This is a genomic window from Micromonospora sp. NPDC002575 (assembly GCF_042889525.1).
GTDB lineage: Bacteria > Actinomycetota > Actinomycetes > Mycobacteriales > Micromonosporaceae > Micromonospora > Micromonospora carbonacea.
Window position 1 is genome coordinate 284,800 of sequence record NZ_JBIARA010000005.1, and the last position, 50,860, is coordinate 335,659.

42 protein-coding genes (1 of these 42 cut by a window edge) are annotated in these 50,860 nt (G+C 76.1%); 20 read left to right on the forward strand and 22 right to left on the reverse strand.

Annotated features, from left to right (window positions below; genetic code table 11):
- From ACFYWL_RS11100 to ACFYWL_RS11165, 14 genes are all read left to right on the forward strand, one after another.
- Positions 1–1,034 carry the 3' portion of a radical SAM protein gene (locus ACFYWL_RS11100; RefSeq protein ID WP_386970416.1) on the forward strand. 97 nt of this gene lie to the left of the window's left edge, so the window shows 1,034 of its 1,131 coding nt (coding positions 98–1,131); its start codon lies beyond the left edge, outside the window; the stop codon is at positions 1,032–1,034.
- Between the two features lie 30 nt (positions 1,035–1,064).
- Positions 1,065–1,322 carry an acyl carrier protein gene (locus ACFYWL_RS11105; protein WP_043960761.1) on the forward strand — a complete coding sequence of 86 codons (258 nt, stop codon included), beginning with the start codon at positions 1,065–1,067 and terminating at the stop codon, positions 1,320–1,322.
- Positions 1,319–2,131, forward strand: coding sequence for an enoyl-ACP reductase FabI (fabI, locus tag ACFYWL_RS11110; protein ID WP_386970419.1), 813 nt, complete (start codon positions 1,319–1,321; stop codon positions 2,129–2,131). The genes ACFYWL_RS11105 and fabI overlap by 4 nt, the downstream gene beginning before the upstream one ends.
- Before the next feature lie 21 nt (positions 2,132–2,152).
- Entirely contained in the window at positions 2,153–5,404 is a 3,252-nt protein-coding gene (gene aroA / locus ACFYWL_RS11115; RefSeq protein ID WP_386970421.1) for a 3-phosphoshikimate 1-carboxyvinyltransferase, read from the forward strand.
- Positions 5,401–6,549: an acyl-CoA dehydrogenase family protein gene (locus ACFYWL_RS11120; protein ID WP_386970424.1), complete on the forward strand. Its 1,149-nt coding sequence runs from the start codon at positions 5,401–5,403 to the stop codon at positions 6,547–6,549. Before aroA ends, ACFYWL_RS11120 begins: the two co-directional genes overlap by 4 nt.
- Positions 6,546–7,340, forward strand: a complete 795-nt coding sequence (locus ACFYWL_RS11125) for an SDR family oxidoreductase (protein ID WP_386970427.1) — start codon at positions 6,546–6,548, stop codon at positions 7,338–7,340. The genes ACFYWL_RS11120 and ACFYWL_RS11125 overlap by 4 nt, the downstream gene beginning before the upstream one ends.
- Positions 7,337–9,325: an FAD-dependent oxidoreductase gene (locus ACFYWL_RS11130; protein ID WP_386970430.1), complete on the forward strand. Its 1,989-nt coding sequence runs from the start codon at positions 7,337–7,339 to the stop codon at positions 9,323–9,325. Before ACFYWL_RS11125 ends, ACFYWL_RS11130 begins: the two co-directional genes overlap by 4 nt.
- On the forward strand, positions 9,322–11,334 hold the full coding sequence (locus ACFYWL_RS11135; RefSeq protein ID WP_386970433.1) for an ATP-binding cassette domain-containing protein: 2,013 nt from the start codon (positions 9,322–9,324) through the stop codon (positions 11,332–11,334). Before ACFYWL_RS11130 ends, ACFYWL_RS11135 begins: the two co-directional genes overlap by 4 nt.
- A complete protein-coding gene (locus tag ACFYWL_RS11140) occupies positions 11,331–13,184 on the forward strand; it encodes an ABC transporter ATP-binding protein (RefSeq protein ID WP_386970436.1) in 1,854 nt (617 codons plus the stop codon). Before ACFYWL_RS11135 ends, ACFYWL_RS11140 begins: the two co-directional genes overlap by 4 nt.
- Before the next feature lie 58 nt (positions 13,185–13,242).
- Complete coding sequence (locus ACFYWL_RS11145) at positions 13,243–14,514, forward strand: cytochrome P450 (protein WP_386970439.1); 1,272 nt, start codon at positions 13,243–13,245, stop codon at positions 14,512–14,514.
- Complete coding sequence (locus ACFYWL_RS11150) at positions 14,507–16,321, forward strand: condensation domain-containing protein (protein ID WP_386970441.1); 1,815 nt, start codon at positions 14,507–14,509, stop codon at positions 16,319–16,321. Before ACFYWL_RS11145 ends, ACFYWL_RS11150 begins: the two co-directional genes overlap by 8 nt.
- Before the next feature lie 103 nt (positions 16,322–16,424).
- Positions 16,425–17,684: a beta-ketoacyl-ACP synthase II gene (fabF, locus tag ACFYWL_RS11155; RefSeq protein WP_386970444.1), complete on the forward strand. Its 1,260-nt coding sequence runs from the start codon at positions 16,425–16,427 to the stop codon at positions 17,682–17,684.
- Positions 17,681–18,766, forward strand: a complete 1,086-nt coding sequence (locus ACFYWL_RS11160) for a branched-chain amino acid aminotransferase (RefSeq protein ID WP_386970447.1) — start codon at positions 17,681–17,683, stop codon at positions 18,764–18,766. The genes fabF and ACFYWL_RS11160 overlap by 4 nt, the downstream gene beginning before the upstream one ends.
- Positions 18,766–20,379, forward strand: coding sequence for a polyketide synthase (locus tag ACFYWL_RS11165; protein ID WP_386970450.1), 1,614 nt, complete (start codon positions 18,766–18,768; stop codon positions 20,377–20,379). Before ACFYWL_RS11160 ends, ACFYWL_RS11165 begins: the two co-directional genes overlap by 1 nt.
- 36 nt (positions 20,380–20,415) lie before the next feature.
- Here ACFYWL_RS11165 and ACFYWL_RS11170 read toward each other — a convergent pair whose 3' ends face one another.
- Positions 20,416–20,871, reverse strand: coding sequence for a PaaI family thioesterase (locus tag ACFYWL_RS11170; RefSeq protein WP_386970452.1), 456 nt, complete (start codon positions 20,869–20,871; stop codon positions 20,416–20,418).
- 158 nt (positions 20,872–21,029) lie between these two features.
- On the opposite strand from ACFYWL_RS11170, the gene ACFYWL_RS11175 reads away from it, so the two are divergent.
- On the forward strand, positions 21,030–22,343 hold the full coding sequence (locus ACFYWL_RS11175; protein ID WP_386970455.1) for a helix-turn-helix domain-containing protein: 1,314 nt from the start codon (positions 21,030–21,032) through the stop codon (positions 22,341–22,343).
- On the opposite strand, the gene ACFYWL_RS11180 is transcribed toward ACFYWL_RS11175, so the two are convergent.
- Both ACFYWL_RS11180 and ACFYWL_RS11185 read right to left on the reverse strand, forming a co-directional pair.
- A complete protein-coding gene (locus ACFYWL_RS11180; protein ID WP_386970458.1) occupies positions 22,336–23,043 on the reverse strand; it encodes a response regulator transcription factor in 708 nt (235 codons plus the stop codon). The two genes, ACFYWL_RS11175 and ACFYWL_RS11180, sit on opposite strands and share 8 nt — an antisense overlap.
- A 75-nt stretch (positions 23,044–23,118) precedes the next feature.
- The gene (locus ACFYWL_RS11185) at positions 23,119–23,643 is read right to left on the reverse strand and encodes a response regulator transcription factor (RefSeq protein WP_386970461.1); all 525 of its coding nucleotides are present in this window, start codon (positions 23,641–23,643) and stop codon (positions 23,119–23,121) included.
- 273 nt (positions 23,644–23,916) lie between these two features.
- Between ACFYWL_RS11185 and ACFYWL_RS11190 the strand changes: the two genes are divergently transcribed.
- Entirely contained in the window at positions 23,917–24,705 is a 789-nt protein-coding gene (locus ACFYWL_RS11190) for a BTAD domain-containing putative transcriptional regulator (RefSeq protein WP_386970463.1), read from the forward strand.
- Here the strand turns inward: ACFYWL_RS11190 and ACFYWL_RS11195 are convergent.
- From ACFYWL_RS11195 to ACFYWL_RS11255, 13 genes are read right to left on the reverse strand one after another with little or no spacing between them, the layout of a single operon-like run.
- The gene (locus ACFYWL_RS11195) at positions 24,692–25,846 is read right to left on the reverse strand and encodes a zinc ribbon domain-containing protein (RefSeq protein WP_386970466.1); all 1,155 of its coding nucleotides are present in this window, start codon (positions 25,844–25,846) and stop codon (positions 24,692–24,694) included. The genes ACFYWL_RS11190 and ACFYWL_RS11195 overlap by 14 nt on opposite strands.
- On the reverse strand, positions 25,843–26,412 hold the full coding sequence (locus ACFYWL_RS11200; RefSeq protein ID WP_386970469.1) for a phage tail protein: 570 nt from the start codon (positions 26,410–26,412) through the stop codon (positions 25,843–25,845). The genes ACFYWL_RS11195 and ACFYWL_RS11200 overlap by 4 nt, the downstream gene beginning before the upstream one ends.
- Before the next feature lie 17 nt (positions 26,413–26,429).
- Complete coding sequence (locus tag ACFYWL_RS11205; protein WP_386970472.1) at positions 26,430–28,391, reverse strand: putative baseplate assembly protein; 1,962 nt, start codon at positions 28,389–28,391, stop codon at positions 26,430–26,432.
- Positions 28,391–28,837: a GPW/gp25 family protein gene (locus ACFYWL_RS11210; protein WP_386970476.1), complete on the reverse strand. Its 447-nt coding sequence runs from the start codon at positions 28,835–28,837 to the stop codon at positions 28,391–28,393. Before ACFYWL_RS11210 ends, ACFYWL_RS11205 begins: the two co-directional genes overlap by 1 nt.
- 6 nt (positions 28,838–28,843) lie before the next feature.
- On the reverse strand, positions 28,844–29,215 hold the full coding sequence (locus tag ACFYWL_RS11215; protein WP_052503541.1) for a PAAR domain-containing protein: 372 nt from the start codon (positions 29,213–29,215) through the stop codon (positions 28,844–28,846).
- Between the two features lie 14 nt (positions 29,216–29,229).
- Positions 29,230–30,993 (reverse strand): VgrG-related protein, encoded by a 1,764-nt coding sequence (locus ACFYWL_RS11220; RefSeq protein ID WP_386970479.1) that lies wholly within the window; start codon positions 30,991–30,993, stop codon positions 29,230–29,232.
- A complete protein-coding gene (locus ACFYWL_RS11225) occupies positions 30,980–31,711 on the reverse strand; it encodes a peptidase M23 (protein WP_386970482.1) in 732 nt (243 codons plus the stop codon). The genes ACFYWL_RS11220 and ACFYWL_RS11225 overlap by 14 nt, the downstream gene beginning before the upstream one ends.
- Positions 31,708–32,139 carry a phage tail protein gene (locus ACFYWL_RS11230; protein WP_043960744.1) on the reverse strand — a complete coding sequence of 144 codons (432 nt, stop codon included), beginning with the start codon at positions 32,137–32,139 and terminating at the stop codon, positions 31,708–31,710. Before ACFYWL_RS11230 ends, ACFYWL_RS11225 begins: the two co-directional genes overlap by 4 nt.
- A 36-nt stretch (positions 32,140–32,175) precedes the next feature.
- Positions 32,176–35,226, reverse strand: coding sequence for a hypothetical protein (locus ACFYWL_RS11235; RefSeq protein ID WP_386970488.1), 3,051 nt, complete (start codon positions 35,224–35,226; stop codon positions 32,176–32,178).
- A gap of 6 nt (positions 35,227–35,232) precedes the next feature.
- On the reverse strand, positions 35,233–35,391 hold the full coding sequence (locus tag ACFYWL_RS11240) for a DUF6760 family protein (protein WP_386970491.1): 159 nt from the start codon (positions 35,389–35,391) through the stop codon (positions 35,233–35,235).
- Complete coding sequence (locus ACFYWL_RS11245) at positions 35,388–35,864, reverse strand: hypothetical protein (protein ID WP_386970494.1); 477 nt, start codon at positions 35,862–35,864, stop codon at positions 35,388–35,390. The genes ACFYWL_RS11240 and ACFYWL_RS11245 overlap by 4 nt, the downstream gene beginning before the upstream one ends.
- Positions 35,861–36,301 (reverse strand): phage tail protein, encoded by a 441-nt coding sequence (locus ACFYWL_RS11250; protein WP_043960741.1) that lies wholly within the window; start codon positions 36,299–36,301, stop codon positions 35,861–35,863. The genes ACFYWL_RS11245 and ACFYWL_RS11250 overlap by 4 nt, the downstream gene beginning before the upstream one ends.
- Positions 36,302–36,331: 30 nt before the next feature.
- On the reverse strand, positions 36,332–37,882 hold the full coding sequence (locus ACFYWL_RS11255) for a phage tail sheath family protein (protein ID WP_386970497.1): 1,551 nt from the start codon (positions 37,880–37,882) through the stop codon (positions 36,332–36,334).
- Positions 37,883–38,162: 280 nt separating this feature from the next.
- Between ACFYWL_RS11255 and ACFYWL_RS11260 the strand changes: the two genes are divergently transcribed.
- Positions 38,163–39,563 carry a hypothetical protein gene (locus tag ACFYWL_RS11260; protein ID WP_386970499.1) on the forward strand — a complete coding sequence of 467 codons (1,401 nt, stop codon included), beginning with the start codon at positions 38,163–38,165 and terminating at the stop codon, positions 39,561–39,563.
- Between the two features lie 54 nt (positions 39,564–39,617).
- A complete protein-coding gene (locus tag ACFYWL_RS11265) occupies positions 39,618–40,217 on the forward strand; it encodes a DUF4157 domain-containing protein (RefSeq protein WP_386970502.1) in 600 nt (199 codons plus the stop codon).
- Positions 40,218–40,227: 10 nt separating this feature from the next.
- On the opposite strand, the gene ACFYWL_RS11270 is transcribed toward ACFYWL_RS11265, so the two are convergent.
- From ACFYWL_RS11270 to ACFYWL_RS11285, 4 genes are all read right to left on the reverse strand, one after another.
- Positions 40,228–42,450, reverse strand: coding sequence for an ATP-binding protein (locus tag ACFYWL_RS11270; RefSeq protein ID WP_386970505.1), 2,223 nt, complete (start codon positions 42,448–42,450; stop codon positions 40,228–40,230).
- Positions 42,447–43,205, reverse strand: coding sequence for a DUF4255 domain-containing protein (locus ACFYWL_RS11275; protein WP_386970508.1), 759 nt, complete (start codon positions 43,203–43,205; stop codon positions 42,447–42,449). The genes ACFYWL_RS11270 and ACFYWL_RS11275 overlap by 4 nt, the downstream gene beginning before the upstream one ends.
- 13 nt (positions 43,206–43,218) lie before the next feature.
- Complete coding sequence (locus ACFYWL_RS11280) at positions 43,219–46,254, reverse strand: hypothetical protein (protein ID WP_386970510.1); 3,036 nt, start codon at positions 46,252–46,254, stop codon at positions 43,219–43,221.
- A 204-nt stretch (positions 46,255–46,458) separates the two neighbouring features.
- Positions 46,459–47,079, reverse strand: a complete 621-nt coding sequence (locus ACFYWL_RS11285; protein ID WP_386970513.1) for a response regulator transcription factor — start codon at positions 47,077–47,079, stop codon at positions 46,459–46,461.
- A 167-nt stretch (positions 47,080–47,246) separates the two neighbouring features.
- Between ACFYWL_RS11285 and ACFYWL_RS11290 the strand changes: the two genes are divergently transcribed.
- Positions 47,247–48,554 (forward strand): hypothetical protein, encoded by a 1,308-nt coding sequence (locus ACFYWL_RS11290; RefSeq protein ID WP_386970515.1) that lies wholly within the window; start codon positions 47,247–47,249, stop codon positions 48,552–48,554.
- Between the two features lie 39 nt (positions 48,555–48,593).
- Here the strand turns inward: ACFYWL_RS11290 and trpS are convergent, their stop codons facing one another.
- Together trpS and ACFYWL_RS11300 are read right to left on the reverse strand one after the other, a co-directional pair.
- Positions 48,594–49,652, reverse strand: coding sequence for a tryptophan--tRNA ligase (gene trpS / locus ACFYWL_RS11295; RefSeq protein ID WP_386970518.1), 1,059 nt, complete (start codon positions 49,650–49,652; stop codon positions 48,594–48,596).
- A gap of 96 nt (positions 49,653–49,748) precedes the next feature.
- Positions 49,749–49,931, reverse strand: a complete 183-nt coding sequence (locus tag ACFYWL_RS11300; protein ID WP_386970521.1) for a hypothetical protein — start codon at positions 49,929–49,931, stop codon at positions 49,749–49,751.
- Positions 49,932–50,022: 91 nt separating this feature from the next.
- Between ACFYWL_RS11300 and ACFYWL_RS11305 the strand changes: the two genes are divergently transcribed.
- Positions 50,023–50,271, forward strand: coding sequence for an SCO4848 family membrane protein (locus ACFYWL_RS11305; protein ID WP_386970524.1), 249 nt, complete (start codon positions 50,023–50,025; stop codon positions 50,269–50,271).
- The last annotated feature ends 589 nt before the right edge of the window (positions 50,272–50,860 follow it).

Here is a 50,860-nt window from a genome sequence, read left to right on the forward strand (position 1 = left end):
CGCGGCTCGCCGCCGTCCGGGACATGGGCCTGCGGGTCACCGCGTCCGAGGTCCACCTGACCACCACGTGCAACATCCGCTGCAAGGGCTGCTGGTACTTCGAGGGAGGCTTCGACGCGGCCGTACCGGAGACGTCCGACCCCGTCGTCATCTCCGACTTCGTCGACTCGCTCGTCGCCCGGGGCGTCACCCAGGCGACGCTCATCGGCGGCGAGCCCACGCTGGTGCTCAACCGGGTCGTGCCGTTCGTCGAGCGGCTCCCGTACGTCACGATCTCCACCAACGGGATCCGGCCGCTGCCGCGCGCCGGGTTCGAGGACGTCGCGGTGGCGATCAGCCTGTTCGGCGGCGGCCCGCTCGACGACTCCCTGCGCGGCTACCGCCCGAACGGGTCGGCGTTCACCGGGCTCTTCGAGACCGCCCTCGGGCACTACCGCAACGACCCGCGCGTCATCTTCGTGTACGCGCTGTCGGAGGAGGGCCTGCAATACGTCGAGCCGACGGTGCGGGCCATCCAGGACAACGGCAACCAGGTCACCTTCAACTTCTACTCCGACCACGGCAGCGACCACGCGCTGCGGATCGACAACGAGCAGCGCACCCTCGCCGAGGCGCTGCGGATCAAGGAGAAGTACCCGGACACGGTGGTCAGCCACCCGTACTTCATCGAGACGCTGATCACCGGGCGCAGCCACTGGGGCGGCCAGTTCGGCTACGACGTCTGCCCGAGCATCAGCGTCGAGCACCCCGACCACGCCGACCGGATCGCCAACGGCAACCCCGTCCTGGACGGCTTCGCCGTCTACGGCGCCGACTACCAGACCCTCCAGTTCTGCTGCACGTCCGGCAACTGCGCCGACTGCCGCGACAGCCAGGGCGTCTACAGCTGGCTCCTGGTCAGCGCCAACCGGTTCCTCGACGACGTCGGCCGGCTGGAGACCTGGCTCGACCTGGCGGAGAGCTACTGGCGTCAGTGGTACTGGGCGCAGCGGCACCACGCCAACTTCGCCCGCCGCGCGCCGCTGGCCGCGTAGCCGACCAACCCGACCGAAGGAGTGCCCCGCATGTCTTCCCCCTCTGCACCGATCACCGAGTCCGTCGTCGCCGACCGGCTCCGCGTCGAGCTGATCGACCTGGGCGTCGACGAGGAGGCGATCACCCCGGATGCCAAGTTCGACCAGCTCGACATCGACTCGCTGGACGTCGCCGACCTGATGGCCATGGTCGTCAAGGAGTTCAAGGTGGAGATCCCGCGCAGCGAGCTGGCCGACGTCACCATCGGGCAACTCGTCACGCGGATCGTCGCGGGCGCGTCACATTGACCTCCCTGCTCAGCCTGGACAAGCGCCGCTACCTGGTCACCGGCGTCCTCAACAACGAGTCGATCGCCTGGCACGTGGCGGCGGCCCTGCAACGGGAGGGCTGCGAGGTCGTCCTGACCTCGTTCGGTCGGGTGGCCCGCATCACCCGCAAGGTGGCCGACCTGCTGCCGTCCCCGGCCGAGGTGCTCGACCTGGACGTCATGTCCGACGAGAGCGTCGCGTCCCTGGCCGAGCAGATCGAGAGCCGGTGGGGGCAGCTCGACGGCGTGCTGCACAGCATCGCCGCCGCACCGCCCGACGCGCTGGGCCCGGGCTTCGTCAGCGCGCCGGCCAGCGGCGTGCTCGACGGGTTCCGGGCGTCGGCGTACTCCTTCCAGCAGCTCACCACCGCGCTCGCGCCGCTGCTCGCGCGCGCGCCGGGCGGCGGCGCGGCGGTCGGCCTGACCGTCGACTCCACCCGCGCCCTGCCCGGCTACGGCTGGATGGGGGTCTACAAGTCGGCGCTGGAGGCCGTCGCCCGCTATCTCGCGCTGCACCTCGGGCCGTCCGGCATCCGGGTCAACCTGGTCGCCGCCGGCCCGATCGAGACGGTGTCGGCGCGCGGGGTGCGCACCTTCGCCGAGCTGGCCGACCAGTACGAGCGGTGGGCCCCGCTCGGCTGGGACCGCGCCGACCCGGCGCGCGTCGTCGGCGCGGTCCTGTTCCTGCTGTCGGACCTGTCCCGGCACACGACGGGGCAGGTGGTGCACGCCGACGGCGGCATGCACGCCGTCTTCGGCGGGGTCGGCGTGTCGCCGGCGACCGGCTGACACACACTGCGGGGAGCGACCGTGCGTCTTGTCATCAAGGGGACCAGCGAACCCCTCGTGGGGGAACTCGACATACCGGCATCGAAATACCATGCCCACCGCGCGCTGATGCTGGCGTCGCTCGCCGAGGGGACGAGCCGCATCCACGGCGCCTGCGGCGCCGGCCACGTGCGCCACACCATCGCCGCCCTGCGTGACCTCGGCACGTCGATCACCGTCGACGACGACACGTTCGTGGTGCGCGGCGGCCCCTACCGGCCGGTCCGCCCGGAGGTCTCGGTCGGCAGCTCCGGTACCACGCTCTACTTCCTGACCGGGCTGGCCGCGCTGGCCGGGTCGCCGGTGACCATCACCGGCCAGAAGTACTTCCGGCGGCGGCCCATCGGCCCGCTGCTCGACGCGCTGGCCGGCATCGGCGTGGAGATCGAGTCCACGGGCGGGCTCCTGCCGATCCGGGTCCCGGCCCGCCCGCCGACCGGGGGACGGGTGGAGATCCCGGGCACCCTCTCGCAGTGGATCTCCAGCCTGCTGCTGGTCGGCCCGTTCGCCACGGGACCGACCGTGGTCGACGTCGTCGGCCCGTTCAACGAGCGCTCCTACGTCGACCTCACCATCGCGATGATGCGGCGGTTCGGCCTGCACGTGAGCGTCGGCGCGGACGGGCGGCGGTTCGAGATCGAGCCGGGGCAGCGGGCCACCCCCGCCGAGATCCACCTGCCGCCCGACGTCGGCGCGGCGGCCTTCGGCCTGGCGGCGGCGGCCCTGCACCCGTCCGACGTCCTCTTCCGAGGGCTGCCGGCCGGCCCGTCGGGCGAGGTCGACCACCCCGAGGCCGACCTGCTGGACCACCTGCGCGAGATGGGCCTGCCGCTGCTGCGCGACCCGGCCACCGGCTGGACCCGGGTGCGGCACGACGGGTCGCGGCTGGCCGGCGTACGCGTCGACTGCCGCGCCGTGCCCGACATGCTCCCGGTGCTCAGCGTGCTGGGGGCCCACGCCCGGGGCGTCACCGTCCTGGAGAACGTGGCGCACGTCCGGCTCAAGGAGTCCGACCGGGTCGCCGCGATGCTCCAGCTCAACCGGATGGGCGGGCGGGTGCGGCTGGACGCCGACCAGCTCGTCTGCGACGGAGTGGACCGGCTGCGGGAGGCCGACCTGTCCTCGTTCAACGACCACCGGGTGCTGATGGCCCTGGCCGTGGCGGCGTCCCGGGCCTGCGGCGAGAGCCGGCTGACCTACCCCAACGCCCACCGCATCTCCTACCCGCAGTTCCTCGACCAGATGAACGCGGTCGGCCTGAACATGTCCGTCGACCGGGCCCCGGTCGGCCGGGCCCGGGCCGACCGGCCGCCGGCCGACCGGGAGCCCGCCCGGCCGGCGGCGCTGCCGTCCCCCGCCCGGCTGGCCGCCACCGGCCCCGCCGACCTGGTACGCCGGCACGCCCGCGCCCGCCCGGACACCGCCGCCGTCATCGAGGCCGCCTCGGCGGGGCGGCCGGGCGGCGTACTCACCTGGCGGGAGCTGGACCGGCGCGCGGACGCCGCGGCGGCGCTGCTGCTGGAGCTGGGGGTCGGGCCGGGCGAGGTGGTGGCCTGGCAGTTGCCCAACTGGCACGAGTTCGTGGTGCTCGCCCTCGCCACCGTGCGGATCGGCGCGGTCTGCTGCCCGATGATGCCGTTCTTCCGGGAGCGGGAGGTCGACGACCTGCTGCGCCGCTCGCGGGCGCGGGTGTTCGTGGTGCCCGCCGCCTTCCGGGGGCGCGACCACGTCGCCGAGACCGCGGCGGTGCTGGCCGCGCCCGGCGCGCCGGCCGTGGCGCACGTCCTCGTCGTCGGCGGCGACGGCCCGCTGCCGGCGGGCGCGGCGTCTCCGGGGCCGGAGCCGACGGGCCCGGTGTCGCCCGGCCCGGTGTCGCCCGGCCCGGTGTCGGCGGGCCCGGTGTCGGCGGGCCCGGTGTCGGCGGGCCCGGTGTCGGCGGGCCCGGTGTCGGCGGGCACGGAGTCGTCCGGTCCGGCACCGGCGGGCCGCCCGGCCGCGCGGTGGCAGCGGTTCGGCGCGGCCCTCGCCCGGCAGCGCCCCGACCCGGCGGCCCTGGCCGCCCGCCGGCCCGCCCCGGACGCCCTCGCCCAGCTCATGTTCACCTCGGGCACGTCCGGCCAGCCCAAGGGCGTGCTGCACCGCGCCGACACGCTGACCCGCGCGGCGGCGATGCAGGCCCGTCACCTCGGGCTCACGGCGGCCGACCGGTTGTACGTGCCGTCGCCCCTGGCGCACCAGACCGGCTTCCTCTACGGCATGTGGGTCGGCTTCGTCATCGGCGCGCCGGTCGTGCTGGAGCCGATCTGGAGCGGCCCCGCCGCCCTGGCCACCCTGCACCGCACCGGCGCGACCTTCGTCCAGGCCGCCACGCCGTTCCTCGCCGACCTGGTGGACGCCGTCGAGGCCGGCGGCGCGCCGCCGGAGGCGCTGCGCGTCTTCGTCGCCACCGGCGCGGCGGTGCCCCGCACCCTCGCCGAGCGGGCCACCCGCACCCTGGGCGCGGCGGTGTGCGGCGCGTGGGGCTCCACGGAGTCCTGCCTCGGCACGCTCGCCGCGCCGACCGACGAGCCGGCCCGCGCCTGGGGCACGGACGGCCGCGCGCTGCGCGGCGTGCGGATCCGGGTCACCGACGACGGCGGCGCCGTCCTGCCCGCCGGCACCGAGGGCAACTTCGAGGTCGGGGGCGACTGCCTCTTCGCCGGCTACCTCGACCATCCCGAGTGGACGGCCGCCGCCCTGACGCCCGACGGCTGGTACCGCAGCGGGGACCTGGCGGTCATCGACGAGGCCGGGTTCGTGCGGATCACCGGCCGGGTGCGCGACGTCATCAACCGGGGCGGGGAGAAGATCCCGGTGGCCGAGGTGGAGCAGCTCCTGCACACCCACCCGGCCGTCCGCGACGTGGCGATCGTCGCGATGCCGGACCCGCGCCTCGGCGAACGGGCCTGCGCCTTCGTCGTGCCGCAGCCGGCACCGGAGGCTACCGGGCCGGCAGAGGCGACCGGGCCGGCGGAGGCGGCCGGGCCGGCAGTGGTGGCCGGGCCGGGGGGTTCGCCCGAGCCGCTCACGCTCGACGGGATGCGGCGGTTCCTGGACGAGCGCAAGGTCGCCAAGCAGTACTGGCCCGAGCGGCTGGAGACCGTGCCCGAGCTGCCCCGAAACGTGGTCGGCAAGGTGCAGAAGTTCGTGCTGCGAGACCAGCTCAAGAAGATCATCAGCGAGGAGGCCACGTGACCGACGACGACGGCGAGGCGTTCGCGACGCTCGCCCGCGAGGTCGAGGCGTTCGTCCGCGGGCCCGGCGAGGAGTACGCCGAGACCATCGAGCGCACCCGGGCGGTGCCGCCGCAGCTCTGGGACGACCTGCGCGACCGTGGCTACCTGCGGCTGGCCGCCCCCGCCGAGTACGGCGGGGCCGGGCTCTCCTTCACGCAGTACCTGCGGCTGCTCGAACTGTTCTCCATGTCCCACGCGTCGCTGCGGATGATCGTGCACGTCTGCAACGGCGTCTGGCGGGCCATGGACCAGTTCGCCACCGACGAGCAGCGCAAGCGGTTCGTGCTCCCGCAGGTGGCCGGCGACCTGCGGGTGGCGTTCACCCTCACCGAACCCACCGCCGGCACCGGGGCGGACCTGCGCGCCAGCGTGGTCCGCGACGGCGACACCTACCTCCTCTCCGGCGAGAAGCACCTGATCACCTTCGGGGTGAGCTGCGACTACTGGCTGCTGTTCGCCCGGCTCGCCGGCACCAGCGGCAAGGACGGCACCGTCGCGCTCATGGTGGACCGGCACGTCCCGGGCGTCCGGGTCGAGCCGATGGCCGACACCATGGGGGTACGCGGCACCGACCACGCCCACCTGATCTTCGACGGGGCGCCGGTGCCGGTGGCCAACCGGCTCGGCGAGGAGGGCGCGGGCCTCGCGGTCGCCCTCGGCGGCTTCCTCACCCCCAGCCGCATCGGCGTCGCCATGACCTGCGTCGGCCTGGCCCGCCGCGCCCAGGAGCTGGCGGTCGCCCACGCGCGCCGCCGGGTAACCTTCGGCAAGCCGCTGACCGCCCGCCAGGCCATCGCCTTCGCGCTCGCCGAGAACGCCGCCGACATCGAGGCCGCCCGGCAGCTCACCCTGCACGCGGCGCGGCGGTGGGAGGCGGGGGCCGCCGACGCGGACGCGCTGTCCTCGATGGCCAAGCTGGTCGCCGTCGACATGCTGACCCGGGTCACCGACAAGGCGTTGCAGGCCCACGGCGGCATCGGCTACTGGGAGGGCAGCCCCATCGAGCGCGTCTACCGCGACGCCCGCGCCCAGCGGTTCGAGGAAGGCACCAACGAGATCCAGAAGACGGTCATCGCACGAGAGATCCTGGCGGGGCAACGGTGACGAGCTACCACGGCAAGACCGCACTGATCACCGGCAGCTCCCGGGGCATCGGGCGGGCCCTCGCGCTCACCCTGGCCCGGGGCGGCGGCTCGGTCGTCGTCAACTACAAGAAGAACGCGGAGCTGGCCGACCAGGTCCGCAAGGAGATCGAGCAGCTCGGCGGCCGGGCGCTCACCGTGGCCGCCGACGTCGAGCAGCCCGAGGAGATCGACCGGCTGTTCGCCGCCGCCGAGCAGGAGTTCGGCACCCTCGACTACTTCGTCTGCAACGCGGCGGCCAGCTCGTTCAAGAACATCATGGACCTGAAGGCGCACCACCTCGACCGCTCGTACGCGATGAACCTGCGCGCGTTCGTGCTCGGCTGCCAGCACGCGGTGCGGCTGATGCCCGACGGCGGCCGGATCGTGGCCCTGTCCAGCTACGGCAGCATCCGCGCCTACCCCACGTACGCGAACCTGGGCGCGGCCAAGGCCGCGATCGAGGCGTGGGTGCGCTACATGGCCCTGGAGTTCGGCGGGCGCGGCATCAACGTCAACGCCGTCAACGGCGGCATCATCGAGACCGAGTCGTCGCAGTACTTCTACGACGTGCCCGGCATGGCCCCGCTGTCCACGGTGCTGCCCAAGATCCCCAAGGGGCGGATGGGCACCGCCCAGGAGATCGCCGACGTCGTCGCGTTCCTGCTCTCCCCGGCGGCCGAATACATCACCGGCCAGACCATCGTCGCCGACGGCGGCCTGTCGATCGTCTCGCCGCCGTTCGTCCAGGACCTGACCGCCCCGCTGACATGACGACCGGCCTGGAGCACGTGCTGCGCCCCGGCCGGATCGGCCGGCTGGCGCTGCCGCACCGCGTCGTCACCGGGGCCATGCACCTGGGCTGGGAGGCCCGCGACGACGGCGGCGCGGCGCTGGCGGCGTTCTACGTCGAGCGGGCCCGGGGCGGGGCCGGGCTGATGGTCACCGGCGGCGCGGCCGTCAGCCCGGAGGGCGCCGGGGGGCCGGGCTACGGGGTGCTCGACGACGCCCGGTTCCGGGCCCGGCTGCGGCGCGTCGCCGCCGAGGTGCGCGCCGCCGGGGGCCTGCTCGCCCTGCAACTGTTCCACGCCGGCCGGTACGCCCGGCCCGCGGCGGGCGGCCCCCACCCGGTCGCCCCGTCCGCCGTCTACAGCGCGTTCTCCCGGCACACCCCGACCGCGCTCGACGCCGCCGGCATCGCGCGTACGGTGGCGGACTTCGCCCGGGGGGCCGCCCACGCCCGCGACCTCGGCTTCGCCGCCGTGGAGATCATGGGCTCCGAGGGCTACCTGCTCGACCAGTTCCTGTCCCCGCTGACCAACCAGCGCGACGACGAGTGGGGCGGCGACCCGCAGCGGCGGGCCCGCTTCCCGGTGGCGGTGCTCCGGGCGGTGCGCGCGGCCGTCGGCGCCGACTTCCCGGTGATCGTGCGGATCACCGGCGACGACCTGCTGGCCGGCGGCACGACCCGCGACGACGTGCTGGCGTACGCTCGCGCGCTCGCCGCGGCCGGCGCGGACGCCCTCAACGTCGGGGTCGGCTGGCACGAGTCCCCGGTCCCGACCGTGCAGGCCGTGGTCCCGCCCGGGCACTGGGCGCCGGTCGCGGCGGCGGTCAAGGCGGCCGTCGGCGCGCTCCCCGTGCTGGCCAGCAACCGGATCAACCGGCTGTCGCAGGCCGAGGCCGTCCTCGCCGGCACGCCGCTGGACCTGGTGTCCATGGCGCGGCCGTTCCTCGCCGACCCGGCGCTGGTCGCCAACGCCCGCGCCGGCCGGCCGGTGAACGTCTGCGTGGCCTGCAACCAGTCCTGCATCGACCGGTCGCTGGCCGACGAGCCGGTGTCCTGCATGGTCAACCCCCGGGTCGGGCGCGAGCACGAGCCGGTGGCGACGCCCGCCGCGTCGCCCCGCCGGGTCGCCGTCGTCGGGGCCGGCCCGGCGGGCCTCAAAGCCGCCCACGAGCTGGCGCTGGCCGGGCACCGGGTCACCGTGTACGAGGCCGACGACGAGCCCGGCGGCCAGTTCCGGCTGGCGGGGCGGGTGCCCGGCAAGTCCGACTACCTGGCGGCGATCGGCTTCCTCGTCGCCGAGCTGGCCCGGCTCGGCGCGGAGCTGCACACCGGCCGCCGGATCACCGCCGCCGACCGGGACCTGCTCGGCGGCTACGACGGGGTGATCGTCGCCACCGGCGTGCTGCCCCGGTGCGTGCCGATCCCCGGCGTCGACCTGCCGCACGTGCTCGGCTACCCGGCCGCCTTCGCCGACGGGGCGCTGGGGGAACGGGTCGTCGTCATCGGCGGCGGCGGCATCGCCGTGGACCTGGCGCACCTGGCCAGCCACCCGACCGGGCCGGCGCGGCGGGTCACGGTGCTGCACCGGGGCCGTCGGCTCGGGCCCCGGCTGGGGCGCTCGACCCGGTGGGCGGTGCTCGCCGAGCTGCGCCGGCAGCGGGTCGACGTCGTGCCCGGCGTGCGCGACCTGCGGATCGACCCCGCCGGGGTGCGCTTCGCCGACGCCGAGGGACAGGAGCGCGCCGTACCCGCCGACACGGTGGTGATCGCCGCCGGGCAGGTGCCCGACGACGGCCTCGTGGCGGCGGTGCGCGCGGCCGGCGTCTGGCACCACGTCGTCGGCGGCGCGCGGGACACCGCCGGGCTGGACGCGGTGCGGGCCTTCGCCGAGGGCGCGGCGGCGGCGGAGGCGTTCCGGCGCGCGCAGGACCGCGCCGGCCAACTCGCGGGGATCGAGGAACGGGTATGACCGTCGACGGGCCGGAACGGCTTTCCGCGCTCGGCGTGCTGCGGCGCACCGCCGTGGACCGGTGGCGCATCGTGCGGCTGCTGCCGCGCGCGGGCTGGGCGGCGGTGACCGCCGCCGTCGTCAACAACGTGCTGCTGGCCGCCGCGCCGGTGCTGTTCATCGTGATGACGAGCCTGCTCGTCGGGCGGCTGCCCGCCGCCGTCCGCGACGGGGTGGACTCGCCGGCGTTCGGGCGGCTGGTGACCGCGTTCGTCGTCGCCGCCGCCGCGCTCAGCGCGCAGCAACTGCTGGCCCAGCTCCAGCTCACCACCGGGCTGCTGGTCCAGCGTCGCGTCGACGGGTGGGTCGCCGACGAGCTGATGGCCGCCGCGCTGAGCAGCCCGGGCATGGAACCGCTGGACGACCGGGCGCTGACCGACCGGCTCAGCGAGGCGTCGCGCGAGGTGGAGCAGGGCATCCAGAGCCCCGGGGCCGCCTGCGCCGGGATGCTGGCGCTGCTCGCCCGCTACGGCCAGCTCACCGGGTACGCGGTGGTCGTCGGCGTCGTGTTCTCCTGGCTCGCGGGCGTGGGCCTGCTCGCCGCCGTCCTGGCGTTCCGCCACGGGCAACGCGGCGGCCTGCGCAAGTACGCGGCGATCTACGGCACGATCGTGGCCCGGGTGCGCCGGCTGACGTACTTCCGCTCCGTCGCCACCGGCAAGCCGGCCGCGAAGGAGATCCGCGTCTTCGGGCTCCTGCCGTGGCTGCGCGAGCAGTACGCGGCGGCCTACCTGGACTGGATGCGCCCGGTCTGGGCCGAGCGCCGCCGCGTCTACCTGCGGCCCTACTTCGGCTACACGTCCCTCGGGCTGGTGGTCCTCGTCGCCGTCCTCGCCGCGCTGGGCCTGGCCGGCGGGCAGCGGGAGGTCGACCTCACCCGGCTGGCGCTGGTCGTCCAGGCCGTCCTGGCGGCGATCCAGCTCGGCGAGTTCTATCCCGAGGCCGACGTGCAGACCCAGTTCGGCATGAACGCCTACCGGGCGGTCGACGAGTTCCGCGCCGGCATGCAAGCCCGATCCGCCCCGGCGTCCGTGCCCGCCCCGGCACCCGCCCCGGCACCCGCGTCGGCACCCGCACCCGCGCTCCCGCCCGCGCCGGGCCCGGCCGGGGAGCCGGGCGCGCCGCCCGCCGCCGGGCCGATCCGGTTCGAGGCGGTGTCCTACCGCTACCCGCACCGCTCCGCGCCCGTCTTCACCGACCTGGACCTCACCCTGCCCCCGGGCAGGTGCACCGCGATCGTGGGGCTCAACGGCGCCGGCAAGACCACCCTCGTCAAGCTGCTCGCCCGGCTGGCGACCCCGACCTCGGGCCGGATCACCGCGGGCGGGCAGCCCGTCGACGCGCTGCCCGTGGCGCGGTGGCGCGGCAACCTCGCCGTGATCTTCCAGGACTACCTGCGGTACGAGGCCAGCGCCGCCGACAACATCGCGCTCGGTGCCGCCGGACAGGCCGGTGACCTCGCCGGCATCCGGGCGGCGGCCGAGGCGGCGGGCATCCTGGGCACGCTCGACGCGCTGCCGCAGGGGCTGGACACCCCGCTGTCCGGGCAGCTCCGCGGCGGGGTGGACCTCTCCGGCGGCCAGTGGCAGCGGCTCGCCATCGCCCGGGCGCTGTTCGCCGTCCGCCACGGCGCGTCGGTGCTCGTCCTCGACGAGCCGACGGCGAGCCTGGACGTCCGCGCCGAGGCGCGGTTCTTCGACGAGATCATCGCCGCCACGGCGGGCGTCACCACGGTCCTCATCTCGCACCGGTTCGCCACCGTGCGCCGCGCCGACCACATCGTCGTGCTGGCCGACGGGCGCGTCGCCGAGCAGGGCTCGCACGACGAGCTGCTGCGCCAGGGCGGCCGGTACGCCCGGCTGTTCGAGCTGCAGGCGGCCCGCTTCCTCGACGACCGCCCGGACGGCGACGCCCCGGGCGGTCGGGACGGCGAGCCCGTGGAGATCGGACAGGAGCGGAGCCTCGGATGAGTCGCGGACTGCTGTCGGCCGCCTGGTCGCTGTGGCGGACCTCGCTGCGTCAGGACCGGCGCAAGGCCGTCACAGCGCTGGTCCTCGTCATCGCCGGCGCGGCGGCGTGGCCCCTGGTGGCGATCATGCTGCGCGTCCTGTTCGAGGCCGCGAACGCCGGCCGGCCGGTCGCCGCGAGCCTGGCCGGGGTCGCCGTGGCGGTGCTGCTGATCGCGGGCCTCACCCTCGGCCACTTCGCGCACATCGCCTACTTCGAGCTGTCCGAGCTGGACGTCCTGCACCTGCACCAGGAGCTGATGGAGGCCACCAACGGCTCGGCCGGGATGGCCCACTTCGAGCGGCCCGAGTTCGCCGACAAGGTCAGGATCCTGGAGGAGGACGTCGAGCAGCTCCGCGTCGGCCTCCAGGCCGTGCTGACCGGCGTCGGGCTGGCCGTCGCCATGGCGCTGACGACGGCGGTGCTCGCCTCGCTGAACCCGCTGCTGCTGTTGCTCCCGGTGGTCGCCGTGCCGCCGCTGCTGGCCGGCCGGCGGGCGGAGCGCATGGTGAACCGGTCGCGGGAGGCCAGCGCCGAGTCCACCCGCCGGGCCCTGGGCCTGTTCCGCCTCGCCACCCGGGCCGCGTCCGGCAAGGAACTGCGGGTCTTCGGCCTGGAACAGGAGGTGCGCCGCCGGCACGGCGTGTTCTGGCAGGACTCCACCCGGCGGCTGTGGCGCACGCAGGCCGTGGCGAGCCTCGTCCGCATGCTCGGGCAGCTGGCGTTCGCGGGGGGCTACATCGCCGCCGTGCTGCTGATCCTGCGCGACGCCGTCGCCGGCCGCCGGGGCGTGGGCGACGTCATCCTGGTCGTCACCATCGCCGCGCAGGTCAACCAGCAGGTGGCTGCGGCGGTCGGCGTCCTCCAGGACCTCCAGCGGCTGCGCAGCGTCTACCAGCGGCTCGACGAGGTCCACGAGCTGGTCCGGGCCGGGGAGCGCGCCGACCGGGGCGAGGCCCGGCCCGCCGCCCCCGCCGGCCCGAGCGCCCTCGCCGGCCCGTCCGCCCCGCCGGCCGGGTCGCCGCCGCCGGAGCGGCTGCGCGACGGCATCCGGCTCGTCGGCGTCGAGCTGCGCTACCCCGGCGGGGCGCAGCCGGTGCTCGCCGGCCTCGACCTGCACCTGCCGGCCGGCGCGACCGTGGCGATCGTCGGCGACAACGGCGCCGGCAAGACCACCCTGGTCAAGCTCGCCTGCGGGCTGCTGCGCCCGACCGCCGGCCGGGTCCTCGTCGACGGCGTCGACCTGACCGACCTGTCGCTGCCCGGGTGGCGGGCCCGGATCGCGGCCGGCTTCCAGGACTTCGTACGCCTCGAACTGCCGGCCCGGCGGACCGTCGGCGTCGGCGACCTGCCCCGGCTCGACGACGAGCCGGCGGTGCGTGCCGCGCTGGAGCGCGCCGGCGCCGGCGACCTCGTCGGGCAGCTCGAAGCCGGCCTGGACACCCAGCTCGGCCGCGAGTACGCCGACGGTGCCGAGCTCTCCGGCGGCCAGTGGCAGAAGCTCGCCCTCGGACGGGCGTTCATGCGCGACGATCCCCTGCTGGTCGTCCTCGACGAGCCCGCCGCCGCCCTCGACGCCGAGGCCGAGCACGCCATGTTCGAGCGGTACCGGCTCCAGGCCGCCCGGGTCGCCGCCGCCACGGGCGCGGTCAGCGTGTTCGTGTCGCACCGCTTCTCCACCGTCCAGATGGCCGACCTGATCGTGGTGCTCGCCGACGGCCGGGTCGCCGAGCTGGGCGGCCACGCCGACCTGATCGCCGCCGACGGCCTCTACGCGGAGATGTTCGAGCTACAGGCGAGGGCGTACCGGTGACCGGGGTGGACGCCGACGTCCGGCCCACCAGCCACAGCGAAGTCCGGAGGACCCGTCAGTGACCAGCGCAACGCACACCGAAGAGTTCGACCCCTTCTCCCCGAGCGCCATGGACAACCCCTATCCCGCGTACGCCGAGCTGCTGCGCCACGAGGAGCCGCTGTACCTGGCCGACCGCGACATGTGGCTGGTCATCCGGTACGACCACGTGCGCGCGGCGGCGAAGGACCACGGGGGCCTCTCCTCCGCCGAGGGGATCGCCTACCACCGGTCCACGCTGCCCGTGCTGTTCGGGCTCGACCAGCCCGACCACACCCGGATGCGCGGGCTGATCCGGCACGACTTCTCGCCCCGTGGCGTGCAGTTCTGGCGGCCGTTCATCGAGCAGGTCTGCGGCGAGCTGCTCGACGAGGCCGTCGCCACCGGCGACATCGACCTCGTCCAGCAGGCGATCATCCTGCTGCCCGTCAAGGTCGTCACCACGATCGTCGGGGTGCCCAGCGACAACCTCGCCAAGCTCAAGCTGACCGCCGGGGTGCTGGAGAGCTTCATCGCCAACGCGAAGGTCGGCGAGGACGCCCCGGACGACCCCGACGAGAACGCGCTGCGGCTGCGGGCCGCCAAGTCCGCGCTCTCCTCCGTCGCCGGCCTGTCCACGTTCCTCGGCGGGCTGCTGGAGGAACGCCGGGCGCAGCCGCCCCGCAGCGACGTGGTGTCGAAGCTGTTCGCCGCCGCCGAGAAGGGCGGGGTGACCGAGAACGAGATCCTCTGGCTCTGCCTCACCCTGCTCGTCGGCGGCCAGGAGACCATGACGCACTTCCTGGGCAACATGCTGGACGCGCTGCTCAACCACCCCGACCAGTTCCGCCTGGTGCGCAGCCGGCCCGACCTGGTCCCGGCGACGATCGAGGAGACGGCCCGCTTCTACCCGCCCGTGCAGAACGTCTTCCGCACCGCCACGACCGACGTCGTCGTCGGCAACACCACCATCCCGAGGGACGCCCGGGTCGAGCTGTCGTTCGCGGCGGCCAACCGTGACCCGCGCAAGTTCCCCGACCCCAACGCCTACCGGATCGACCGCCGCACCGACGGCCACCTGGGCTTCGGGGCGGGCATCCACACCTGCGTCGGCATGCACCTGGCCCGCCTCCAGGCGGCCACGTTCCTGCGCCTGCTCATCGACCGCACCGACGACATCGAGCTGATCGGCGAGTTGGTCAAGGTGCCGAGCCCGGCCTTCCGGGGGCTCGACCACCTGCCGCTGCGCCTCACCCCGAAGGGCGGTCGCCCGGCCCCCGCCGCGCCGGCGAACGGAGGGCCCCGTGCGTGACGCGACCACCGGCGGCACGCCGGACCCTGCCGTGCTCGATGTGCCGTTCGCCGTCGGCGAGGCCGCGTCCGGGCCGCTGACCTGGGCGCAGAGCGTGATGTGGGACGCGATGCAGTGGTTCGGCAAGGAGGCGAACCAGTTCAACATCGGCCAGCCCCTCGTGCTCGCCGAGCCCGTCGGGCAGGCCCGGCTGCTCGCGGCCCTGCGGGGCCTGGTCGAGGCGCACCAGACGCTGCGGACCCGGTACGTGGCCCGGTCGGGCCAGCCCCGCCAGGAGGTCCACGCCTCGGGGGCGTACGACGTCGAAGTGGTCGACGGGCACGGTGACCCGGCGCGCGTCGCGGGGGAGCTGGCCGGGCGGCTGGCCGAGACCGCGTTCGACCACGAGGCCGAGTGGCCGCTGCGGGTCGGCTGCGTCGTCGACGGGGAGCGCCGGGTCACCGCCGTGGCGCTCGTCGGGTCGCATCTGGCGTTCGACGGCTGGGCGTTCAACACGTTCGTCGACCTCCTGCTCGCCCGGCTCACCGGCGAGCCGGACCAGCCGGAGCAGCCGCAGCAGCCGGACCAGCCGGAGCCGGCATCGCCGCCGGCCGCCGGGCAACAGCCGGCGTCGGCCGGCGGGGGCGTGCCGCAGGCGCTGGAGCAGGCCGCCTTCGAGGGCTCACCCGCCGGCCAGCGGCAGAGCCGGCTCGGGCTGCGGCACTGGGAGCAGGGCCTGTCGACCGCGCCGGCCTCCATGTTCGACCTGCCGCGCGCCACCACCGGCGACCAGCCCATCGAGCGGCACCTGCTCGACTCGGCGGCGGTCGCCGCGGCGGCGGCCACCCTCGCGGCGCGCACCCGCACGTCGTTCTCGACCGTGCTGCTCTGCCTCACCACGCTCGTGCTGACCGCCTACAACGGCCACGACACGGCCGTGTTCAAGCTGATCACGGGCAACCGGCTCGACCGGCGCAGCCGCGACCTGATCGCGCTGAACACCCTGGACGCGCTGCTGGCGTTCGCCGTCCCGCGCGACGTCGACCTGCTCACCGCCATCCGGCAGACCCACCGCCCCGCGTTCGACGCGTACCGCCGGGCGCAGTGCGACCCGCGCGCCGTCCGGACGGTGGTCGAGGAGGTGGGCCGGCGGCGGGGCGTGTCGTTCGACCTCTCCACCTACTTCAACAACGGGCACCGGGGCAACGACTGGGCCGTCACGGGCCCGGAACCGGGGCCGGACCGGCTCGCCGAGCTGCGCCGCGAATCCCGCTACACGCGGCTGGACCCGCTGCCCCGCAGCGACATGAAGTTCATGGTCGCCGCCAGCAACGCCGGCGGGGGCGTCTGCCGCCTCGGCCTGCTGGTGGACACGACGTACCTGCCGGGCGCGCTCGGCGAGATCATCGTGCGGGGCATCGAGACGCTGCTGTGCGACGCGGTCGCCGACGAGATCGGCGTCGCCGAGATCCCCGGCCGGATCGGCCTCACTCCCGCCGCCCGGGGCGCGGACTGGGTGCGTACCCCCGCCGGCTGGGTGCGCCCCGCCGACGTGGCGGAGCTGGTCCGCGAGGCGGCCGGGGGCGTCGAGGTCGCCGTCCTGCCCGCCGGGCCCGCGCCGGGCACCGGGCTGACGGCGTACGTCGCCGACGCCTCGGCCGTACCGGAGGAGCTGCACCGGCGCGTGCTCGACCTGCTGCCGGGCCGCCCGGGCGTGGCCGCGCCCGACGGGTACGTCGCCTGCGCGGCGGCCCCGCCCGCCGGGGCCGGGCCCGACGCCTGGCGGGGCCTGCCCGTCGCGGCGCGTGGCCCGGGGCGGCCGGCGTGAGCGGGGCGGCCGGCGACCGCCGCGCGGACAACTGCCGCGCGGTGACGGCGATTGATAGTCTGCGGTGGGTCGTTCGATGCCTGAGAAGTGGGGCCGTGGCGGGATGGTAGGGGGCGACGTCGTCATCACCGGCATCGGCGCCGTCACGCCGCTCGGCCTCGACCGGGAGAGCACCTGGCACGGCCTGCTGGCCGGCAAGTCCGGCGTCGGTGCGATCACCGCGTTCGACGCCGCCGACCTGCCCACCCGCATCGCCGCCGAGGTGCGCGGCTTCGACCCGGCGGCGCACTTCACCCCGAAGCGGGCCCGCCGGATGGCGCGGTTCAGCCAGTTCGCGGTCGTCGCCGCGCGGGAGGCGGTCGCCGACGCGCGCCTGAGCGTCGACCCCGACCACGCCGACCGGGTGGGCGTGGTGGTCAACGCGGCCGTCGCCGGCTTCGACACCGTCGAGGCGGCCACCCGGGGGCTCCTCGCGGCCGAGCCGTCCGCGCCCAGCGCCCAGTTCGTGCCGTCCTCCCTGACCAACATGCCGGCCTGCGAGATCGCCATCGACCTCGGCGCGCACGGGCCCGTCAACGCCAGCGCCCTGGCCTGCGCCAGCGGCGCGTACGCGCTGCTCGACGCCCGCCGCCTGATCCTCAGCGGCGAGGCGGACGTGGTCGTCTGCGGCGGCACCGACGCGGCGATCACCCCGGCCATGTTCGCCGGCCTGGTGAGCATGGGCGCGATGTCCGAGCGCAACGCCGACCCGGCGGGCGCCAGCCGGCCGTTCTCCGCCGACCGCGACGGCTTCGTCTTCGGCGAGGGCGCGGTGGTGCTGGTCCTGGAGTCGGCCGAGCACGCCCGCCGCCGGGGGGCCACCCCCTACGCCACCCTCGCCGGTGGCGCGCTGACCAGCGACGCCTTCCACGTGAGCGCCCCCGCCCCGGGCGGCGTGCACGCCGCCGCGGCCATCAGGCAGGCCGTGGCCCGCTCCGGGCTGCGCCCCGACGACGTCGACTACATCTGCGCCCACGGCACCTCGACCAAGGCCAACGACCGCACGGAGACCATCGCGATCCGCGCGGCGCTCGGCGACGCCGCCGACCGGGTGGCGGTCAGCGCGCCCAAGTCGATGCTCGGCCACCTGATCGGCGCGGCCGGGGCGCTCGGCGCGCTGGTGTGCGCCATGGCGATCCGCGAGCAGGTCGTCCCGCCCACCATCAACCTGCACGAGCCGGACCCGGAGTGCGACCTGGACTACGTGCCGCACCAGGCCAGGGAGATGCCCGTGCGGGCCGCGCTCACCAACGCCTTCGGCTTCGGCGGGCAGAACTGCGTCGCCGTCTTCACCGAGCCACCGTCCCGAGGAGAGCCCAGATGACCGCCGAGTTCCGGTTGCGGCGCACCGACCACCCGACTCCCCCGCAGCAGCGGGAGGCGATCCTCGCTGATCCCGGGTTCGGCCGCCACTTCACCGACCACATGGCCACCGTGGCGTGGACGCCGGACGCCGGCTGGCACGACCACCAGGTCACCGCGCTGGCCCCGTTCACCCTGCACCCCGGCGCGGCCGTCCTGCACTACGCGCAGGAGATCCTCGAAGGGCTCAAGGCGTTCCGCCGCGCCGACGGCAGCATCTGGCTGTTCCGGCCCGGCCTCAACGCGCGCCGGTTCGCCATGTCCGCCGACCGGATGGTCCTGCCCGAGCTGGACGAGGAGACCTTCGTCGAGAGCGTCGCCGCGCTGGTCCGCGCCGACGAGGCGTGGGTGCCGCCGTACGGCGGGGAGCAGAGCCTCTACCTGCGCCCCTTCATGTTCGCCTCGGAGGCGTTCCTCGGCGTGCGGCCGGCGCAGCAGGTCACCTACTGCGTGATCGCCTGCCCGGCCGGGTCGTACTTCCCCAACGGGGTCACCGGCGTGACCCTGTGGATCTCCACGAAGTACAGCCGGGCGTCGATCGGCGGCACCGGGGCGGCCAAGTGCGGCGGCAACTACGCCGCCAGCCTCGCCCCGCAGCGCGAGGCGCTGGGGCACGGCTGCGAGCAGGTGCTCTACCTGGGCGGCGAGCAGCGGCGCGACATCGACGAGTCGGGCACCATGAACGTGTTCTTCGTGACCCGCGACCAGCAGCTCCTCACCCCGAGCCTCGGCACCATCCTCGACGGGGTGACCCGCGACAGCGTGCTGGCGCTCGCCGCCGAGCACGGCCTCGACCCCGTGGAGCGGTCGATCGGCATGGACGAGGTCCGCGACGGGCTCGCCGACGGCACGGTCACGGAGGCGTTCGCGGCCGGCACCGCCGCCGTGATCACCCCGATCATCGGGTTCAAGAGCGAGGAGTTCTCCGCCCCGGTCGGCGACGGCACCCCCGGCAAGCACACCCGCCTGTTCCGCACCCACCTGCTCGACATCCAGTACGGCCGGGCCGAGGACACCCACGGCTGGATGCACCGGGTCCTGTAGTGGGCACACCGATCGCCGTGGTCGGGATGGCCGTCCGCGCGCCGGGCGGCGTCGCCGACCTCGACGCGTACTGGTCGGCCATCCTGCACGCCCGCGACCTCACCGGCGACCTGCCGGCCGACCGGCGCGACGCGTTCGGCGCGGCGTGGGACGGCATGGTCACCCGGGGCGGATACCTCGACGCGGCGTTCGACTTCGACCCGAAGTTCTTCGGCATCGCGCCGAAGGAGGCCCGGGTGCTCGACCCGCAGCACCGGCTGCTGCTGGAGGTCGCCTGGGAGGCGTTCGAGCACGCGGCGATCCCCGTCGCCGCCGTCGCCGCGGCCACCGGCGTGTTCGTCGGCATCACCGGCCGGGACTACTGGCAGTGGCTCTCCGGCGACCCCAACTCGTACTGGACCATCGGCAACGGCCACGCCTTCGCCGCCGGCCGCGTCGCGTACACCCTGGGGTTGGGGGGCCCGGTGTTCGCGCTGGACACGGCGTGCTCGTCGTCGCTGGTGTCCGTGCACACCGCCTGCCGGGCGCTGGCCCACGGCGACTGCGACGTGGCCCTCGCGGGCGGCGTCAACCTCGTCCTGGCCCCGGGCACCACCCGGGCGGTGGCGCAGACCGGCGCGCTGTCGCCGCAGGGCCGCTCCCGGCCGTTCGACGCCGAGGCGAACGGCTTCGTCCGGGGCGAGGGCTGCGGCCTGCTGGTGCTCAAGCGGCTCGCCGACGCCCGCCGGGACCGTGACCGCGTCCTCGCGGTGATCGGCGGCACCGGCATCAACCACGACGGGCGTACGGCGACGTTCACGACGCCGAACGTGTCGGCCCAGGCGGGGCTCATCGACACCGTCCTCGCGGCGGCCGGTGTGTCCGCGCGGGACGTCGGCTACCACGAGGCGCACGGCACCGGCACCCCGCTGGGCGACCCGTCCGAGCTGGAGGCGGTGGTGGCCGCGCTCGGCCGCCGCGACGGCCGCCCGCTGTACGTGGGCTCGGTCAAGGGCAACCTCGGCCACACCGAGTCGGCCGCCGGGGTGCTCGGGCTGGTGAAGGCCGTGCTGTGCCTGCACCACCGCACGATCGCCCCGCAGGCCAACTACCGGGCGCTCAACCCGCGCGTCGACCTGTCGGGCACCGGCATCGAGATCCCAGGGACGCCGGTGCCCTGGGACGACCGGCTGGGCCCCTGCGCGTCAACGAGCTCGTACGGGATGAGCGGCACCAACGCCTTCGCGGTGCTGGCCCCGGCGCCGCCGCCCGAGCCGGTCGCAGCGGGGCCCGCCCCGCGCGGCTTCCCCGTGTCGGCCGCCACCCCGGGCGCGCTCGCCGAACTGGCCGGCCGGTACGCGGCGCACCTGGCCGCCCTGCCCGGGGCGGACTACCCGGCGTTCGCGTCCACCGCCACCGGCGGTCGTGCCCGGCTCAGGCACGCGGTGTGGGTCGAGGCGGCCGAGCCGGCCGGCGCGGCGGCGGCGCTGGCGGCCCTGGCCGCGGGCGAGGCGCACCCGGCCGTGCGGGCGCTCGGTGCGGACGAGCCGGTGCCGGCCGCGCCCGGCCGCGCGGTCGTCTCGCTGCCCGGCTACGCGTGGCAGCGCGGCACCTACCTCTCCGCCCCGGCCTGAGCGGCCCTGCCGGCACCCACGCTCCGGACCGAGCGGCTACGCGCCGGCCTGGGCGGCGAGCGTGGCCGCGCGGGCGGCCCGCGACGGCAGCGCGAAGTGCAGCGTGGCCATGGCGACCAGGCGGTCGCGGTGGTCCGTGGCCCGCGCGTCCACGACCGCCGAGCGGCTGGCGATGTTGACCACCTCGGCGGCGACCCGCAGCACGCCGGGCTCGGCCGGCTCCAGGAAACTGATGCTGCTGTTGGCCAGCGCCATCGCGGGCGTCGGCCCGACCAGCACGTTCACCGCGACGAAGCCGGCCAGGTCGATCGCCCAGAACATGGCCGGCCCGGACAGTGCGCCGTCGATGCGGCGTTCGAGCCCGTCGGGGCCGGCGGCGCAGACCACCCGGCCGCCGTCGATCGCCTCCACCCGGAGCCGGTCGGTGCCGGACAGGACCTCGGCCAGCCACGCCCGCGCCTCGTCGATCGCCATCACCGGTTGCCACGCCATGGCCACACTATAAGTCGTGATCGATCTTTTTCGGTCGTCTCGTACGGTGGGGCACGGTGCGGGCCCGGGCGGGACCGGGGTGGGCACCCGGCCCGCAGGTCTGTAACTATCCGTGGGGTGACGTTCACGGATGGAGTTGGTGTCCCGGGGGCACCGGGATGAGCGGTCGGCTGGGCACCCTGCTGCGACGGCACCGCACGGCCGCCGGCCTGACCCAGGAGGAACTGGCCGACCTGGCGGGCGTCGCCGTGCGTACGGTGCGCAACCTGGAGCTCGGCCGCGTCGCCCGGCCGCAGCGCCGCACCGTGCAGGAGCTGGCCGACCGCCTCAGCCTCTCCGAGCCGGACCGGTCCCGGCTGCTCACCGCCGCCCGCGGGGGCGGGTGGGACGACGGGGCCAGCTCCCTCCCCGGTGACCTGGCCGACTTCGCCGGCCGGGCCGGGGAGCTACGGCGGCTGGCCGGCGCGGCCGAGGCGGCCGGGCGGTCCGGCGTCAGCCAGGTCGTGGTCGTCAGCGGCGCGCCCGGGGTCGGCAAGTCCAGCCTGGTGGTGCACGCCGCCCACGAGCAGGCGCGCCGCTTCCCGGGCGGGCCCCTGTTCGTGGACCTGCGGGGCCTGGACGACGACCCGACGACCCCGGCGCAGGCCCTCGACCAGCTGCTGACCGCTCTCGGCGTGACCGCCCCGCCGCCCTCGACGGATGCCCGGCTGACCCTCTGGCGCACCCTCGCGGCCGACCATCGAGGGCTGCTGGTGCTGGACGACGCGCGGGACGAGGCGCAGGTGCGGCCCCTGCTGCCGGGCGGGCCGGGCTGGCTGGTGCTGGTGTCCAGCCGCAACGCGCTGGCCGGGCTGGTCGGGGCGGACCGGCTGCCGCTGGGCGTCCTGTCCGACGCCGAGGCGCGCACCCTGCTCGCCGCGTCGGTGGGCGGCGGGCGCATCGGCGTCGACGGCCCGGCGGCGGCGGAGCTGGGCCGGCTCTGCGGCGGGCTGCCGCTCGCCCTCCGGGCTGCCGCCAACCGGCTCGCGGTCCGCCCCGAGTGGAGCGTGCGGTGCCTCGTCGAGCGGCTCCGCGACGAGCAGCGGCGGCTCGACCTGCTGCGGGCCGGCGACATCCAGGTGCGCGGCGCGTTCGAGCGGTCGTACCGGCTGCTCGACCCGCCCGTCCGGCGCACGTTCCGGCTGCTGGGCGCGGCCCCGCTGCCGCAGTACGCCGCCCCGGTGGTCGCGGCGCTGTCCGGCGAGCCGGTGCCGGTCGCCGAGGACCGGCTCGACAGGCTGGTCGACGCGGGGCTGCTCGGCATTGGCGCGGCCCCCGGCCGGTACGTCCTGCACACCCTGCTGGCCCTGTTCGCCGCCGAGCGGTTCGCCGGTGACGAGACCGCCGGGGACCGGGAGGCGGCCCGGGACCGGCTGGCCGCGTACCTGCGGGGCCGGGGCACGGCGGCCGGGGAGCGCGACCTGCTCAGGTGACCCGGTCGGCGTTGCCCGGCCGCCGCCGCACCAGGCCGAGGGTGATCGCCTCGCGGGTCAGCTCGGCCTTGTTTCCGACGTCCAGCTTGGACCTGATCCGGGTGAGGTAGGTGTTCACCGTCGCCTCGGAGATGCCCAGCCGGCGCGCGGCCTGCGCGTGCGTCAGCCCCTGGGCGATCAGCGTCAGCGTCGCTGCCTCCCGGGGGGCGAGCGCCGGCCGGCCGGGCGGCCGGAAGCGCGCCCGGTCGCGGCCCGGGCCGGGCCCCGCCGCGCAGGCCGGGCCCCGGCCCCCGGCGGCCACCGGCCGGCCCGGCTCCGGGCCGGTCGCGCAGGCCCGGAGCCGGGCCGACAGCGTCGGGCACAGGTAGAACCCGCCGGCCGCGGCCACGTCGAGGGCGATCCACAGCTGCGTACGCTCGGTCGCGGTGCTCACCACCGAACGGACGCCGGCCCGGATCGCGTCGAGCGTCGCGCCCTTCGCGGATTCCGGCACCATCACCAGCGTCGGGTGCCGGGCGCACGACCAGCGGACCACCTGCGCCGACGGGTCGACCAGGACCACGACCGTCCCCGCCCCGGCCGCCACCTCGCCCACCGCGTCGACGGTGCGCAGGCTCCGCACCCGGTCGTTGCCGTCGATGAGCTGGCGCACTCCGCGCCTGGCCAGCGGCTCGGCCACCACCACGCACACGTCGAACATCGCCCCACCCCTCGGTGAGCAGTCAACTACGGTGCGGCTAGCGGGGCGAGGCAAGACGACCGGCAAGAACGGGCGTCACGCCGACAGGTAGCCGAGTTCGACCGCGCGCCGGGTCAGCTCCGCCTTGTTCGCGGCCCCGAGCTTGCGGCGCAGCCGCTTGGCGTACGTGTTGACGGTCTGCTCCGTGACACCGAGGCGGTGGGCGACCTGCCGGTGGGTGAGGCCCTGGGCGATGCACCGCAGCGTCTCCACCTCCCGGGGCCCCAGCGACACCTCCGGTGCGCCCGGCGACGCCGGGCCGCCGCCGTCCGTCCGGCCGCCGACCAGCGCCGCCACGCTGCGCGACAGGTACGACCCGCCGGTGAGCACCGCCGAGCGGGCCAGCTCCAGCTCGTCGACGCCGTCGCCGTCGCGCAGGACGGCCCGGACCCCGGCGGCGAGCAACGCCAGCGGGTCGACCGTCGTGGCGTGGGGCAGCACGAGCAGCACCAGCCCGTCGGCGGTGAGCGCGGCCAGTTCCGGCCAGCGCTCGCCGCTCAGGCGGTCCCACCGGACGACGACCGGCGTGGGGCCGGCGTCGGGTGAATCGACGGTCGGCATCAGGCTGCTCCTGGAAAGAGGGGTGCCCGAACCCCCAACGTGTACCGAGCGCTACCGATGGTAGATGCCGGAGAAGTCCCCAAAATGATGGCTGTCCATGTCCCCCGCGCGCCGCGCACACTGTCCCCCGCGGCGTCGACGTCGCCACCTCCCCAGCCCAGCCGCCCCGCCTGCGCCGCCCCGGCGTCGTTGCCCTGCGCGGCCCGGTGCCGGCGTCCGGCGCGGAACCGGCGCGCGGTCGGCGTCGCCGTGGCGACAAGGGAGACAGATCATATGATTTCAAGGGATCGCCCGACCGCTCCGGCAGAACACGCGCGCCTGTGGCTGCGGTGCTTCGGCGGGTTCCGGCTGGAACTGGACGGCGTCCCGGTCGGCTGGTCGGGCGTCCGGCCCCGGGTCCGGACCCTGATGCGCTACCTGGCGGCCGAGGCCGGCCGGCCCGTGCACCGGGAGCGGATCATGGCAGCGCTCTGGCCGGAGCTGCCGGAACGGGCCGCCGTCAACAACCTGCACGTGAGCGTGTCGACCCTGCGCACCTTCCTGGAGCCCGGGGTGGCCCGGGGCGCGTCCCGGTTCGTCGTCCGGGACGGGGCGTCGTACCTGCTGGACCCGGGGCCGGGCGGCGGCAGCGACGTGCTGGCCTTCGAGGCGGCGCTGGCCGTCGCCCGGCACGCCGGGCCGGGCGACGCCACCACGGTCACCGGGGCGCTACGCGGCGCCCTCGACCACTACACCGGTGACCTGCTGCCGGAGGACGGGACCGCCGAATGGGTGGTCGCCGACCGGGAACGGTACCGGGCGCGGGCGACGGAGGCGGCGGCGCTGCTCGCCCGGGTGGAACTCGACCGGGGGCGGGCGCGGGCGGCGGTGCTGGCCGCCCGGCGGGCGCTGGAGCTGGACGGCTACCACGACGACGGCTGGCGGCTGCTCGTGGCCGCGCAGCGCCGGGCCGGCGACGTGGCCGCGTCCCGGCGCAGCCTGCAGACGTACGAGCGGGTGCTGCGGTCGCTGGGCGTGACCCGCCCGGCGGCCGTCCGGCCCGTGCACGTCACGGCCGCCTGAACACCTCCACCTCGGCCAGCGCCACCTCCCGCCCTCGCTGCGCGCCGTAGCTGGCGTCGATGGTCAACCGGAGGCGGGTCACCCCGCCCACCACGTGGTGGAAGGTCTGCGGCCCCGGCCGGTCGGTCAGGCGTAGCTGCCGGGTGGTGCTCGGGCCGTCCCCGGTCCACAGGGTCATCGTCAGCTCGGCCGGCCGCGCCTGCCGCACGAAGGCGTCCTGCTGCGGCGACGCCCCGGCGTGCACGATCAGGTCCATCAGCCGGATCGGCGGGTCGAAGGTCAGCTCCACGTACTGGCCGGTGGCGGGCCGGTCGGCGGCCGGCGCCCAGTACCTGTTGTTCAGGCCGTCCACCACGGACCGGGCCGGGTGCCCGCGCGCCTCGCTGGAGGCCACCACGCCGTCGGGCAGGACGGCCTCGGGCGTCGCCGTGCGGTCCCGCACCGCGTCGACGGCCCGGGGGCCGAACCGGACCGCCGCCCAGACCGCCACGGCGAGCAGGGCCAGGACGACCAGCACCGCGAGCAGCCGGCGCAGCCCGCCCCGGCCGGGTCGCCGCCGGGGCCAGCGCAGGCGACGCCACCACGGCACGGCCGCCGCCGGCCCGGCCGGCGCGGCCAGCGGCCGGCCGCAGCGGCGGCAGAACGACCGGCCCGCCGGGTTGCCGGTGCCGCAGGCCGGGCAGACCACGTCGCCCGGTGCGCCGGCACCGTCCCCGGCGAAGTCGCGGACCACCGGCGCGGGGGCCGTGGGCAGCCCCGGCTGCACCGCGCGGGGCTGGTCGGCGGCGGGCGGCGGCTCGGCGGGGGCCGATGCGGGCGCACCCTCGGGCCGATCGGGCTCGTCGTCGACCGGACGCACCGGCACGACGAGCGCGGCGGCCCGCCGCGCGGCGGCGGCCTCGGCGGCCTCGACAGGCTCGGCGGCGGTGTCCGCGACGGGCCCGGCCGTGGCGTCGCGGTCCGTGGCGGCGCGGTCCGTGGCGTCCTGGGGCGTGGCGTCGCGGGGCGTGGCGGCGCGGGCCGTGGCCGCCGTGGCGGGCGGCGGCGCGGTGTCGTCGTTCCAGGCGAGGAAGGCGCCGCAGTTGCCGCAGAACCCGTCGCCGGGCGTCACCTCCGCGCCGCAGTTGTCGCAGGTCCTCATCGCGCCCCGCCCGCCGCCGGGCCGCCGTCGGGCGGCAGCACCTCCAGCGTGTACGGCACGTGCGCCGGCCGGTTCGCCTCGATGACCGCCCGCAGCCGCGCCGCGAGCACCGGCCCCGGCTCGGCGACGCGGACCCGCACCGTCAGGGCCGGCTCGGGGGAGCCGGGCAGCTCCCCGCCGGGGGTGGCCGACCAGGCGGTCCCGCCGCTCTCGACGACCTCCGCGGCCAGCCCCGTGGCGAGCCGCACCTCCTCGGCGAGCGCGGCGGCCGTGCCGCGTACGCGGTGCCGGGCGACCGCACCGGCGACCACCCGTCGACGGTCGTCGCCGGCCCCGTCGGGCGGGCCGCCGGCGGCGACCCAGCCGCCCAGCCAGTCCACGAAGTCGGGCGGGGCCAGCGCCGGGTCGAAGTAGGCCCACAGGCTGTCCAGGGTGGCGTGCACCGGCGCGATCACCTGGTCGTACGCGCCGGTCAGGCGCTGGGCCAGGTCGTCGGCGGCGTAGACGGCGGGCAGCCGCCGACCCAGCGGATCGGGCGTGGCCAGCCCCTCGACGGCGGCGCGCATGCGAGCCCCCCTCCTGCTCAGGCACCCGACCGGTGCTCGTCGACGCGGACCTGGTGCTGGTGGGAGAAGACGAGGGCGTGCCGGTCCAGCTCGATCCGGGTCACCTGCTCGCCCCGGCGGCCCGTCAGCGGGTCGGCGGGGAACATGCGTACCTCCTCGACGACCTCGACCCCCGGCAGCCGTTGCAGGACCCCGAAGACCTCGCCGGAGTGCACCTGCCGCCCGAACGGCCAGCCGGTCCCCTCCGGCCCGCCGCGCACCGGGTCGAGGTAGCGGTAGAGGGTGGCCGTCGCCTCGGCCCGGAGCTGGGCGACGGCGGTGTCGGGGCGGGGGACGAGCCGGGCGACGACCGTGACGCCCTGATAGAACGGCGGCTCCACGACCAGCCGCGCCCCGATCGGGCGGCGGGCGTCCAGGTGCTCGGCGATGGTGGCCAGCATCCCGTCCGGGGGGACGAGGTCCTCGAAGTGGAGGCGGCCCTCCTCGTCGGCGACGGCCTCCGGCACCACCAGCAGGCGTACGCCGCCGGCCGCGCTGCCGTCGCCGGCGGGCAGGCACCGGACCCGGGCGGCGGCCGGGGACGCCTGCCGGGCCAGCAGCTCGTAGTCGCGGGCGGTGACCGCCCGGTCCTGGGCCCGTAGCTGCACCGGCCCCCGCAGGCGGGCCTCCGCGACGGTCTCCCCGTCGACGCCGCCGGTGGCGGGGGCCCGGTTCTCGACCCGCGACACGTACGGCATCGAGCTGCGCAGCACGGCCAGGGCGCCCCGGGCGACGTTGCCGCTGTGCCCGCCCCCGGTGCGGTAGCGGCGGACCCGGATCCGGGACCCGGCCGCCGGCACGGCGCCGTAGCGACGCAGGGTGCCGTCGGGCTGCCGGACGGCCGGGCCGAACAGGATCTCCCCGGCGGTGCGGTCCACGACGACGTGCCGGTCGCCCGGCCCGGAGCCGCCGAAGGTCTCCACCTCGGTCCACTCCAGCCACCCGGTGCCGTCGCTGGTCTCCACCACCAGCGGGTGCTCGTCGGGGACGATCGGCGGCCGGGCCACCGTCAACCGCTGGCCGGGCACCCCCTCCGCCTCGCCGACCTGCTCGCCGAGGACGGTCTCGGCGTGCACGGCGGCGACCGTGCCCCCGATGGTGGCCGCCTCCACCGAACGCACCGTGGGCGACGCGGCGTAGAACGGCTGGCCGGGCCGGGCCGCCACCAGCCGGCACCGCAGCCAGCCGGCCCGCTGCCCGGCCACCGCGGAGGTGACGTGGGCGGCGGGCACGTGCAGCACCACCTCGCCGGGCCGGTTCAGCCCGCCGGTGTCGTCGTGGTCGACGACGCACGGCGACCAGCCCTCACCCGTCCACGCCTCCCACACCAGCGGCGGCTGGCGCGGGTCGACGCCCACGCCCTCCACCCGGCTGTCCATCCGCAACAGCACCGCGCAGGACGGCACGGCGGCGGAGAGGCCGACGAGCATGGCGTCGCCCACCGACGGCACGGCGGGGAAGCAGGACACGTCCCGGCCGTCGAGCAGCTGCTCGGTCCGGTCCGCCGGCGGGCCCTCGGCGGGGTGGCTGCGCAGCCGGGCCAGCTCGCAGGGCACCACCGTCAGGTCCGCCGCGGTGGTGAACACGACGGCCTCGTCGGTCTGGGTGCGTTCCGTGCCGACCTCGGTGCCGGCGCGCAGCAGCACCGGCTGGGTCTGCGGGCCGGACAGCCAGAACGTGACGTCGCCCCGGGCGGCCGTGGGTGGGAACGGCCGCACCCCGATCAGGTCGAGGAACGCCAGGTAGTTCTTCTCCGGCACCCGGTTGAGCCGGTAGAGCAGTTGGTCGACCATGTGGGCGAACGTCTCGACCAGGGTCACCCCGGGGTCGGAGACGTTGTGGTCGCTCCACTCCGGGCAGCGCTGCTGGATGAAGCGTTTCGCCTCGTCGACGAGCTGCTGGAAGCGGCGGTCGTCCAGGTTGGGCGCGGGCAGCGGCATCAGGCGGCGCTTTCCTCGTGGTTGCTGCCCTCCGGCGAGAGGGCGCTGCCCTCGTGGGAGGGGATGACGTAGAACGGGAAGACCAGGTTGCGCGGGTCGTTGGTGCCCCGGATCGAGTAGCGGACGTCGATGTAGAGAACCCCGGCGTCCTCGGCGTCGAAGTTGATCACCACGTCGGTGACGTCGATGCGGGGCTCCCACCGGTCCAGCGCCCGGCGCACCTCGAAGGCGATCCGCCCGGCGGTGTTCTCGTCGGCCGGGGCGAAGACGTAGTCGTGCACCCCGCAGCCGAACTCGGGCCGCATCGGCCGCTCGCCGGGCGCGGTGCCGAGGATGAGCCCGATCGCCTCGACGATCTCCCGCTCCCGGTCCACCAGGGCGATCCCGCCGGTGGCGTCGGTGCGCAGCGGGAACGCCCAGCCCGCCCCGATGAACTGCTCGGCCACCGCGCCTCACCCGCCGATCAGCACGGTCGTCGCCCCGGTGCTCACCACGGCCTTGCAACCGGTGGCGTCGCCGCGCCGGGCCGCCTGGTGCCCGCCGATCAGCACCCGGCGCAGCGGCGGCGGCACCGCCGGCACGATCCGGTTGGTCAGCAGCAGCACGGCATGCTGCGGCGGCTTCTCGCAGACGCAGACCGTGCCGACCACCGCGGCCGGCCGGCCGGCGATGAGCACGCTGGACACCCCGAGCAGCGGGGCGCCGGGTGTGCCCGGCGGCAGGGCCTGCCCGCCCGGCGGCCCGATGGTCCCCGTGGGCGGCCCCGGGGTGACCCCGGTGGCCAGGTGGCTGATCTTGTCACCGATGCGCGCGGCCGGCGGCATGAGCGTCCCTCCGGTCAGTTGAGCTTCACGAGTGGTGCCTGGATGTCGACCTGGGTGCCGCCGTCGACGCTGACCGACCGGCCCCTCAGAGTCAGCTCGCCCGCCCCGGCGTCGAGGGTGATCCCCCGCCCCTTCACCGTGACCTGCTGCCGGGCCTCGATCTCGACGCTGCCGTCGCTGTGCACCACCACGGCCGTACGCCGGTCGTCGAGGTGCACGGTCAGCCGGTCCTGGGCCGTGGTCAGCCGGATCCCGCGCGGCCCCGAGGGCAGCGCCGACTCCAGGAACTCGATCCGGTCCCCGCGACGTGAGGCCAGCGAGCGCCGGTTGACCCGGCCCGACGAGGCGTCCACCAGCGCGCCCTCGTGCACCGACGGCTTGTCCACCCCGTTGTACAGCCCGCCGATGACGTACGGGCGGTCCAGCAGCCCCTGCTCGAAGCCGACCAGCACCTCGTCGTTGACCTCCGGGCAGAACACCCCGCCCCCGCCGACGCCGCCGAGCTGCACCGTACGCACCCAGTCCGTCTCGTAGTCCGGCGCGTCGGTCAGCCAGGGGAAGCGCAGCCGCACCCAGCCCTGGCCGACCCGCTCGGGGTGCCGGCGGTCCACGTCGGCCTTGGTGTTGGTGACGATCGCGACGGCCAGCCCTGGGATCCGGGTCGCCCGCGCGGGCGCGGCGGCCCCCGTGGTCAGGCCCCACGTCGACCGGTCCTGCCGGCCGCTGACCGTCAGCCACGTCTCGTAGAACTGGGCGGGGCCGAAGACGTGCCGGCTCGCCGTTATCGTGTACTTCCCCTCGAACGGGGCGCCCACCTGCTGCAACGACAGCGGCACCCCGGCCCGCAGCCGGGGGTTGCCCCGGATTCCCACCTCCAGCTCCGCGAACGCCCCCGTCACGTCGGCCGCCACCGCCCCGGCCACCGCCCGCGTCTCGGCCGCCGTTCGGTAGGGCACGTCCGCCACGCAGAGCCGGGCCGCGCCGAACGGCTGGGCCACCTTCGCCGGGGTGGTGCCGATCTGCACCTCGTCGCTGGCGTCGGTGGCGACCTCCGTGCGCACCGGCCGCTTCGCCCGCACGTCCCAGCCGCGCACCGTCACCCCGGACACCTGGCCGACGGAGGTGACGGTGGAGCGCACCGACAGCAGGTTCTCGTTCATCTCCACGACGAACGGGCTCTGCTCCGCGGTGACCCCCGCCCCCGGCGCGGCGGCGGCCCGCACCGACCGGCGGAAGAAGAACCGGCCGTCGACCACCACCACCTCGGCGTCGTTGTCGACCGCGAGCATCTTGAGGAACTCCCAGTCGTTGACGTTCGGCTGGGTGACCGTCTCGTACACCGTGGGGGTGGGGTCGATCCGGCCCACCGGGATCCCGGCGGCGGCGGCGACCTCCCGGGCGATGTCGGAGCCCTTGCGGTTGACGAAGCTGCGCACCCGCTGCCCCCGCATCAGCCGGTGCGACAGGTCCAGGGCGCGGACGGTGGTGAAGGTGCCGACCCCGTCGTACTCCGACTCCAGCGTCACCACCTCCCCGGCGAACAGCGGCAGCGGGGCGGCGTCGTGGCCGGTGCGGACCCGGACGGTCAGGTCGGTGCCGATGGTCACCCCGTTGTCCCGCAGGAACCGGCTGTGCTGGTCGCGGAAGCGCAGGGTCGCCGTGGCGGCCAGGTTCGTGCTGTCCTCCACCACCGCCGACACCAGCCGGTCGGCCCAGGCCCGGGGCAGCGCGCCGGGCAGGCCCACCACCAGGTTGTTGGTGTGGTCACCGCTGGACATCGTGGCCCTCCCCGGTGCGCAGTTCCTCTGGCGCGGGCAGCAGGAGTTGGCGGCCGGGGCGCAGCCGGACCGGATCGTCGATGTCGTTGGCCTCCGCGATGACCCGCCACGCCGTCGGGTCCCCGTACTCGCGGTGGGCCAGCAGCTCCAGGGAGTCCCCGGCGACCAGCCGGTGCACCCGGCGGGCGGTGCGGCTGCCCGACGTCGGGTTCTGCCCCGGGGTGGAGCCGCTGACCTCGTTGAGCGTCAGCGAGCAGGTAGCCCGCAGCGGGGTGCCGTCCGGGTCGAACAGGCTGTAGGTCGCGTTGACCTGGCTGACGTACGAGTAGAACGAGACGGTCTGGAACTGCCCCCAGGCGAACTTGACCCACGGCGGGGACGGCGCCTTCGCCGCGATGCTCGCCTTGGTCGGCACGCAGCAGGTGAGCAGGGCGTCGACCCGGTCCTGCACCGTGCGGGAGTGGGTGTCCGTGGCGTCGAGGAAGACCTCCAGGCTCAGCGTCCGGGGCCCGGAGCCGCTGAACTCGGCGACCCCGACGTCCGCCGCCCCGCGTACGACGTGCGGGATCCAGCTCGCCGACTTGGTCAGCGCGAGCTGCTGCGGGTTGAACATGAAGGTGATCGGCCCGCCGAGGGCCCCGCCCGGCTGGTTCCCGCCCGAGGTGGGCGGCTGGTACCGCTGGAGGTGCGCCGCCACCTTCCCGGCCCGCGACCTCATCCGCCGACCTCCAGGAAGCCGTGGTACGCCAGCTCGATGCTCTCGCTGGCCACCTCCGAGCGGTTCGGGTCGAACGACGGCCCGGACCACCGCACCAGGACCACGTCGGCCAGGCCCCACTGCACCAGCATCGCCAGGTCGGGCCGGAGCGCCGCGATCTGCGCGGTGCCCCGCCGCACCCCGCTGGGCAGTTGCGCGAGATAGCTGGAGACCTTGGCGGTGTCCCTGGTCAACGGGCGGGTCAGGGTGACGTTGGAGTAGCGCAGCCGCGACGGCAACTGCCAGACGAACTCGTTGTTGCCGCCCTCCTGGTACTGCTCCAGCTCCACCTCGCAGCCGAGCCCGTCGCAGCCGCTCCAGTCGCCCAGGTCGATGCCGTCGATCTGGAGCCGGAAGTGGACGCTCGTCCCCGGGTCGTCACCGGCCATCGCCGTCTCCCCTCTCGTGCTGATCGGTACGCCGGCTCATCGGACGCCGTCCCGCCACCGGCCGGTCCGTTCCCGGGCGGCCCGCAGGTCGGCCCGGACCAGCCGGCTGACCGGTTCGACGAGGCGGTGGGCCAGGGCGTCCAGGTGCCGCCGCTCCAGGCCCCGCAGCAGGGTCTCCGGGTCCGGCCCCGGGTCCCGCTCCGGGGTGGTCCCGACGGCGGTCCGCCGCTGGACGGCCCCGGCCGCCGGTGGGGTGGCCCGCCGCGCCGGCCCGCCGTCCCCCGGCCGGGCCCCGGTGGCGCTCGTCGTCCCGGTGCCGGCCGGCGCGTCCGGCCGGGCCGTGGACCGCTGGAGGGCCGCCGGGGCGCCGGTGTGCGGGCCGGTCGCCGTGGTCGTCCGCCGCGCCGGGCCCGTGGCGTCGTCCGGTCCGCCGGCCGCCGCCGGGCCCGCCGCCCGCCGCGTCGGCAGCGGTACGCCCGCGAAGCCGGCCTGCCGCCGCGACGTGCCGGGCGACGCGTGCGGTGCCGGGGCGGCCGGCCCGGCGGGGAGAAGCACGGGTGCCGGGCCCCGCCCGGCGCGTGCGCCACCGCCCGCCTGCCCGCCCTGACCGGCCCGGTCGTCGGGGCCGGCCCCGCCGGATCCGGTCGTGCCGTGCCCGCCCAGCGCCGGAACGTCGGATGCCCGGGCGCCCGTGGCCCTGCTCAGCCCGTCCACGCCGGACGGTCGCGGCCGGTGCCGGCCCGTCGGGGAGCGGCCTGCCCCGTCGTGCCGTCCGCCGGCCTGGGCCGCCGGGCGGGGCGTCGCGCCGCCCGCGCCCGCCCGGGGGGCCGGCTGGACGGAGGCCGGGTTGCCGGACGACGTCCCCGCCCCGCCGGACGGCCCCGCGGGGGCCGGGTCGGTGCTGCTCGCGCCGCGCGTCCGCCAGGTCACCGGCACCCCGGCCCGGGTGCCGGTCGGGGCCGCGCCGGCCGGATCCGGTGCCCCGGTCAGCAGGGGCAGCCCGCGTTCGGCCAGCAGCGGAACCCGGCGTGGGACGGCCGAACCGGGCGGCGCGGCCTGCGCAGCGGTGGCGGGCGGCGCGGCCTGCGTGACGGAAGCGGGCGGCGCGTCGTGCGGAACGCTTGCGGGCGGCGCGTCGCGGGGCCGGGCAGGCGTGGGCGGCGGCGCGCCCTGCGGGGCGACGCCGGTCGGCGGCACGCCCCGCGGCGTCGGGGCGGGCGGCACCGCGCGGTCGGCGGCGGCGCCCGGATCGGCGCCGCCGTGCGGGGCTGCCGCCGTCGAGGGTGCGGCTGCGGTCCCGGGCAGGTCTGCCGGCCGCCACCGGAGCCGCTGCACCACCGGCCGCGACGGGGCACCGGCGGCACCGCCCGACGCGCCGTCGACCGGGGCCCGGACCGGCGCACGTGACGGTACGGGCACGGCGCGGGGCGGGCCGTCCCCCACCGCGCGGCGCGGGCCGTCCGCGGTGGCGCGGCGCGGGTCGTCCACCGCGGCCGGCGACGACCGGGTGCCCTCCGCCGGGGCGGCCGGTTCGCCGGCCACGGCCGGCCGCGCGGGCCGAGGCGTGTCGCCGGCCGGGGCGGGAGACGGCGGCACGGCGGCCGGCCGAGCCGCACCGACCCGGGGGACGGCGACCGCCGAGGCGTCGGGCCGGGACGCCCCGGCCCGGGAGGCGTCGGCCGGGAGCGCGTCGGGGCTGGTGGGCGGGGTCGGGCGTACCACCGGGGGTGGACCGTCGGCGGGCAGCGGCGGTCCCAGGCCGGTGCGTCCGGGCCGGCGCTCCCCAGGGCCGGCCGGCCGGTCGCCGCCCGACCACGGGCCCGGGCCGGCGCTCGTCCCGGCCGGCGTGCGCTGCACCGTCGACGGGGGGCCGGAGGGTGCCCGGCCCGGCGGGCCGCCACCGGTGGCGGCGGCGGGCCCCGACGCGGCCGGCCGCCCGGCCGCGCCCGGCCGGGCGGTCTCGGGCAGCGCGGGCAGCGGGTCGCCGAGGCCGAGCCGGGCGGCGCGGCGCACCGGAGGCTCGGCGCGGCCCCGGGAAGGCCCACCGCGGACGGGCGGCGCGACCGGCCCGCCACCCGGGGCGTCCGGTGGGAGTCCGCCATCGGGCCCGGCGGGCGGGGCCGTGGCAGCCGGTCGGCCGGCTGGCCCGCTGCCGGCGACGCCGCTGGGCGGGACGCCGGCGGAGTGGGCGACGTCGGCGGAGTGGGCGGGGCTGGGGGCGGCCGGAACGGCGCGGGTCCGGCCGCCGGCCGGGGCGACGGGTCCGCCGGGGCGCGGCGCGGCGGCCGGTTGCAGATGACCCGTCACCGGGGGGACGGCGGTCGCCGTCGCGGGCGGCGCGGCCCGCCGGATCGTGGCCGGTGGACGGGCCGGTGCGTCGGGCAGCGGCGTGCCGGCCAGCCGCCGGATCGGGCCCGGCGGCGGCGCGGTGACCAGCGCCCCCGCCCCTGCCCCTGCCCCCGCCGCAGCGCCAGCCGGGCGCGGGCGCGGAGCCGACGCCGGGGTCGGGCCCGCGGTCCCCGCCGCTGCCGTGGCTGGGGCCGGAGCCAAGCGTGGGGTCGACGCCGATGCCCCCGCCGTGGCCGGGGCCCGCGCCGGCACGGTCAACTCGGTGCCGCCGGCCGCATCGGCGGCCGGGTGGTCCGCGCCCGGAGCCGGGTCGCCGGCGGGGAGACCGGCGACCCTCCGCTGGACGGCGGGCAGGTGCGGAGCCTGCCCCCGCCCGGCGTCCGGCCGGGCCGGGCGGGGCCGGGCCAGATCGTGGACGACTCCGAGCGGTGCCTGGTCGCTGACCAGGTGATCGAGCGGCGCGCGCAGGGTCGGGTCGCGGTAGGTGGCCAGCCGGTCGGTGAACCGGGGCAGGTCGGCGACCTGAAGCGGCCCCGTGGACACCGCCCGCCTCAGCGGCGGCAGCGCCCGCCAGCCGGGATCACCGGCACCGCCGGAACCCGTGGGGGCGGCGCTGGCGGGCGGCGTCGGGCCTGCCGGCCCGGCCGCGGCGGGGGACGGGCGGGCGTCGTCGGCGGAGCCGGTCACCCGGGCGCGGGTGCCAGCGGCCAGCCGCCGCAGCCTGTCGCGTAGCCCCATCGCGCCTCACTGACCTTCGTTCATCCTGGTGTTGATGCGGGCGATCTCGGACACGTACCGGGCCCGGTCGGCGTGCGTGAGGTCGAGGATCTCCGTGCGCGGCCAGTGGAAGTGGTAGGCGACGTACGAGACCTCCTCGTGGAGCCGGTCGGCCCCGTACGTCACGATTCCCCCGGGCGACCACCGGCCAGGTCCACCTCGAAGACCGACTCGCAGTCCGGGCAGGTGACCTCGGCGAGGGTGTGCCCCTCGGCGTTGATCCGCCGGTACAGGTCCTGGAGGAAGGCCAGGTCGGAGGCGAAGAGCCGCTCGACGACCTCCGCCCGCACCTGGCTGATCGTGCCCAGCCGGGTGATCACCAGGCTGAGCAGCACGATCGACAGGTAGGCGGGGTTCTGCTTGACCCGCAGGTCCACCAGGGGCGCCAGCTCGTCGCGGGCGGTGGCCAGCCGCATGCTGCCGTCCCGGTGCACCGTGCCGTCCTCGTCGACGTACCCCCGGGGGAGTTGGAAGGTGAACTCCGTCTGGAGCCGGACGGGCGCGGCCGGCGCGACCAACGGCGTGGCGGCCCCCTCCGGCCCGGCGGCCGGGTCGACGAGGGTGTCGAGGCCCCCGGCCGAGACACCACGGCGTCTCATTGCGCGCTGATCTCCTCGTAGACCACGGTGACCTTCTCGGTCGCCGCCGTCGGGTCGCCGGCCTTCAGCCCCGGCCCCTCCCACTTGCTCACCCACGCGTTGGACAGGTCGAAGCGCCGCGTCTCGGACTTGTCGGCGTTGTTGAGGATGATGCTGATGTTCTGCCGGGCCGCCTCCACCGCGCCCTTCAGGAACGTCTCCTTGATCCAGTCCGTGAAGGCGCTGCTCTTGTCGAGCCCCCGGGTGATGGTGACCTCGCCGGCCTTCCGGGCCCCGGGGATCTTCCGGATGATCAGCTCGCCGGTGGCGGTCACCGACTTGACCTCGATCGAGTCCAGCTCGACGGTCAGGCCGCTGACCTCCTGCACCAGCTCCACCTGGATGCCGCCCAGCTCCACCTGGAAGCTGTGCACGATAAGGGTGTCACCACTGGCCATCGTGGCCGCCTTTCGTCAGGTCTGGCCCGGTCAGTCGCTGACCAGGCTGGTGCTGTCGGAGAACTGGGCCAGCCGGAAGACGACGAACTCGGCGGGCTTGACCGGGCAGATGCCGATCTCGCACACCACCTGACCCCGGTCGATCACCTCCGGGGGGTTGGTCTCCTGGTCGCACTTGACGTAGAAGGCCTCCGCGGCGGTCGCCCCGAACAGCGCGCCCCGCCGCCACTCCTCGGTGAGGAAGGCGGTGATGTTGCGTCGGATCGTGCCCCACAGCCGCTGGTCGTTCGGCTCGAACACCACCCACTGCGTGCCGAGGAGGATGGACTCCTCGACGTAGTTGAACAGCCGCCGGACGTTGATGTAGCGCCACGCCGGGTCGGAGGAGAGCGTGCGCGCGCCCCAGACCCGGACGCCGCGCCCGGGGAACGCCCGGATGCAGTTGACCCCGATCGGGTTGAGCAGGTCCTGCTCGCCCTTGGTGACGTTGTTCTGCAGGTCGACCACGCCCCGGACCACCTCGTTGGCGGGGGCCTTGTGCACGCCCCGCTCGGTGTCGTTGCGGGACCAGAGGCCGGCGAGGTGCCCGCTCGGCGGCATGAACACGGCCCGGCCGGTGCTCGGGTCGAACACCTTCACCCAGGGGTAGTAGAGGGCCGCGTACCGGGAGTCGTAGCCGGCCTCGTCCTGCCGCCAGGCGCGCACCTGCTGGGCGGTCAGCTCCGGCGGCGGGTCGAGCAGGGCCATCCGGTCGCCCATCTGCTCGCAGTGCGCGATCAGGGCGAGCTGGGCGGCCTTGACCGCCTCCAGGTCGACGACCCCCTGCTGGTACGCCCCCATCAGGTCCGGCGCGGCGACCATGGTGATCTCGTCGATGGCCTCCAGCCCGGCCAGGCCGGTGCGGGAGTCGACGTCCCCGGCGAACTCGCCGGCGGTGAGGGCGGCCGGCACGGCGTCGCCGGGGGCGGCGGCCGGGGCCAGGGTGACGGTCTGGTTGGCGGGCCGGGCCAGCGCGTTGGCCGCGGCGGCCTCCTCCATGGTGATCAGGTTGGACCGCTCGCGGACCTGGCTGGCCACCGAGGTCTTGCTGTTGCGCCGGAACGAGCCGTCGTACTCCTCGGCCACCTGGCCGTCCCGGCGCACGACGAGCCGGAACCGGTCCTCGCCGGCCCCCTCGCCCTCGACGTCGGCGACCTCCACGGTGATCTCGCCCCCGCCGGCCGGAAGGGCGGCCACCCGGAACGTGCCCAGTGTCGACGGCTCCCCGGCGGGCAGCGCCTTCTGCCCGCCCCGGCCACCGGTCTTCCGGTCGGTCGACGGGTCGCCGATCCGCACGACGTAGCAGACGCCCCCACCGTTGGCGAAGTACCCGTACACCGCGTGCGCCAGGTAGGCGCCGTCGACCATCCCGCCGAAGAGCTGGACGTACTGGCTCCAGTTGGTGACCAGGGTCGGCGCGTGGAAGGGTCCCTTCTCGGCGAATCCCAGGAAGGCGGTGACCGCGGTCCCGACGCCCTCGATGGGCCGCGAACCGCTCTGCACCTCCTCCACGTACACGCCCGGGGACAGGTACGTCGGCATGCGAGCTCCTCTGCCAGGTCGGCGAACGCTGGCCAGCCTGCTCGGCCGGGGAGCCGCCGGGAAGGTCCCTACGGACCGCGCGGGGGCAGACTCCCGCACCGCAGGGGCACCGCGTCTCCCTGCCCGGGGCATGCGCCCGTCTTCCTGGCCACGCGGTCCTTCTCGGCGCTGCGGAAGCCCTCGTACGCTGAGCCCCGCGCTCGCCACCGGACATCCGCGAACCACTCCGCGAACCACTCCGCGAACCACTCGGACCCGCGTCACGAGGAGGTGCCAGCACATGCGCCGTCACCGCACCGAGCTGACGCCGGGGCCCGAGGAACACCTGCGGCCGGGCCCGACCCCGTCCCCCGACAGCCGGCGCGACGAGGCCACGGCGCCGGTGCGGGACTCCCCCGGGAACGACCCGGCGCAGGTCGTCGCGTTGCAGCGGACGGTGGGAAACCGTGCGGTGGGCCGGTCGCTCGGGTGGGACCAGCACGAGCAGGGCGTGGGGTGCGGCCACGCCACACCGACGGACACGCAGGCCCGGCCCGGGGCGGACGGCGGCGACCGGCACGCCCTGGCGCACGAGCTGACCCACGCCGTCCAGCAGCGGCTCGGCAGCCCGGTGCCGGACCGCGACGGAGCGCCGACCCCGATCCAGCGGTACCTCACCGTCGCCCCCGGAACGGCCGGGTACCCGCAGCTCGGCACCGCGGAATCCGCCACCCCGAATCCGAACTTCTTCCCCGCCCAGGTGCCCTTCGACGACAGCTACGTGGGGGCGGACGGCTCGCTGCACGTGGAATACCTTGGGCAGGCGCCCCTGCGGATCTCGGACAAGCTCGACCTGGCCATCGAGGACACCGGAGGCTCCTGGCGGCAGGCCAAGACCTTCTTCGCCACCGAGCGGCGCATAGCCGAGGCCAACGCCAACCTGAAGGGGCGGGTCCGGTTCGAGGCCGGCAGCGACTACCTGGAGCTGCGGCGGACCCGGCGGTTCCTCAAGGTCAAGATCGGCGAGCAGGAGCAGACCCTCTGGCAGGTCGAGCCGGTTCGCTACTCGGTCGGGGGAGAGGAGCTGGGCCGGGGCCTCGATGTCCGGCTCGCCCAGCGGTGCAACGAGATGGCCACGGCGGTGACCAACCGACAGGGCCTGGCCGTCGAGGGGGAGGAGCGCTACTTCGACGCCATCGCCCGGCTCCTCGGTGTGCTGACCCCGACGTCGGCAGCCGCGTACCGGCAGCAGGTGCAGGCGGCGAAGGCCGCGGCGAGCAGGGACGCCAGCGCCGCGAACGTGAGCGCCCTCTCGGCCGTGTACGCCGCCCAGATCGGCGCCGTGATGGGCTTCCGGGACGACGAACGCTTCCCGGACCTGGCCCGCCGCTTCGGTCTGAACGCCTTCACCCCGCCGCCGCAGATCGGCGACGTCCTCATGATCAAGTCTCTGGAGAGCGACGCCAGCTCGGGCGAGCTGGACTTCCACTTCGCAGGCGTGGTCGCCCGCAGCGGGACCGACTACGTCACGATGGAGAACTTCGCCCGGCACGAGAGCACCGCCACGCTCAGCTCCGGCGACCCACAGTGGTACTTCCAGATGTACGGCGCGGCCGACCCCGCACAGAGCTTCCACCGCGAGTGGGACTGGGAGGGCCGGTTTCCCGGCCGCTTCACCCTCACCATCCGCCTCGGCGGCTAGGCCGGCGGCTCGGATCCGGCCCCGCCGCCGACTGCAACGAGGAGGGTCCCCGACATGCACCGCATCCGGCCCGGCCAGGACTCCGACGCGCGGGAACAGCAGCCCGTCCGCTCCGCCCCGCCGTCCGCCCGGCACACCGGCGCGCCCGCACCGGCCGGTGGGACCGGCCCGGAGGAACTCGCCGGCCTGCAACGGACGATGGGCAACCGGGCGGTGGCCCGGCTGATCGAGCAGGATCGGCACGCACACGCACCCGGCTGCGGCCACGACGCCCCCGCCGTGCAGCGGTCCACCGCCCACGAGGTGCTGCGCGGCGGAGGCCGGCCACTGGACGAGACGACCCGGGTCGACATGGAAGGCCGGCTCGGGGCCGACTTCTCCGACGTGCGGGTCCACGACGACGCGGCGGCGCGCACGTCGGCGGCGGAGCTGGGCGCGCGGGCGTACACCTCCGGCAACCACGTGGTGCTCGGCGAGGGCGGCGCCGACCGGCACACCCTGGCGCACGAGCTGACCCACGTCATCCAGCAGCGACTGGGCCCGGTCGCGGGCACCGACGACGGCACCGGCCTGCGGGTCAGCGACCCCGGCGACCGGTTCGAACGGGAGGCCGAGGCGACCGCGTCCCGGGCGCTGGCGGACGGGGCCGCCTAGCGGGTCGGCGTCAGGGTCGGCGGGCCCGCCCGCCGCTGCCCGGCGCGCCCCGCACGCCGTTCGGCGGCACGGCCGGCAGGACCAGCCGGCCCAGCTTGCGATACTCGCGCCGGGCGGCGGCCGTCACCATCGCCATCGTCACCGGGCCGCCCGCCGCGGCGGCCAGGTAGCCGGCGCTGACCGCGCAGGCCCGGATGCCGCCCCCGCTCAGCTCGAAGTCCAGGGCGCACCGGTCCAGGTCGACGTCGGCGGCCCGGGGCAGCTCGGCGCCGAGGCAGCGGTCCCACAGCGCCCGCCGCTGCGCCGCGTCCGGCACCGGGAAGTCGACGATCACGTCGAGCCGGCGCAGGAACGCCTCGTCCAGGTTGGCCCGCAGGTTCGTGGTCAGCACGGCCACCCCGTCGAACGACTCCATCCGCTGCAACAGGTACGCGCTCTCCAGGTTGGCGTACCGGTCGTGCGCGTCGCTGACCTCGGAACGCTTGCCGAAGATCGCGTCCGCCTCGTCGAACAGGAGCACCCCGTTGACCCCGGCCGCCTCGGTGAAGATCCGCTCCAGGTTCTTCTCGGTCTGCCCGACGTACTTGTCGACCACCGTGGACAGGTCCACCACGTACAGGTCGAGCCCCAGGTCGGCGGCGACCACCTCGGCCGACATCGTCTTGCCCGTGCCGGAGTCCCCGGCGAACAGGGCGGTCACCCCGCGCCCCCGCCCTCCGCCGGGGCGCAGCCGCCACCCGCCCAGCACCTGCTCCCGGTGCCGGACCCGCAGCGCCAGCTCGGCGAGCTGGTCCCGGACCGGGGCGGGCAGGACCAGGTCGTCCCAGCCGACCGCGGGCTCCACCCGCCGGGCCAGCCGCTCCAGCGCCGCCGCGTTCTGCGAGCGCACCCCCGCCCGCACGTGCCGCGCGGCGACCCGGTCCGCGCCGTCGAGGATCGCGTGCTGCGCCGCCGCGACCGCCGCCCGCCGCACCTGGTCGGGCGTCAGCACGTACGCGGCCAGCTCCCGCTCCGGCTCGACGTCGGCGGCTAGCCCCACCGGCCGCCCGGCCAGCGCGTCCCGCCACAGCCGGGCCCGCTCCGGCGCGCCGACCGGGGCGGCGGTCACCAGCAGCGGGGACTCCTGCGCCCAGTCCGGATCCCAGCGCAGCCGGCCCGTGAGCAGCACCGGCACCGGCAGCGCCGTGAGCCGGCGCAGGAGCCGCGCGTGGGCCGCGCCCCCCGCCGGGTCCAGGGCGTCGACCGGGCCGGCGACGAGCCCCGCCCGGCGCAGCCGGGCCTCCCGTACCACGGCGGCGAGGGACTCCGGCGGCGTCGGGTCGCCGCCCAGCGCGTCCAGGTCGAGGAGCAGGACCGACCAGCCGGCGGCGGCCAGGGCGGCGCAGGCCAGCCCCTCGGCCGCCCCGCCGGTCTCCTCCCGCAGGTAGGCCAGCCGGTCACCGGCGCGGATCGCCGCCGCCAACCCGTCGACGGCCGACCGGTTCCGCCCCTGGCCCGAGCCGTCGGGCGCGGCCCCGGGCGGCCAGCGGAGCAGGCCGTCGACCCGCCCGTCGGCGGCGTCGGAGCCGAGCAGGTGACCGGCGACCCGGTCGGGCACCCGCAACGTGCGGGTCAGGAAGGGCCGGTCGGCCTCCTCGACCAGGAGCAGGCCGCCGGCCACCAGCGGACCGGCGGGGGTGAGCCGCGCCCGGCCCGGCCCGGCGACGGGGGCCACGCCGCAGAGCGACAGGGCCAGCCCGGTCGTCGCCCGGGGGCGGGTCACGTCGTCGTTGAGGTAGCCGTAGAGCTTCTCGTAGCGCCGGTCCAGGTCGGGCAGGAGCGCGATGAGCAGCAACTCGACGTCCAGCGGGGTCAGCGCGAAGTCCTCCGCCAGCTCCGACAGCGGTATCCGGGCGCCCGCCGACCGGGCCTGCGCGGCCCACCGGTCGGCGGCCTCCACCGCCTCGGCCGCGATCTCGTCGGGGGCGGGCGGGGCGGGACCGTCCACGAGCCGCCAGGCGTCGTCGTCGGAGACCCGCAGCCCGCGCAGCGGGTCGTCCGGGGCCGGGTCGGTCGCCCGCGCGGCCAGCACGGCCCGCCGGACCCGCTGCTCCACCAGGAACAGCCGGGCCCGCAGGTACGCGGTGCCGGGCGGCTCGACCCGTTCCGCCGCCGGGCCGGCCGCCCGCGGCCCGCCGCTCGGGACGCCGCCCACCGGGGCCACCCCGGCATCCGTGTCGACGGTGGCGGTCACCGGCCGCCGCCCCGGATCGGCCCACCGGTGCCCTGCCGGCGCTGCCGCTCGGCGGCGGTGCCGCGCGCCCGGCGTACCCCGATGGGGGTGACGCCGTCGGCGGGGTCCGGGTGGCGCAGCCTTCGGGCCTCCACCTCCGCCGCCCGCCCCGCCGGCCCGCCGGTTCGGTCCGCCGGCCCGCCACCGGCCCGGTCCCCGGCGCGTAGCCGCAGCCCGTCGGTGACGGGCTGGGCGGCGAAGGTCGCGGACGCCGCGATCGGGGTGGTCACCACCAGGTCCAGCGACGGCTTCAGCGCGCCACCGAGGGCCGACCAGATGTCGGCCAGCCCCCGTTCCCGCGACGGCGGCACCGCGACGCTCATCGGCACGGTCAGCCCCAGCGCGGCCAGCCCGCCGACCAGCCGGGCCGGGGGCAGCACGTCGTGCACGACCAGCCCGGCCAGCAGCACCGACAGCAGCCGGTGCTCGTCCTGCGGCTGCGCCGTCCACGCCGTCACCAGGTACGACAGGGCGAAGTACCGGGGTGGGCGATGCTCGGCGACGACCACCCCGTCCGCGTCGTGCTCCTCGACCCGGCCCTCCCGGCGGTGGGTCAGTTCCTCCCGCACGTCGTAGAGGAACAGGTTCACCGTCGGGGCGTTGCGCCGGGCCTCCCACTCCCGGGTCGGCGCGTCGAAGGCGAGCTGCACGTCGGTGCCGGCGAGCATCTCCTCGGTCAGCAGCGCGTGCAGCGCCTCGTCCACCTCGTGGATCATCGTCGTCGTCCCCTCACCAGCCGCGGAACAGCAGGCCGGGCGGCTGCTGGGCGGGCAGGATCACCCGGAAGTCGGTGCGGACGGCGCCGAACCCCGCGCCGGTGGCCACGATCCTGCGGGGGCCGAGCTGGTCGCGCGGCACCACCAGCAGCTGCGCGGCGAAGGTGCCGTCGGCCGCCGGCACGGCCGGGTTCGCCGCCGCCGTCAGGCCGACGTCCCAGGCCAGCCGCACCGGCACGCCCGGCGGGAAGTCGGTGCCCCGCACGGAGGTGACGAAGGCCGGCGGCCCGATGGCCGGCACGGCGACGATCCGGGGCCGCAGCACCCGCAGCGGGGCCTGGGCGGTGTCGTCGAGACCGCCGTCGGCGGCCACCGTGCCGCGCACCGTCGTCGACGTCGCCGCGTCCGGGGCCAGCACGAACTCCAGCTCCCGGCCGACGCCCGGGGCCAGGTCGGGGACCGGGCAAGAGGTCGCCGAGCACCCCGCCGGCCGGGTGCGCACCGGCACCCCCGCCGGCAGGGCGGGGGTTATCCGGATTCCGGTCACCGGCCGGCCGCCGGTGTTGCGGACCGTGTAGGTCACCGTGACCGTCCCGCCCACGTACGCCGGGAGGGGGTCGACCGTGACCGTGATGTCGAGGCCCGCCGCCGGCGGGCTGGTGGGCGGCGGGCCCGTCGGGGTAGGCGTCGGGGTGGTCGTCGGCGGGAGGACCGGGACGACCGTCACCGGCACCGACGCCGTGTTGTCCGACGGCCGCGCGTCGGCCGTCCAGCCCCCGACCGTCCACTCCAGCGGGTACGTCCCGGCGGTCACCCCGGTCAGCTCCACGCGTACCTGCACCGTGTTGCCCAGCCCGATCGGCCCCAGGTCGCAGCCCGGCGGGGCGAGCTGGCAGGAGCCCGCCTCCGGCTCCAGCGCGCTGACCCGGACCCCGTCGGGCACCCGCAGGTCGAGGCGGACGTTCGCCGCCGGGGTCGGCCCCCGGTCGGTCACCGTCAGCGTCAGCGTGGTCCGCTCGCCGATCCGCACCGGCGCGGGCGGCTCCGCCACCGCCGTGGCCAGGTCCACCGACCGCTGCCAGGTCGGCTTGCGGTGGCGGCCGGGGAACTCCCAGGTCAGCCCGTCGAAGACGGCGGTGTCGAAGTCGTACGTCTTGACGTACTCGGGGCTGGCCGGCTCGGTGTACCGGCGCGAGTTGAAGGCGAGCTGGTGCCCGTCCGGCGACCAGGCGACGTCGCGCGGCCGGTGCGGGCCGTCCGGCGGGGCGACCAGCGGGTCGGCGCAGCCCACCCCGGGGGTCTGCGGCGCGAGCACCTGGCAGCTGCCGCCGTCGGTGTCGGTGACGACCAGCCCGTCGGGGCCCCGCCCGAACGCGATCCGGCGGCCGTCGGGGGAGAAGCTCGGGCCGTAGTCCGCCCCGACGCAGCCGGGGCAGCCGGCGTCGGTCAGGTCCCGCTGCCCGGTGCCGTCGCGGGCGTCGACCGTCCAGACGTGACTGTCGGCCACCGTTCCCTCCGGCTGCCCCCGCACCAGGGCCAGCGTCGACCCGTCCGGCGACCAGGCCGGCTGGCTGTCGGAGCGGCCCGGGTCGCCGCCCGACGGCACGGTGAGCGCGTGCTCCCCGGTGGTCGCGTTCGCCACCACCACCCGGCTGGGCCCGCCCGGCCCGGCCAGCGCGTACGCGACGCGCGTGCCGTCCGGCGACCACGCCGGGTCGGTCTCGACGTCGGTGTCCCCGCGATCGGCGAGGGGAAGCAACCGGGGATTGCCGCCGTCGGCGTCGACGATCCAGAGGCGGGACACCCGGTTGCCGCCCACCGTCTCGAACCGGTTCACCACGATCCGCCGGCCGTCCGGCGAGTAGTCGGGGCGGGCGGTCCACGGGTCGCCGTCGACGGGCCGCCACAGCAGGTCCGGGTCCGTCGCCGCGCCCGGGTCCTCCCGCAGCACGGTCAGCCCCAGGTCACGGGGGTCGGTGGCGTCGGGGCGGACGTCCTGCAACGTCACCGTGTACCGGTCCGGCGCGGTGGTCCGGCTGACCACCAGCACCGGCGCGCCGGCACCCGGCGGGACGTACCAGGCGGGGTCGCCGACGAGGCGGTCCTCGGCGAGGCGGAGCACCGCCTCGCACGGGCACCAGTCGCGGCGCGGCACCCCCGTGTAGACCAGGTCGACCGGCCCCCGCGCCCCGTCGTCGGTGGTCCGGCTCAGGAACGCCAGGGTCGTCCCGTCCGGCGACCAGCTCGGCTGGTGGCTGTCCCACGACGGGGCGAGCAGCAGCCGGTCGTCGCCCCCGGCGGTGTTGATCAGGTGGATCTGCCGGGCGTCCGGGTCCTGCGGCGCGGCCGTGTACGCGATCCGGTCGTGCGTCGGGTCCGGGTCCCAGGCCGGCTCACCGGCCCCCTCCGGCCGGGCGGTCAGCGCGGTCACCGGCCCGCCGTCGACCGGCACCCGGTGCACCTGCGACACGCCCGCGTCGTCGCGCCGCTCGAACGCCAGCGCCGTGCCGTCGGGCGACCAGGTGGGCCGGCGGTTGTCGTTGGCGCCGTCGGTGACCTGCCGCAGCCCGGTGCCGTCGACGCCGACCACGAAGATGTCGTGCCAGCTCCCCACGCCATCGCGGGTCTGCTCGAAGGCGACCCGGGTGCCGTCCGGCGACACCGCCGGCGACCCGGCGACCTGCGTCGGGTCGTCGACCAGGCAGGTCGGCTCGCCCGAGCCGCGGCGCACCCAGAGCTGGGCCAGCTCCGACCCGCGCCGGCTGACCCAGACGACCACGTCCCCCGTGGCGGACACCTCGTCGTCGAAGTGCGCCGGCCCGCCGCCGAACAGCGGCGGCGCGGTCGCCTCCGCCCCGGTGCCGGAGACCACGCCGATGCTGCGGTGCCCGGTGCCCAGGTAGGCCACCCGCAGATCGGTGACCGGCGGCGGGTCGGTCGGCTCGGCGTACGACGCCCGGTCGGGCGGGACGCCCAGCGCCCACGCGCCCAGCAACGCGGCGACCGCCGTCGCGGCGGCGACGAGGGGAGACCTTCGGGTGGGACGCAATCGGCACCTCGACGGGAGACGGCGGGCGGGCGGCCACGTCGCGCACGGCCCAGAGGGCCATCGTGGCCGCCCGCCGCCGCCCGGCACAGGGACCGCCGGCCAGGGACCGGGGCAGAACCTCCGCCGGTACGGGCAACGACCGCCCGCACCGGCGACCCCGGTCCCCGCCCGGCCGGCCCCCGGGCGCGGCTCGGATCCAGCGACTCAGATCAGGTCGTGCCGCAGCGCGTACGCCACCGCGTGCGCCCGGTTGCGCAGGTGCAACCGGGTCGTCATGCCGTGCACCACGTTCTTCACCGTCCGCTCCGAGTACGACAGCTTCGCCGCGATCTCCCGCGTCTCGAACCCGTCGGCGACCAGCCGCAACACGTCCACCTCCCGCGAGCTCAGCCCGCCCAGGCTCAGCCCGCGCGGGTCGAGCACCTCCCGCTGGAGCCGGCGCATCTGGTTCAGCAACCGACCGAGCAGGTCGGCCGGGACGCTCCCCTCGCCCCGCGCCGCCGACTGGATCACCTCGACCAGGCGACCGGCGGACGCCTCGCCGCGGCGTACCACCCCCACCACCCCGCACTCGACGGCGGCCGAGAGCTGGGCGTCGTCGATGGTGGCCGGCACCAGCACCAGCCGGTTCTGCTCCCGGCGCAGCCGCCGCAGGACCTGCGCCACCGGCGGGGTCAGGCTGTCCACGACGACCAGGGTGACCGCCGCCTCGGCGGCGTCCGCCTGGGCCAGGACCCTCACCTCGGGACGACCCGTGAGCTGGCCCGTCACCCCCGTCCACGAGATCGGATCCGTCGCGTGCACGTAGACCGCTATCCGCTGCATCCTCGCCTCCTATCCCCGTGCCGACGGCCGGCGCGCCGACGGCACGGCGAGTATGGGAGCGGTGTCTTTGCGTGTACTTAACGCCGCCCGGCGGGCAGCGACCTCTGCCCGCCGTCGTACCCCGATGGCCCCTGACAGGCCGCAGAAGCGCTCCTACGCTCCAGCAGATGCGCGCATCGGCGAATCTGGCCAGCACCTCCGTGAGCGTCGCCCCCGGCGGCGAGGCCGAGGTCCCGGTCACCGTGCGGAACGCCGGCGACACGGTCGAGGCGTACCGGTTCGAGATCCTCGGCGTGCCGGACGAGTGGGTGACCGTGCAGCCGCCCACCCTCAACCTCTACCCGGCGGGCTCGGACACCGTCACGGTCACCTTCCGCCCGCCCCGCTCCGCCCGGGTGGACGCCGGCGACCGGCCCTTCGGCGTCCGGGTGATCCCCGCCGAATACCCCGACTCCGCCGTCGTCGAGGAGGGCGTCCTCACCGTCGAGCCGTTCTCCGAGCTGGCCGCGCAGGTGCAGCCGCCGTCGCGCAGCGGGCTGCGCAGCGCCCGCTACCGCATCGACACCGACAACCTCGGCAACCTGACCGAGCAGGTCGGCCTCGCCGCCGCCGAGGGCACCGACCAGGTGACGTTCGCGCTGCCCGCCGAGCCGGTCACCGTGCCCAACGGCACCCGGGCCGAGACACCCCTGCGGGTACGCGCCCGCCGGCTGCTGTGGTGGGGCACGCCGAAGGAGTACCCGTTCGCCGTCGAGCTGCGCGCCTCGGACGGCCGGGCCCGTGGCCTCGACGCCGTCTTCGTCCAGCGCCCGGTCATCTCGGCGGGGCTGCTGAAGCTGCTGGCGGCGCTGCTGGCCCTGCTCCTGGCATTGTTGGCGCTCTGGTTCGGGCTGCTGCGCCCGCAGGTGGAGACCGCCGCCCGGGAGGCGGTGGAGGCGGAGAAGGCCCGGCAGGTCGCGCGGGGCGAGCCGGTGCCCAGCGCCGCGCCGAACCCGGCCCCGACGACCGCCCCGCCCGGCGGCGGGACCCCGGGCGGCGGCACCCCCGGCGACGGCAGCACCGACGGCGGCGGGGTGGGCGGCCCCGCCGGTGCCGGCGGCCTCGGCGGCGAGCAGTTCTCCGTCGCCATCACCTTCCGCACCAGCCCCAACGGGTCGGCGGAGCGCAGCTACACCGTCCCGGCGGACAAGACGTTCCTGCTCACCGACTTCCTGGTCGACAACGTGCAGGGCGACGAGGGCACGCTGACGGTCACCGCGAACCAGGTGCGGGTCGTCACCTACGCCCTGGAGAACTTCCGCAACCAGGACTACCACTCGGTCACCCCGATCCGCATTCCCGCCCGGGGCCGGGTGACCCTCACCGTGGTCTGCCGCCGCCCCGGCACCCCGGCCAACGCCCCCCGCGCCACCACCTGCCGCGAGTCGCTCTACCTCAACGGCGTCCTCAGGGACAACCCGGACCCGGAGGACTGACACCCCGCGTTCTCCGCGGCTCCCGCCGTACCCCTCGGGTCACGTCCGGGTGCCCGCGGCCCGGCGGGCACGCTCGGCCCGCCGCCGCACCTGCTGGTACGCCCCGGTCAGCCCCATCGCCCGGCGGACCTCGGCCAGGGTGCGCCGCACCTCGGCCCGGGTCCGCTCCGTGCCGTCGACGATGAGCTGGTCGACCAGGCCCGGCTCGGCCTCGATCCGGGCCCGCCGCTGGCGGATCGGGTCGAGGAACCGGTTCAGCGCCGCCGCGAGCTGCTCCTTGACCTCGACGTCGCCGACCCGACCGGCCCGGTACCGCTCCTTCAGGTCCGCCACCTGCGCTCGGTCGGGGTTGAACACGTCGTGGTACGCGAACACCGGGTTCCCCTCCACCGTGCCCGGCACGTCCGCGCGCACCCGGTTCGGGTCGGTGTACATCCCCATGACCGCGCGGCGGACCGTGGCCGCGTCGGCGGAGAGCGGGATCGTGTTGCCCAGGCTCTTGCTCATCTTCCGCCGCCCGTCCGTGCCGACCAGCGACGGCGTCTCGGCGACGATCGTCTCCGGCACGGGGAAGACGTCCCCGTAGAGGTGGTTGAACCGGCGGGCGATCTCCCGGGTCACCTCGACGTGCGCCGCGTTGTCCCTGCCGACCGGCACCACCTGCCCCTTCACGCAGAGGATGTCGGCGGCCTGGAGGACGGGATAGCCGAGCAGCCCGTACGGCATCTCCTCCTTGCCGGCGGCCCGGGCCATGTCCTTGAGCGACGGCACCCGTTCCAGCCGGGGCACGCTCACCAGGTTCTGCAACAGGGTGTTCAGGTCGCCGACCTCGGGGATGGCCGACTGGAGGTAGAACGTGGCCCGCGCCGGGTCGACACCGGCGGCGAGGACGTCGGTGACCATCTCCCGGGCGTTGCGGGACACCGCGGAGATGTCCTCGCGGGTGTTGCGGGTGGTCAGCATGTGCAGGTCGGCGATGATGAAGAAGCTCTCGTAGCGCTGGTGCAGCCGCACCCGGTTGGCGATGCTGCCGACGTAGTGGCCGAGGTGCAGCCGCCCGGTCGGGCGGTCACCGGTGAGCATCCGTGCGACGGACATGGAGATGTGCCTTTCGTGCCGTGGAAGCGGTGGGAGACGCGCGGGCGCGCGCCGACCTCGGGCGAAGGCCCGTCGGAGGTCGGGTGGATCGGCTCGTCAGATCAGGGAGCCGGTGCGCCATCGCCCGCCGGCGCGGAACCGCAGTCCGCCGGCACGCAGGACGTCCAGGATGCGCTCGCGGCCGTCGCCGGAGCTGCCGGGCGGCACCGGAGCGGCACCCACCGCGAGGCCGTCGACAGCGTCGACGCCCTCGGGCATGAGGGTGCAGGGCCGGGCCACGCCTCCACGATAGACCGCGGGCCGCCGCCCGTGCGCCCGCGCAGACCGAAACAAGGTACGCGGCGCGGGGCCGCTGGCATACTCGCGGACCATGGTGCTGTCGCGCGGGTGGGCGCTCTTCCTCGTCGGGGTCGGCGGGTGGACGTGGGTGATCTGGCCCCGGTTCGCCGTCGCCATCTGGAACGACCCCCGCGCCTGGTCCGGCGGCGCCGTCGGCGAGGGGGCACCCACCGGGTTCCTCTGGATCCACGCCCTCTTGATCGGGGCGTCCCTGGCGATCGGCAGCACGGTCGGCATCCTCGGCGTACGGGGCTGGCGGGCCGCGCGTGGCCGATCCTGACGCACTGAGCTGCGGGCATCTTCGATCACGAATGGTGTGACGGGGGCCTCTACCCCCCGATTTGACGTTGAAACCCCGGGACGCGTAACTTTCTCTCTGCCAGCGCGGAACGGACGAAACGGGGCGAAAGCCCTGGAGGCCGGAGCGCCGGACAGCACAGCTCGCCCTGACCGGGGCGAGCCGGGCGGGGCCACCGGATCTGCCGCAGGGCGGATTTGGAGCGGCGAAACCGACCGGGTAAGGTAGACGACCGGCGGGGAACCGGGCGAGAGCGTGGGAGACCACGACGGCCGGCCTGCCAAATCCGATGATCACGAGCAGTGGTTCGCTGCTGTGCGCGTTCGTCGGGCCGGATCCGTACGAAGCACGACAGACCGGGACACACGGTTTGACACGGCGGAAACGGTGAGGTAAAGTAGTAAAAGTGCCCGGCGCGGAAGCGGGGGGCACGGATGGAACGAGATGCCCCGGATGGGGCCCCCGGGTGTGGGGGTTTCGGATGGTGTGTGGTTGTTCTTTGAGAACTCAACAGGGTGCTTGATAAGCCAGTGCCAAGATTGTTTGATACCCCGGACTGGCCGAGCGTTTG

Excerpts from the sequence above, each read along its gene's own strand:
- ACFYWL_RS11105 (WP_043960761.1), top strand. The coding sequence starts at position 1,065 with ATGTCTTCCCCCTCTGCACCGATCACCGAGTCCGTCGTCGCCGACCGG.
- ACFYWL_RS11130 (WP_386970430.1), top strand. The coding sequence starts at position 7,337 with ATGACGACCGGCCTGGAGCACGTGCTGCGCCCCGGCCGGATCGGCCGG.
- ACFYWL_RS11135 (WP_386970433.1), top strand. The coding sequence starts at position 9,322 with ATGACCGTCGACGGGCCGGAACGGCTTTCCGCGCTCGGCGTGCTGCGG.
- ACFYWL_RS11140 (WP_386970436.1), top strand. The coding sequence starts at position 11,331 with ATGAGTCGCGGACTGCTGTCGGCCGCCTGGTCGCTGTGGCGGACCTCG.
- fabF (WP_386970444.1), top strand. The coding sequence starts at position 16,425 with ATGGTAGGGGGCGACGTCGTCATCACCGGCATCGGCGCCGTCACGCCG.
- ACFYWL_RS11160 (WP_386970447.1), top strand. The coding sequence starts at position 17,681 with ATGACCGCCGAGTTCCGGTTGCGGCGCACCGACCACCCGACTCCCCCG.
- ACFYWL_RS11170 (WP_386970452.1), bottom strand. The coding sequence starts at position 20,871 with ATGGCGTGGCAACCGGTGATGGCGATCGACGAGGCGCGGGCGTGGCTG.
- ACFYWL_RS11175 (WP_386970455.1), top strand. The coding sequence starts at position 21,030 with ATGAGCGGTCGGCTGGGCACCCTGCTGCGACGGCACCGCACGGCCGCC.
- ACFYWL_RS11180 (WP_386970458.1), bottom strand. The coding sequence starts at position 23,043 with ATGTTCGACGTGTGCGTGGTGGTGGCCGAGCCGCTGGCCAGGCGCGGA.
- ACFYWL_RS11185 (WP_386970461.1), bottom strand. The coding sequence starts at position 23,643 with ATGCCGACCGTCGATTCACCCGACGCCGGCCCCACGCCGGTCGTCGTC.
- ACFYWL_RS11190 (WP_386970463.1), top strand. The coding sequence starts at position 23,917 with ATGATTTCAAGGGATCGCCCGACCGCTCCGGCAGAACACGCGCGCCTG.
- ACFYWL_RS11195 (WP_386970466.1), bottom strand. The coding sequence starts at position 25,846 with ATGAGGACCTGCGACAACTGCGGCGCGGAGGTGACGCCCGGCGACGGG.
- ACFYWL_RS11200 (WP_386970469.1), bottom strand. The coding sequence starts at position 26,412 with ATGCGCGCCGCCGTCGAGGGGCTGGCCACGCCCGATCCGCTGGGTCGG.
- ACFYWL_RS11205 (WP_386970472.1), bottom strand. The coding sequence starts at position 28,391 with ATGCCGCTGCCCGCGCCCAACCTGGACGACCGCCGCTTCCAGCAGCTC.
- ACFYWL_RS11215 (WP_052503541.1), bottom strand. The coding sequence starts at position 29,215 with ATGCCGCCGGCCGCGCGCATCGGTGACAAGATCAGCCACCTGGCCACC.
- ACFYWL_RS11220 (WP_386970479.1), bottom strand. The coding sequence starts at position 30,993 with ATGTCCAGCGGTGACCACACCAACAACCTGGTGGTGGGCCTGCCCGGC.
- ACFYWL_RS11225 (WP_386970482.1), bottom strand. The coding sequence starts at position 31,711 with ATGAGGTCGCGGGCCGGGAAGGTGGCGGCGCACCTCCAGCGGTACCAG.
- ACFYWL_RS11230 (WP_043960744.1), bottom strand. The coding sequence starts at position 32,139 with ATGGCCGGTGACGACCCGGGGACGAGCGTCCACTTCCGGCTCCAGATC.
- ACFYWL_RS11235 (WP_386970488.1), bottom strand. The coding sequence starts at position 35,226 with ATGGGGCTACGCGACAGGCTGCGGCGGCTGGCCGCTGGCACCCGCGCC.
- ACFYWL_RS11245 (WP_386970494.1), bottom strand. The coding sequence starts at position 35,864 with ATGAGACGCCGTGGTGTCTCGGCCGGGGGCCTCGACACCCTCGTCGAC.
- ACFYWL_RS11250 (WP_043960741.1), bottom strand. The coding sequence starts at position 36,301 with ATGGCCAGTGGTGACACCCTTATCGTGCACAGCTTCCAGGTGGAGCTG.
- ACFYWL_RS11255 (WP_386970497.1), bottom strand. The coding sequence starts at position 37,882 with ATGCCGACGTACCTGTCCCCGGGCGTGTACGTGGAGGAGGTGCAGAGC.
- ACFYWL_RS11260 (WP_386970499.1), top strand. The coding sequence starts at position 38,163 with ATGCGCCGTCACCGCACCGAGCTGACGCCGGGGCCCGAGGAACACCTG.
- ACFYWL_RS11265 (WP_386970502.1), top strand. The coding sequence starts at position 39,618 with ATGCACCGCATCCGGCCCGGCCAGGACTCCGACGCGCGGGAACAGCAG.
- ACFYWL_RS11275 (WP_386970508.1), bottom strand. The coding sequence starts at position 43,205 with ATGATCCACGAGGTGGACGAGGCGCTGCACGCGCTGCTGACCGAGGAG.
- ACFYWL_RS11285 (WP_386970513.1), bottom strand. The coding sequence starts at position 47,079 with ATGCAGCGGATAGCGGTCTACGTGCACGCGACGGATCCGATCTCGTGG.
- ACFYWL_RS11290 (WP_386970515.1), top strand. The coding sequence starts at position 47,247 with ATGCGCGCATCGGCGAATCTGGCCAGCACCTCCGTGAGCGTCGCCCCC.
- trpS (WP_386970518.1), bottom strand. The coding sequence starts at position 49,652 with ATGTCCGTCGCACGGATGCTCACCGGTGACCGCCCGACCGGGCGGCTG.
- ACFYWL_RS11305 (WP_386970524.1), top strand. The coding sequence starts at position 50,023 with ATGGTGCTGTCGCGCGGGTGGGCGCTCTTCCTCGTCGGGGTCGGCGGG.